The following is a 41969-nucleotide window of genomic DNA, read 5'->3' as shown; positions in this document are numbered from 1 at the left end:
GCATATTGTTCATGAGTTAACGCAGTTGCCATTTGTGACACCAGGGAACATACCGAAACAAGTAATGGTACTAGAAGAGATCGCGAAGCAGTTTATTTTACCTGCTAGAAGAGAACGAAGTTACCCTAGAGTATTGAAGTGCTCAAAAAACCGATATCCCGTTAGAAAAAACAATGCCGCTCACGTTAAGTGAACGGCATTAGCCAATTGGCTGGTTTTTTGTTCTCGACATAAAGCTATCTGTCGGTATTCAGTTTGCCGCTCTATTTCAACAGCATTTTTTCGATACCGTTATTGAATTTAATAGCAAAAGTGATTTTTATTTGTTTTCCATGTAGCCAACAGGCATCTCAATCTGTGCGACACCCGAATCAATCGCCGCCTGTGCGACAGCTTTGGCAACACGAGGAAGCAGACGTGGATCCATTGGCTTGGGAATAATGTATTCCATGCCAAATTCCAGCTTGTCGACTCCCGCGGCTTTTAATACTTCCGCAGGAACCGGCTCTTTGGTCAGCTCACGAATGGCTTTAACCGCGGCCAGTTTCATTTCGTCATTGATTTTGCTCGCGCGTACATCCAGGGCTCCGCGGAAAATGAATGGAAAACAGATAACGTTATTGACCTGATTAGGATAATCAGAACGGCCAGTCCCCATGATCAGATCATCACGTACTGCATGTGCCAGTTCAGGTTTGATTTCAGGATCCGGGTTGGAACAAGCAAAAACAACGGGCTTATCAGCCATCAATTTAAGTGCTTCAGGTTCAAATAAATTTGGACCAGAGACTCCGACAAAGATATCAGCACCTTCAATAACATCTTCCAGCGTACGTTTATCGGTATTATTCGCAAACAACTGCTTATATTCGTTAATATCGTCACGGCGCGTATGAATGACCCCTTTCCGGTCAAGCATGTAGATCTTCTCGCGCTGGGCACCTGACTTGATCAGCAGTTCCATACATGCCACCGCCGCCGCACCGGCACCTAAACAGACGATAACAGATTCACTAATCTCTTTGCCTTGCAGCTCAAGGGCATTCAGCATCCCGGCGGCCGTTACAATCGCGGTACCGTGCTGATCATCGTGGAAGACAGGGACACTACAACGTTCAATCAGGCGTTTCTCGATTTCAAAACAGTCTGGTGCTTTGATATCTTCCAGGTTGATACCACCAAAGGTATCTGCGATGTTCGCCACCGTATCAACAAACTCATCGATAGTACGGTGCTTCACTTCAATATCGATAGAATCCAGCCCCGCAAAACGCTTAAACAGCAGCGACTTACCTTCCATTACCGGCTTGGATGCCAGAGGACCAAGGTTACCTAAACCCAGAATTGCCGTACCGTTAGTAATTACTGCAACCATGTTGCCTTTACCCGTGTACTTATACACATTCTCTGCGTTTTTGGCGATCTCCCGAACAGGCTCAGCGACACCCGGGCTATACGCCAGCGCCAGATCTTCAACCGTATCAGCCGGCTTAGTAAGTGCTACTGCGATTTTTCCTGGTACTGGGTAAGCATGATAATCAAGTGCTTGTTGGCGAAAATCTTCAGACATAGTGTTCTGGGTCCTAGGTAAAAAGGAGAGCTTGATCCTAAATGAAAATGATGTTCAGTTCGATCTTGAGAGGCAGATCATATTCTATCGTGATAGAAAATCCTAGTTCAGTACAGCAGGTCAAACCAATTGCATGCTCATATAGGATACTTAGGCAGAAAAACGGGTGAAAATTGTGCTACACGGGAGGGGAGATAGATAAAGCAGCCAGGGTGGCTTAATAAAACGGTAGAAAACGCGAAGGCAAGATGACAAAAAGGGATGCATAAGCATCCCTTTTATCGGAATTCAGCTGGCTAATATTATTTAGCAGCAAGAGCACCGAAACGTTTGTTGAACTTGTCAACACGGCCACCAGAGCTAACTTCACGCTGCTTACCAGTGTAGAATGGGTGACATTTGTCACACACATCAAGGTTAACGTCTTTACGCATAGTTGACTGGAATACAAAAGTGTTGCCGCAAGAACAACGAGCGTTCACTGCTGAGTAATCTGGGTGGATACCTTGTTTCATGGGATAACCTCAAGCTAAGGCCGTGTCGCTCTCCCGATCCAAAGCCGGGCACCACACGTCGTTAAATACAGTATGCCGCAAATGCGACAAATTAGGCGACGTATAGTAATCAATCACGCAGCCCAGATCAACCAACTCGCTACTTTTTTCATCACATTATTCACCGCCGGCTTGCTATCGCTAGATTTATACCCAAGCAACGTCAAGATCCGTGAACCCTGCATTTGAAGTGGTGTGGGGATATTTCAATCACTGACAATAACCACGATGCATTACGGGTTAACCCTGTCTTATTTATCCGTTTGGGATAAAGCGCCGGGCAAGGTACACTTCCCTCATAAAATAAAAGTCTTCTTTCATTATAGATCCTGCAGCCGTTCAGCTCTCACGAGGTGGATGGTTACAGCTTTTTCAGCGGTTAGTTATGACACCCAAGATTGCCAAAGTGGCCCTTCCTGTTCCATTGGATAAAGCCTTTGATTACCTGGTCAAACCCGGCACATTCCCTGTCGTGGGTAGTCGGGTACGCGTTCCGTTCGGGCGGCAGCAGCTGGTTGGCCTGGTCATCGCCCTGACAGATCACTCTGATTTTCCGCTTAACCAGTTAAAACCTTTGAACGCGGTGATCGATACCGCGCCATTGTGGCAGCCACCGCTGTTCAGCCTGCTATCCTGGGCCAGCAGTTATTACCAGTATCCATTGGGGGACACCCTGGCGAACGCCATGCCGGCGTTGCTGCGCAAAGGACGGAGTGCCTCTCCTGCTACCCTGAAATACTGGACGCTGACTGAAGCCGGTCGGGATCAACCGCTAACGGCACTCAAACGCGCGCCACGACAGGTGCAAGTGTTGAATATTTTGCGCCATAACAACGCCAGCCATGAAGCCTTACTAGCCGAGGAGATCAGCTCTGCGACCCTGAAAACCTTAGCGGAAAAAGGCTGGATTGCCGAGCAACAGGAAAAACCGCGCCAGAAAGACTGGCATAAAGATTTTGCCCTGACCGAAGAAAAACCCCGCTTACATGAAGAGCAGGCCCTGGCCATCGCAACCGTCAATGCGAATCCTGATTTTGGCTGTTATTTACTGGAAGGCGTCACGGGCTCGGGCAAAACGGAGGTCTACCTCAATCTGTTAGAACCGGTATTAGCCGCAGGGAAACAGGCGCTGATCCTGGTGCCGGAAATCGGTCTGACCCCGCAAACCATTAATCGTTTTCGCCGCCGTTTCAATGTTCCGCTGGAAACCGTGCATTCAGGTCTGAATGATACCGAGCGCCTCTCTTCCTGGCTGGCGGGACGCGATAATCAGGCGGGGATCATTATCGGTACCCGCTCAGCCTTATTCACGCCATTTAAGAACCTCGGTATCATCATTGTTGATGAAGAGCATGATGCCTCGTATAAGCAGCAAGACAGCTTGCGTTATCATGCTCGTGATCTGGCCGTCATGCGGGCCAATAAAGAAAACATTCCCATCGTATTGGGATCGGCGACGCCAGCGCTGGAAAGTTTACATAACGCCAAAAGCGGTAAATACCACCACCTGCAGTTAACCCGGCGGGCAGGCAATGCACAAGTGGCCCGGCACGGCGTCTTAGATGTCAAAGGCTTGTATTTGGAAGCCGGACTCTCCGCCCCTTTAGTGGCGCAAATGCGCAAACATTTAACCGCGGGTAATCAGGTCATCCTGTTTCTCAATCGCCGCGGTTATTCGCCGGCGATGATCTGCCATGAATGTGGCTGGCTGGCTGAATGCGATCGTTGTGATGCCTACTACACGCTGCATCAGCAATCGGGGCAGTTACGGTGCCATCACTGTGCAACCCAACGTCCGATCATGCATCAATGCGAGAGCTGTGGCTCGACTCAACTTCATGCGGTCGGTGTCGGTACCGAGCAGCTGGAACAGCAGCTGGCGACATTGTTCCCGGAATACAAAACCGTGCGTATCGATCGCGACAGTACCCGCCGTAAAGGGGCGCTTGAAAATTACCTCGAGGCCATCAAGAATAATGAGTACCAGATCCTGATCGGCACCCAAATGCTGGCCAAGGGTCACCATTTTCCCAATGTCACCTTAGTGGCCCTGATTGATGTCGACAGCGCGCTGTTCAGTAATGACTTCCGGGCATCGGAACGCCTTGCCCAACTGTTTATTCAGGTCGCAGGCCGTGCCGGACGCGCCAGTAAACCAGGTGAAGTTCTGTTGCAAACTCACCACCCGGAGCATGGTTTATTACAAGCTTTGTTGCACAAGGGGTATGATCATTTCGCCGATAACGCGCTACTTGAACGCAAGCAAGCCTTACTGCCGCCTTATACTCATTTGGCACTGTTTCGCTCAGAGGCCAACAATAGTGACCATAATGTTCAATTTTTACAGCAAGTTCGCAATATTTTCGAATCAAACCCGCTATTTATCCAGGCCGATGACCGCCATAAAAGCTATGTCATGGGGCCAAATCCCGCACCTCTGGCGCGTCGTGCTGGCCGTTATCGCTGGCAGTTATTACTGCAAGCCCCCGATCGGAAAACCCTGCAACGCATGTTAACCATTGCCAAACCCGCGATCCAATTACTGCCACTTGCCAAGAAAGTTCGCTGGTCGATTGATGTCGAACCTCAGGATTTAACTTAAAACAATCAATGCGACACAGATCACAACTTGAATGTAATTTATGCTATTGAGAGCATGTTTAATCGCACACTTAGAGCCTACAATAACAGGCTTGTCGGTATAGGTATCAGCTCTATTTGGCTAGGGTCCTCCGGCAATATTATGAGAGAAATAATAGAGAGGAACTGAAATTATGGCGACAATGAAGGATGTTGCCCAGCTTGCCGGTGTCTCAACAGCCACGGTTTCCCGTGCCCTGATGAACCCGGAAAAAGTCTCGGCCTCGACCCGGAAAAAGGTCGAACAAGCCGTCATGGAAGCTGGCTATTCACCCAATTCACTAGCTCGGAATCTTCGCCGCAACGAATCAAAAACCATCGTTACCATTGTCCCTGATATCTGTGATCCCTACTTCACAGAAATCATTCGCGGTATTGAAGAAGCCGCGATGGAGCATGGCTACCTGGTTTTGCTTGGCGACAGTGGTCAGCAAAAGGTCCGCGAAAATTCTTTTGTTAACCTGGTGTTTACCAAACAAGCGGACGGCATGTTATTGCTCGGTTCCGATTTACCCTTTGATGTCAGCAAACCCGAGCAGAAAAATCTACCGCCTTTGGTGATGGCGTGCGAATACGCACCAGAGCTGGAATTACCCACCGTTCATATCGATAACTTAACCGCCGCGTATGAGGCCGTAAACTATCTGACTCAGATGGGCCACAAGCGTATTGCCCAAATATCCGGGCCGGATCAAGCGGCACTTTGCCAGTTCCGGGCTCAGGGATATCAGCAAGCACTTCGCCGCGGAGGCATTGAACTCAACCCGGCCTACACCATCAAGGGTGACTTTTCATTTGCAGCTGGTGCCCGTGCAGTCACGGCCCTGCTTTCATTACCTGAGCCACCGACGGCACTGTTTTGCCACTGTGATGTCATGGCTATCGGGGCAATGCAGCAAGCAAAACGCCTGGGATTACGTGTACCGCATGATCTGTCAATTGTCGGCTTCGATGACATTCAGTTTGCAGAATACTGCGATCCACCGCTTACCACCGTTTCCCAACCACGTTATGAAATCGGCCGTCAGTCGATGTTAATGCTGCTGGAACTATTAAAAGGTAAAGAGGTACCGGCAGGTTCTCGTTTACTGGATGCCAAACTTGTTATAAGGGAAAGTGCCGCGCCACCAGCTCCCTAGCGACAGTCAGATATACAGTGAGCTTATGAGTTTTGGCATAAGCTCACAAATATCAGCAACAGACCGACGTTTAACTCCTTTGAACGCCACAGAAACACTAGTCAGCTACCGCCCAAGTTTGTAACATAGGGCTTATTATTTTTGCCGTTATATTGTCATCATTGTGGCCACTAAAGATTATGTAAAACGCGGACGCTCGCCAAAAAAGCCAGCCCGCCACAATCGCAAAGCGCCAGCATCCAATGGCTTCCCTTTTAAATGGGCCATCATTGCCCTGATCCTTGTCAGTGCTCTTGGCTATGGCTTATATTTTCTATCTAGCTCACCGGCTCCCAAGCCAGCCCCTGAGCCAACAAAACCTGTGGCAGTCAAACCAAAGCCCAAACCAATCACGAAAACCAAAAAGACCGCTTTACCCCCAAAGCCGGAAGAGAAGTGGCGGTATATTGAAGAACTGGAAAATAAAGAAATCCAGGTTGAATCAAAGCAAGCCCAGAAACCGAGCCGCCCGTACCTGATGCAGTGCGGGGCATACCGCAGCAAAGATCAGGCGGAACAACGCAAGGCGATGATTGCTTTTCAGGGACTTGAGAGCCAGGTGAAAACCAGCCAAGGTGAAAAAGGCAACTGGTATCGCGTCATTCTTGGCCCGTATCCACAAAAGCGTAAAGCCGAAAGTGATCGCAACATGTTACGCCGTGCGGGAATTGAACCATGCGCGATCTGGTTTTGGGAGTGACCGCAGACCAGGCATAAGCTGGCCATACACCCAAGCGGAACTCAATGTTTTATACCCAAAGGATGCTCTGGCATCCTTTTTTGTCATCTGTGGTCTCAAATTGAAAACGTCGTTTATGACTTTTGGCTTGAAAACTTATTATTTCATCCCCAACTATAGTAATAACATCGATACCGGCACTGCGCCGGAGAGAACCAAAGAGGTTAGACCGTGACAACAATCGTATCTGTACGTCGAAACGGTAAAGTCGTTATTGCCGGTGATGGCCAGGTTTCCCTGGGCAACACTGTGATGAAAGGTAACGCGCGCAAAGTACGCCGTTTATACAACAACAAAGTTCTGGCTGGCTTTGCTGGCGGCACCGCTGATGCCTTCACTCTATTCGAACGTTTTGAGCGTAAGCTTGAAATGCACCAGGGCCATCTTCTTAAGGCGGCGGTGGAACTGGCCAAAGACTGGCGCACCGACCGCATGCTTCGTAAACTCGAGGCCCTGTTAGCAGTCGCTGATGAAACCGGCTCATTAATCATTACCGGTAATGGTGATGTGGTTCAGCCTGAAAACGACCTGATAGCTATCGGCTCAGGCGGTAATTTTGCCCAGGCGGCAGCAACAGCCTTGCTGGAAAACACCGATTTAAGTGCCCGTGAAATTGCCGAGAAATCACTGAATATCGCTGGCGATATCTGTGTCTTCACCAACCACAATCATACCATTGAAGAGCTCGATGCTAAGTAAGGAAGCCGCTATGTCTGAAATGACTCCACGCGAAATTGTTCATGAGCTTGATCGCCACATTATCGGTCAGGACAAAGCCAAACGTGCCGTTGCTATCGCACTGCGCAACCGCTGGCGTCGCATGCAGCTTCCTGAAGAGCTGCGTGTTGAAGTTACACCTAAAAATATTCTGATGATTGGCCCGACAGGTGTCGGTAAAACCGAAATCGCCCGTCGTCTGGCTAAACTAGCCAATGCGCCTTTCATTAAAGTGGAAGCGACTAAGTTCACCGAAGTCGGCTATGTCGGTAAAGAAGTCGAAACCATTATTCGCGATCTGACCGATGTCGCGGTAAAAATGACTCATCAGCAGGCGATGGAAAAAGTCCTTTTCCGCGCTGAAGAGCTGGCTGAAGATCGTATTCTCGACATCCTGCTACCTCCGGCTCGTGATGCCTGGGGCCAAAATGAAGAGGCAGACAGTAGTTCTGCGACTCGCCAGTCATTCCGCAAGAAATTGCGCGAAGGCAAGCTGGACGACAAAGAGATCGATATCGATGTCGCAGCACCGCAGATGGGCGTTGAGATCATGGCACCTCCTGGCATGGAAGACATGACAAACCAACTGCAGGGCATGTTCCAGAATCTTGCCGGGAATACCACCAAAAAGCGTAAGATGAAAATCAAAGACGCAATCAAAGCGGCAACAGAAGAAGAAGCTGCGAAACTGGTTAACCAGGAAGAGCTGAAAGAACACGCCATCTACGCGGTAGAGAACAACGGTATTGTCTTCCTCGATGAGATAGACAAGATCTGTAAACGCGGCGAGGCATCCGGCCCGGACGTTTCTCGTGAAGGTGTCCAGCGTGATCTGCTACCTTTGGTTGAAGGCAGCACGGTATCGACCAAGCATGGGATGGTGAAGACTGACCATATCCTGTTTATCGCTTCCGGCGCGTTCCAGATGGCTAAACCTTCAGATCTGATCCCGGAACTGCAAGGACGCCTGCCTATTCGAGTTGAACTTGAAGCCCTGACCAGCGGTGACTTCAAACGTATCCTGACAGAGCCCAATGCATCGCTGACAGAGCAGTACATCGCCCTGATGGCAACGGAATCTGTTGACATCGGCTTTACTGAAGACGGCATCAACAAAATTGCCGATGCCGCATGGCAAGTTAACGAACGCACAGAAAACATTGGTGCCCGCAGGCTGCACACCGTCATGGAACGCCTGATGGAAGAGCTGTCTTTCGACGCGACAGAAAGGTCGGGTGATAAGTTCATTATCGACGAAGCCTATGTTACAGACCGTTTAGGTGAACTGGTTGATGACGAAGATCTGAGCCGCTTTATTCTTTAGGCCTTAATCATCAACGCAGCAATTGAAAAATATGAAAACGGTGTCATTTGACGCCGTTTTTTTGTTCTTAAACAAACATTATGGCGATAAAGTTGCCCATCTCTGTGTTTGCGCCATAATACCCCCTCGACAATTTCCTAAGTAACGACATTATGAAATCATCTTCACTCGCAATCTGGCTTGATGCCGCAAGGCCCAAAACCTTGCCATTAGCCATCGCATCGATTGTATGCGGTAGTGCAGTGGCAGGATGGCAAGGACGTTTTTCTGCATCAATCACAGGTCTCGCCCTGCTCACCGCACTTTTACTCCAGATTTTATCCAACCTGGCCAATGACTATGGTGATGCCGTTAAGGGCACAGATAACGATGATCGCCTTGGCCCGCAACGGGCAATTCAGTCAGGTTTAGTTACCCCTGATGCAATGCGTAATGCCATGGTACTGAATATTATCCTGACGATAATCAGTGGACTGAGCCTGATCATCCTTGCCTGTAATAACTTGCAAGATATGTTTGGCTTTATGTTATTAGGTTTGATGGCGATTGCAGGCTCTATCGCTTATACCGTCGGTAACAAGCCTTATGGCTACCGAGGCTTAGGTGATCTGTCGGTGCTGATGTTCTTTGGCTGGTTAGGCGTTGCGGGCACTTATTATCTGCAGGCAGGTCATATTGATTCGGTCATTATGCTACCCGCAACCGCATGTGGCCTCTTGGCTGTCGGTGTACTTAATATCAATAACTTAAGAGATATCGAAAACGACCGTGCCTGTGGCAAATTAACCTTAGCAGTACGCATGGGGCCAGACTGGGGGCGCAAATACCACCTGTTCCTGTTAGCCGGCAGCGTTGTCTGTTTAGCACTGTTTGCACTATTGGAACTGCATTCGCCGTTTGGCTGGTTATTTATTCTCAGCTTGCCGCTGCTGTTTCAACATGGCAAACAGGTATTTCAATCTGCAGACGGAGCAGCACTGCGCCCGATGATGGCGACCATGGTGAAATGCGCGTTACTGACCAATATTCTGTTTGCCGCAGGATTAATTCTGGCTTGACCGCCATGGGTTAAACCGCATTGGTTAAACAAGATCGGTTAAATAGCACGACGATTTAAGAAAGTATCACTGGTTAACGATACATGGCCGGTAACGAACCAACATCATTGTTGCAATGAAAGCCCTACTGGTTATAATTTCAACAGGTTGATAGTGTTAAATTAACCAATCGCCCTCTTTTCTTTTGCCACAACAAGAAGCTAGCTTATGGAATATAATACCTCCGAGCTATGCGATATTTACCTGGAACAGGTGGATGTCGTTGAGCCAATGTTCAGTTCTTATGGTGGTCGCAGTTCCTTCGGCGGCCAGGTTACCACTGTAAAATGCTTTGAGGATAATGCATTGATCCGCTCGGTACTGGAAGGATCAGGTATTGGACGCATATTATTGATTGACGGTGGTGGCTCATTACGGCGTGCATTGATTGATGCTGACATTGCCCAGCTTGCTGCTGACAATGGCTGGGAGGGGTTAATTGTCTACGGCTGCGTGCGCAATGTTGATGATCTGGATGAACTCGACCTTGGTATTCAGGCGCTGGCTTCAATACCGGTAGGGGCAGATCAACAAGGGGTGGGGGAAGCCGATGTAGCGGTGAATTTTGGTGGTGTCACTTTCTTGCCGGAAGACCATCTCTATGCTGATAACACTGGGGTGATCTTATCGCCAGAACCGCTCGATATCGAGTGACCCGCAGTGCCACCGAGGTACAAGATACAATCATGTACCTGAGATAGAAAAACAGAGCCAATTGGCTCTGTTTTTTATTCTACGTGATCCATCTTACCCAGCAGCATGCGGACGCGCTCTTGCCATGCTTGATGATCATTCTGTAGTTTGTGGTTGTCCTGCTCTAATACTTCACGGTTTGAACGTAGTTCTTGCGTTTCTGCAGTCAGGCTTTCATTTGTTTCTTTTAGTTCTTCAATTTCCATTTGTAGCAGAGAAATTGTATCAACAGCCATTTGCACTTTGGCTTCCAGCTTTTCCAACATTTCTAAAGACATATTGTTCACCTGATCTAAGCCCATATCATTACCTTAAACGTTAAGGTAATACCACACGAGCATGGTTTAAATTCGTTGCTGCGCCTATTCTAGCGAGGCAGCCGCCATCTGGCATCCTCTAATCCATCGCTTTTTCGCAAATGGATAAATTTTACACAATCTTGATAGCAATTTTGCCTTGTTATTGTAATCAGATTGCATAAGCAGAGGCTTTGAGCTTCGCTGACTTTTCTATTTTAACGGTATCAATATAAAAACAAGTTAATTCCCTGTTATAAATTTTTTATTTTTATCCCCGTTGCGGTCCGTCTTTACCTAAGCGATTGTAAACCAACCAAAGCGCTGAAAAATAATACCCCCCCCAATTGCAGAATGCTTGAAATTGCGATCTAACTCTATTTTCATGCAGCGCTTGCGTGCTAATTTTTATCGTGATCGTATCTCTCTTGGAGTTATCCAAGAACTTGCCCTCTTGGCACATCCGACCTCAATAAGGTCGGATTTTTTATTTTATTCAACAAGTTACATATGGTTACTAATCCCCGACCTTCATTCTACATTCCATTAGTGCAAAATGAGAGTTCAATCATAAAAAGCGTAAACGATTGACTCATGCTCGAAATAACTCTCTTTTTATGCTCGAACGCACATTTTTGATTCAATTTTATTCCAATAATACATGAGTGCGGTACATTAACGCTCGAATAACAAATATAAAGCAATACCCCTACAATATATCGACAAAAGGACTGAGAGATGACTAACTCGAAACAACACACGCTACTTGGTGAGTGTCTCGCTGAGTTTATAGGAACAGGATTATTGATCTTCTTTGGTGTTGGCTGTGTGGCCGCACTGGTGCTTACTGGAGCAGAATTTGGACAATGGGAAATCAGCATCATGTGGGGCTTCGGCGTCGCTATTGCTATCTACTGTACGGCGGGCGTATCAGGCGCGCACATCAATCCCGCAGTAACTATCGCTTTAGCCCTGTTCCATGGCTTTGATAAGCGTAAAGTTGCCCCTTATATCGTGGCGCAACTATTTGGTGCGTTCTGCTCTGCCGCTTTAATTTACGCCCTTTACAGCAACCTCTTTACGGAATATGAAGCCACCCACCAGATTGTTCGCGGTACCCAGGCCAGCCTGGCCACTGCCGGTATTTTCTCAACTTATCCGCACCCCGCTCTTTCATTCAGCGGTGCATTTGCAGTTGAGTTCGTTATTACTGCAGTACTGATGTTTGGTATTTTAGGCATTACTGATGAGAAAAATGGCGCACCTCGCGGCCCGATGGGTCCACTACTTATCGGTATCTTGATTGCCGTTATCGGTGGCTCTTTAGGTCCACTAACGGGTTTTGCAATGAACCCTGCCCGTGACTTCGGCCCTAAATTCTTTGCCTTCCTAGCAGGCTGGGATGAAATGGCACTAACCGGTGGCAAAGACATTCCCTACATGATTGTGCCGATCCTTGCGCCAATCTGCGGTGCATGCTTCGGTGGCTGGCTCTACCCGAAAGCGATCGGCCTGTACCTGCCAAACAACGACACCGCGTCAGAACAGAGCGAAAGCACTGAAGCCCAGGCAACAGCAAAAGCTTAATAGACTCTCTACCCTATAATAAAAGTTAAAGGACATTCATTATGACTGAACAAAAGTATATTGTTGCGCTTGATCAGGGTACCACCAGCTCCCGCGCCGTTGTGCTGGATCACGACGCCAATATTGTTTGTACGTCACAACGCGAATTCACCCAGATCTATCCTAAAGCAGGTTGGGTGGAGCATGATCCTCTAGAAATCTATGCGACCCAAAGCTCAACCCTCGTTGAAGTTCTGGCTAAAGCGGGTATTAATTCTGATCAGATAGCCGGTATCGGTATTACTAACCAGCGTGAAACCACTATTGTCTGGGATAAAAACACCGGTAAACCCGTTTACAACGCCATCGTCTGGCAGTGCCGCCGTACCGCAAGCATTTGCGAAACCCTGAAAGAGCAAGGGTTAGAAGAATACATTCGTGAGAACACCGGTCTGGTTGTTGACCCGTATTTCTCAGGCACCAAAGTCAAATGGATCCTCGACAATGTTGAGGGTGCTCGTGAAGAAGCGGAAGCTGGCAACCTGTTGTTTGGTACTGTCGATACCTGGCTGATCTGGAAAATGACCCAGGGACGCGTACATGTCACTGACTTCACCAACGCCTCACGTACCATGCTGTTTAACATCAACACCCTGCAGTGGGATGAAAAACTGCTGAAAGCATTGGATATCCCGCTCTCTATGATGCCGGAAGTGAAGTCATCTTCTGAAATCTACGGCCAGACCAACATTGGCGGCAAAGGCGGTACCCGTATCCCAATCTCTGGTATTGCAGGTGATCAGCAGGCGGCTCTATTCGGCCAAATGTGTGTTGAAGCCGGTCAGGCGAAAAACACCTATGGTACGGGCTGCTTCCTGTTAATGAATACCGGTAAAGAGAAAGTCACCTCACAAAACGGACTGCTGACGACCCTGGCCTGCGGCCCTAAAGGCGACGTTGCTTATGCCCTTGAAGGTGCGGTGTTTATGGGTGGTGCTTCCGTTCAGTGGCTGCGTGATGAAGTCAAACTACTGGATGATGCCAAAGACTCTGAGTATTTTGCAGAAAAAGTGGGCAGTTCTAACGGTGTTTATGTTGTTCCGGCCTTTACGGGTCTGGGCGCACCATACTGGGACCCGTATGCTCGTGGGGCAATCGTTGGCCTGACGCGTGGTGTGAATTCTAACCACATCATTCGTGCAACCCTGGAAAGTGTTGCTTATCAGACTCGCGATGTACTGGATGCCATGCAGGCAGACTCCGGCATCACCCTTGCGGAGCTGCGTGTTGATGGTGGCGCGGTTGCCAATAACTTCCTGATGCAGTTCCAGTCAGACCTGCTGAACACAGAGGTTGATCGCCCCGTCGTAACGGAAGTGACTGCGCTGGGTGCGGCTTATCTGGCGGGTCTGGCTGTTGGTTTCTGGGACAGCATTGACGAGCTGCAAGACAAAGCTCAGTTGGATCGCAAGTTCGTACCATCTGCTGATGATCAGAAACGTGACCATCGTTACCGCGGCTGGAAACGTGCGGTAGAGTGCGCGAAAGGTTGGGCACTGGAAGACGAAGAGTGATCCCGTCTTAGGGCTTTGCTTGACAATACTTTCTCGATAAAGCCCAACCAGCTCCATTAACTGATCCATTTAAAAGAAGGCCTGCAACTGCAGGCCTTTTTATTTACCCTTATTTTCACCATTTTCATGCCATCCCCCGTGCTCAAAACGGTCGCTAAAATGCCTTGTTTTATCCCATATAAATAAACGCAAACGTTTCACTGCGAGCTATGATAAAATCGCCGCCAGTTAAAATACCAATCACAGATACCCAAATACCCAAACCCACTGATTCTATTTCTGGAGTAACCATGAAGCGCGATTTAGCGATGGCATTTTCTCGTGTAACTGAAGGCGCAGCCCTGGCTGGCTACAAATGGCTTGGCCGCGGCGATAAAAACGCAGCTGACGGCGCTGCGGTAGAAGTAATGCGTACCCTTCTGAACCAAACCGAGATTGAAGGTGAAATTGTTATTGGTGAAGGTGAGATCGATGAAGCGCCGATGCTCTACATCGGTGAAAAAGTCGGTACCGGTGGTGATGCAGTCGATATCGCTGTTGACCCGATTGAAGGGACTCGCATGACGGCGATGGGACAAAACAACGCACTGGCAGTACTGGCTGCAGGTGAAAAAGGTTCATTCCTTAAAGCGCCTGATATGTACATGGAAAAAATCGTTGTCGGTCCGGGGGCTAAAGGTTGTATCGATCTGGGCCTGCCACTGATTGACAACCTGAAAAATATTGCCGACGCATTAGGTAAAACGCTGGATACCCTGGTTGTCACCACACTGGCAAAACCACGCCACGACGAAACGATTGCCCAGATGCAGGAGATGGGGGTACGCGTTTTTGCCTTCCCTGATGGTGATGTGGCGGCTTCTATCCTGACTTGTATGCCGGACAGCGAAGTTGACGTGATGTACTGCATTGGCGGTGCACCAGAAGGCGTGGTATCTGCCGCCGCCATTCGTGCGCTGGGCGGTGACATGCATGGTCGCCTACTTCCTCGTCACCAGGTAAAGGGTGACAACGACGAAAACCGTCGCTTAGGCCAAATCGAAATCGATCGCTGTCATCAAATGGGGGTTGAGCCGAATGTTGTGCTACGTATGGAAGACATGGCACAGAGTGACAATGTTATTTTTGCCGGTACCGGTATCACGAAAGGCGATCTGCTTGAGGGTATCAGCCGTCAGGGTAATATCGCGACCACAGAAACGCTGTTAATTCGTGGTAAGTGCCGCACTATTCGTCGTATAAAATCGACCCACTACCTGGATCGTAAAGACGACGCGATCAAAGGGCATATTCTGTAATATCCCCTCCAGATTAACAAAGGCGTGCTCAGGCACGCCTTTTTTGATCCAGCAAAATACCGCTAATTACTCTATCCTTACTATGTAAAGCCGTTGCTTTATTTACAATGCTGATTACATAATAGCAACGAGCAAGGAATAGACAGGTTGATATGAAAACTATAGATAAAATTCTCTATCACATGAAACGAGAAGGGTCTGTAACCGCCAAGGTACTGGCGCAGGAATTCAGCCTCACCACGATGGGGGTACGACAGCATCTTCAGGGGCTGGAGGATGACGGATTAGTTGATTTTCAGGATGTAAAAGTCAAAGTCGGCCGGCCAACTCGACACTGGAACTTGACCGCCAAGGGGCATCGCCGCTTTGCCGATCGCCATGGCGACTTCGCCATTCAAATGATTGATTCCGTTGAAGATATATTTGGCAGTCAGGGCTTAAACCAAATCATTGAGCGTCGAGCGGATCAAAGCTTTGAACAATATCAAAAAGCATTAGCAAGCTGTTCAACTTTAAAAGAAAAACTAGAAATACTGACTACACTGAGGGAACAGGAAGGTTACATGGCTGAACTTCAGCAAGACGGTAATGACTTTATTTTAGTGGAAAATCACTGCCCGATTTGCCATGCCGCGATCCGCTGTCCTTCGTTATGTAAAACAGAACTCTCAGTATTCCAGCGCCTGTTGGGCGATGAATATCAGGTCGTAAGGAATGAACACATTATTGCCGGAGAGAGACGCTGCGCTTATCGAATACATAGTGCTAAATAATTAGGAGAATATTATGGCTGACTGGATCCCCGCTGAGGTAATAAACAACCGTCATTGGAACAATGACCTGTTTAGCCTGGTCTTACGCGCTAACATCGAACCCTTTAAAGCCGGCCAATTCACTAAGCTTGGCTTAGAAATCAACGGAAAAATGATCCAGCGCGCGTACTCCTTTGTTAACCCGCCAAGCGACAATCAAATCGAAGTCTATGCCACCCGGGTAGCTGACGGTTTGCTCTCCCCTCGCCTTCATGCGCTAAAAGCCGGCGACACCGTTTTTGTTTCCGCTCGTGCCAACGGCTATTTTACCCTCAATGAAATACCCGACAGCGAGCACCTGTGGATGCTTGCAACGGGAACCGCAATTGGCCCTTACCTGTCCATTTTACGTGAACAGGAAGTCTGGAAACGCTTCCGTAAAATTGTGTTAATCCATGCCGTTCGCTTTGCCTCTGATCTCAGCTATCAGGCCGAAATTAATGCACTTAAAGAACAATATCCCGATCAGCTCATCGTCCAGCCTTTTGTCAGTCGAGAACCGGCCCCGCTGAGCTTACCGGGACGAATTCCTCAAGCGATTGCTGATGGCATGTTAGAGCGTCATGTTGGTCTTCCCCTTGATCCAACACGCAGCCAGGTGATGCTGTGCGGAAACCCGGAAATGGTCAGAGACACCAAAGCCGCCCTGGAGGCAAAAGGGCTGGTAAAGAACCTCCGGAGTAAACCCGGTCAGATCACCATGGAGCATTACTGGTAAAAAGCGATTCCTCCCTTGCTAATATCACAACAGTCTCACCCGTAATTCTCATAAATGAGTCAGCCTGCAAACCGCAGGCTGACTACCTTAAAAGATGACAGAGCAGCCATAAACAGCCTAAAGCTCAACGCTAAGGTTGGATGGTCTCTGAAATCATGACAGGCAGAGGAAATTGCGATGCAGACACTACCGTCTTTTGATGAACTCAAAATAATGGCAGAAAACGCACCAGAAGAGTTGGAAGCATTACGATTGCGCATGAGCGAAGAGATTATTGCCGGAGCCAGCACGGTGATGCAACCTCGATTACGGGCGCAAATGAGCCATATCAACCAAGTGATAGCCAGAGGGAAAAACCCAAATCACACCAATGTGTTATTGATGTCAGAGTTACAGCGGCAACTCAAAAGGTTTGCCCAGGCGCTCAATGCACCAGAGACCCTGACTGAGCATCAGGCAGAAGTGAAACCCTTCAATCGCCCTTCTCAGCCAGAGAGCTAAAACGTTAACTGATCCCGAGAATCACTGTGGTATATAGCCAAACCACACCAAGATCGTTAGAAACTGACTTTCAAAAAGCACTCAGGATCCATATCTCGAATATCGATGGTTAAACTGTTAATCATACTGGCATGCTGTTCCAGAACCGACATTAAGTCCCGGGACAATTGCCGCTTCTGCTCGGCATGGCGACCCGCCAGCATGCTCAGCCCGAGATGAATAAAGGTCTTTCGATCGCCTTCTTCACCGACTTGCCAGCTATGGCAAGAATAAGAGCGGGACTTTACCGAATCCGGCTCAAACAAACCGCTGATTAACAACGCCCGATGCAAATCTTCCAGTAACCCTTGTACATTGACACGTTCTGCAACCGGATCGGAATACTCCATCACCAAATTAGGCACAATCTCTCCTCCATGATCTCTCTTCTGCTCACCGCCGACTGCACAAGCTTAATCGACGAATACCGCACGGTGTGCAAATTTTCACCTGCCAACTTACCCGATACCGAATCGATAAGCTAAGCTATTGGATGGAAACTCAGCCCGTGATCACTCTCTTTTTTTACCAGGAATAACCGGATAAAATGGTTTATTGAAAATAATTTTGGGTTAAGGAGTTCACTTTTTAGCGGGAAAAAGGTACAACCAACCGCATTAATGATTTTGAACAGTAAAAATTTCAGCCAAAACTGTTATATTATTACGTAATAGTCTTACCCCAATCATATTAAGTAACCAAACATTCCGATCGTTATCTGGGTGTATCGTTACTTAATAAGATTGGTCTTAATTATTTACATCAAATTGATTTGGAGAAAAGCTATGCGCCATCCTGTAGTTATGGGTAACTGGAAGCTAAACGGTAGCAAGGAAATGGTCTCTAACCTACTTAAAGGCCTTAACGCTGAACTTGAAGGCGTTACTGGTGTTGACGTTGCCGTTGCTCCACCAGCGCTTTACATCGATCTTGCTGAGCGTGTGATCGCTGAAGGCGGTAACAAGATCATTCTTGGAGCCCAAAACTCTGACCTGAACAACAGCGGTGCATTCACAGGTGATATGTCTCCTGCAATGCTTAAAGATTTCGGTGCAAGCCACATCATCATCGGTCACTCTGAGCGTCGTGAATACCACGCTGAGTCTGACGAGTTTGTTGCTAAGAAATTCGCATTCCTAAAAGAAAACGGCCTGACTCCTGTACTTTGTATCGGTGAGTCTGAAGCACAGAACGAAGCGGGCGAAACCGTTGCTGTATGTGCACGTCAACTTGACGCTGTGATCAAAACTCAAGGCGTTGAAGCTCTTGAAGGCGCGATCATCGCTTACGAACCAATCTGGGCAATCGGTACGGGTAAAGCCGCGACTGCTGACGATGCACAGCGCATCCACGCTCAAATCCGTGCTCACATCGCAGAGCAAAGTGAAGAAGTTGCTAAGAACGTTGTTATCCAATACGGCGGTTCTGTTAAGCCAGAAAACGCAGCAGCATACTTCGCACAACCAGACATCGACGGTGCTCTAGTTGGCGGTGCCGCTCTTGACCCGAAAGGCTTCGCAGCTATCGCTAAAGCAGCAGCTGAAGCTAAAAAATAATATCGTTTTTAACCGATAGTTATTTTCTAAGACCACCTTCGGGTGGTCTTTTTGTATCTGTTTCGAGTGTCGAGTGTCGAGGTTCGCGTCTCTCGTTACTCGTTGCTCGGCTCTGAGCCTAAAACAAAAAGCCGACTCGGTGAGTCGGCTTTTTCTGTATCAGCTATTATCTATCAGCTTAAGCAATTAAATGCTTGCTTAGAACAGCTTATCAGCCAGCTCGTAAAGATCTTTACGGACTGGACGCTTCATATTTTCAATCGCATCGATGATGTCGTGGTGAACCATTTTTTCATTCTGGATCCCCACACAACGACCACCTTCGCCTTGAATTAGCAGCTCAACAGCATAAGCGCCCATACGAGAAGCAAGAATACGGTCAAATGCAGTTGGCTGACCACCACGCTGAATGTGACCCAGTACGGTAGCGCGGGTTTCACGGCCAGTTTCATCTTCGATGTACTTAGCCAGTTCATTCGCGTCAGTCATCAGCTCAGTGATCGCGACGATTGCGTGCTTCTTACCTTTGTAGATACCTTCTTTGATCTTCGCCAGCAACTGCTCTTTATGCAGGCCAGTTTCCGGCGTGATGATGTATTCACAGCCACCCGCAATCGCAGACATCAGAGTCAGATCACCACAGTGACGACCCATTACCTCAACAATAGAGATACGCTGGTGAGAAGAAGACGTATCACGCAGACGGTCAATCGCGTCGATAACCGTGTTAAGAGCCGTCAGATAACCGATTGTGTAATCAGTACCGGCTACGTCGTTATCAATGGTGCCCGGAATGCCGATGCATGGGTAACCCATTTCCGTCAGCTTCTTCGCCCCCATGTAAGAGCCGTCACCGCCGATAACAACCAAGGCTTCGATACCGTGAATTTTCAGGTTTTCGATCGCCTGAGCACGCACTTTTTCATCTTTAAACTCAGGAAAACGTGCTGAACCAAGGAAAGTACCGCCCCTGTTGATCACGTCTGATACACTTGTGCGAGTTAGCTTTTCGATACGGTTCTGGTGAAGGCCTTGATAGCCGTCATAAACACCGTAAACTTCCAGGCCTTCTGATAACGCAGCACGTACCACACCGCGAACCGCTGCATTCATACCAGGTGCGTCACCACCACTGGTCAAAACACCAATCTTCTTAATCATGGTTACCCTCTGACTTTGGGAATTGAAAAATCAAATCCGGCACGAGTTACCGAGGTTCCCCCTCTCGGCACCATAAGCGGTTGGACCGACTCATGCTCGTGTAAACTGTAACTTTCCTACTAATGTAGGAGTATTACAATTTTGATAATAAATTTTGTTGATTCATATCACGATCGCCTCGGACTGAGGTCAATTGCGATATGAAACGAAACCGTTAGCATTAAGCTTGACGACTAACCTAAAAAAATCATGGCAGGTGCCAGGTTATCTTAAGTATATATTCTGTCGCCAAAGCCACCAGTTAAGCGTTAACGGCTGGCGATAACCGTGGACAAGTTGTGTGTTGCCATCCGTGCTCACCATGCAATATCAACGGGCGCTTATCGGGACAAGCCTATGCGTATCTAATGCTCAATATCCCGCAGTATAGCTGTTTTGTGATGAAAATTAATAACAAAAATAGTTTGTTCTGGTAATTAAGATGAACAAAAAAGTAAATTGATAAAAACAAAAAAGCCGCAACACAGGTTGCGGCTTCTTGATCAGTATGCATCTACCATCGATTCTACTGGCTTTTTTCTGCCCAGCGCGCTTCACATTGGGCCCTGCGATCTGACTGCAGCTGCTTATATTTCTCTTTCTGCTCTGGAGTCAAAATATTCAGCATCGTATGGCGATTTTCTAACATCGCCATACGATGTTCTGCTTGATCGACAGACATATTTTGCGCCAACTTACGAACCGCGGCATCATCAAATTTATCAGCCAGCATCAGAGCTTGCATTTGATCGTGGTTCGCCTGCATTGCCGCCCGCGGCCCCTGACGTTGCGCGATCATGGCTTCTCTATTCGCTTCACGCAGTGATTTCATTTCTTCTTGTTGGGCATCGGTCAAATCTAGCGCACGGAAAGCTTTTCGCCCATCTTGCGCATTACAACCGTTATGTTTACCGCCGTTATGACCACCACCACCACCACCGCCATACGCCAGTGCCGACGCTGAGCCAAGAGTCAGCGGCAGTGCAATCGCCATTACTAATACTTTTTTAAATGTCATCATAATGTTGTTCTCCAAGTGTCCGTCATCGGTATGTAGTTAGAGTACGCCCTGTAAGGTAAAGAGCTGTCGAATGAACGTAAAATTGCGTAAAGCCTAATCACATTAACTTGGCTGTTAGTGAGAGTTCAGAGATACTGTCATTAAACGTGCTATGTCATTAATGGCATGTATTTACAGCTAAACGTAAGGCATAAGTATGGCAAAGATTCTATTAGTCGATGACGATACCGAGCTCACTTCTCTGTTAACCGACATCCTGGAAATGGAAGGTTTTGAGGTCATTGAGGCCAACAATGGTGAAGAAGGCTTATTAAAGGCAGATAGCAGCGTCGATCTTATCTTGCTCGATGTCATGATGCCGAAAATGAACGGCACTGAAATGCTGCGCAAATTAAGAGAAAGCTTTACCACACCAGTATTAATGCTGACAGCGAAGGGGGAAGAGATCGATCGGGTCATCGGGCTGGAGCTGGGAGCTGATGACTATTTGCCGAAACCGTTCAGTGATCGGGAGCTGCTGGCCCGAATGCGCGCTATTTTGCGTCGTACTCAAACCACCAGTAATGACACCCGCTCTAACGCGCCGGAATGTTTAATCTACCAGGATATTAAAATCTATCCGGGGCGACAGGAAGTCTTCTGTCGTGATCATTCCATTGAGATGACCGGCACTGAACTTGCCTTACTCAGTTATTTTATCCAGCATCCGGGGAAAATCATCGCCAAAACGGAACTCAGTATAGAGGTGCTGGGTAAACGTCTTGCACAATTTGACCGCGCGCTGGATATGCATGTCTCCAATCTGAGGAAGAAACTCCCCGAGCGGGCTGACGGTAAGCCGCGGATCAAAACCTTGCGGGGAAAAGGTTACCTGCTGGTTGAGGAGCTTTAATGAGATTACCGGGGTTTTCGAGTTTATACGGTCGTATCTTTGCTATTTTCTGGCTGACACTGTTGGTTGTCGTGGTGACGATAGTGTTGCTACCCAACTTGGATCCCCGTGCGCAGCATACCATTCAGGAACAGCATCTTGAGCGGATGCAAAAATCGGCTCAGGAGATCTCACAGAAGATCAGTCATGAAAGCGGCCCGTTGAAAAGTAAACTGCAGCGCTTTACCGAGCGGGATCGCCACCAAGGCCTTCAGCTCTATTTCACCACCACCGACGGCGAAATTATTGCCCCTCACGGTCGTAATAAGGCCCTGCGCAATTTTATTACCGTTGCCGATGATCCCGCCAGCCCCAAACAACGGTTGTATGGCCGCTGGATGATAGCTGGCCCCTTTGCGGTAGCTGACCGACAACAAACTGTCCTGATGTATGTCGCTCGTATCTGGCGCCAGCCGCCCCCCTTTTTCGTCCAGATCCTAGATAAACCTTTCCAGCTCTTGCTCGTAACGATGCTGGTCAGTACTCCGTTACTGCTATGGCTGGCATGGGCGGTCAGTATTCCGGCCCGGCGCTTGCAGCAAGCTGCTGAGCGGGTGGCTACGGGGCAGTTTGAAGCGGATCCAAAGCTGGAAACCGGCCCGAAAGAATTTAAACAGGCCGGGGCGAGCTTTAACCAGATGGTGCAGGCCATTAACCAGATGATCAGCGGCCAGCAACGCCTGCTGTCGGACATCTCACATGAGCTTCGTTCGCCTCTGACCCGCCTGCGCATGGCCACCGCACTGGCCCAACGCAAACAAGGTGAAAGCAAAGAGCTGAGCCGTATTGATACGGAGGCAGAGCGGCTGGAAAAAATGATCAGTGAATTGCTGGAGCTGTCGCGCATGCAGGTCAACAGCCATGAACATCAGCAAGCTTCTGATGCCTGTAGCCTGTGGTATGAAATGCTGGAAGATGCCCGCTTTGAAGCCGAGCAGAACCACAAAACATTTACCTGCAACACGCTTGAGGAGTGGCCGCTAAGCGGCAATCCAAACTTGCTGATCAGCGCCTTGGAAAATGTCATTCGTAATGCAATCAAATACGGCAATGATGAAATCACCGTCAATTTCAGCGAGCAAAGCGACATGCTAAGCATCGTCATTGACGATAATGGGGAAGGCGTGCCAGATGATGAACTGGATGACATCTTCCGCCCATTCTATAGGGTTTCAACCGCCCGAGACCGCAGCAGCGGAGGGACGGGGTTAGGGCTGGCAATTACTGAAAGTGCGATTCGCCAGCATAATGGAACCATCACAGCCCGCCGCAGCCCGCTCGGCGGGTTGCAAGTGACCATCCGGCTGCCACTGAGCCGCTAGCGTTTTCGAGAGTAACAAATTTGCTTGTTACTCTCACCCTTGTCACAATGACCCAAATTTTCCAGCTGCGCGTCTTCTAAGATTATGTTTGATATTGCCCTTTACGAACCCGAGATAGCTCCTAACACCGGGAATATTATCCGGTTATGCGCAAACTGCGGTGCAAACCTGCACCTGATTGAACCTTTGGGGTTTGATTTGGAAGAGAAGAAATTGCGTCGTGCCGGCCTGGACTATCATGATCTGGCCCATGTCCACCGCCATAAAGATTTCGCCACGTTCATGGAAGCGATGGCTGGACGTCGATTGTTTGCGTGTACCACGAAAACCACCAATTACCATACCAATGCACAGTTTGCAGAAGGTGATGTCTTAATCTTTGGCCCTGAAACCCGCGGTTTGCCGGCCGAGTTTATTGAAAGCTTACCGCTTGAACAGCGTCTGCGTATTCCCATGCACCCTGATAGCCGTAGCCTGAACCTATCCAATGCGGCGGCCATCATCGGTTATGAAGCATGGCGCCAATTAGGGTTTAAGGGTTCGATCTAAAAAGGGTTCAGTATACGAGTTACGAGAAGCGAAGCGTAACTCGCCTCTCGTCTCTGGTTTAGATCCCGTCACCCTCAATAAAGGTCTTGTCACTGCCATTAAATCGCTGGTCCATATCCATCGCTGGCTTATCACTGCTTGGGCGGCCAACAATTTTCGCCGGTACACCCGCTACCGTCGTGTGTGGCGGCACGGGATTCAGTACCACAGAGCAAGAACCGATTTTGGCCCCTACCCCGACTTCAATATTACCCAGTACTTTAGCGCCGGCACCAATCATCACCCCTTCACGGATCTTCGGATGACGGTCACCACCTTCTTTCCCGGTACCGCCCAGGGTGACACCCTGCAGAATCGAGACATCATTTTCGATCACCGCGGTTTCACCAACCACAATACCGGTTGCATGGTCAAACATAATGCCCTGACCAATGGTCGCCGCCGGGTGCACATCGACCTGACAGGTAACCGAGATCTGGTTTTGCAAATACACGGCCAAGGCAACACGATCATGCTTCCACAACCAGTTCGCAACACGGTAGCCCTGCAAGGCGTGATAACCTTTAAGATACAACAGAGGGATAGAATACATTTCTACCGCCGGGTCACGCTCGACCACCGCCCGAATATCACAGGCAGCAGATTCAGTGATCAGGCAATCTGCCGCGAAGGCTTCCTCAATCACTTCACGAACGGCCATACCAGGCATCGATGGCGTCGCCAGTTTATTAGCCAGAATATAACTTAGCGCGGCGGCTAAGTTATCATGCTTAATAATCGTCGCATGATAAAAGCTGGCTAACATCGGTTCTTGTTCTGACTGCTCTCTCGCTTCTTGCTTAATAGCCTGCCAGACCTCATGTTGTTGACACTCCCTCACATCACCCTCTGTTTATCTCTTCAATGATCTCTTAATAATGAATACCAATCAGCATAATCATCTGCCGCAGCCGGAAAATTGTGCTAATTGGTCTCACTGTGACCTTTTAACTTTAACCTGCTTGGAAAAAAAAACAACGCGAGCTTTTCAGCCCACGTTGCTTTTACTATCGAAGTGGCTATGCAAAATAGCCGCTATTCGAATTTTTTCTCACGTGCAAGCAAGTCTTTCGCGGCTTCCCGGGCATCTTTACCTTGGTATAACACCTGATATATCTGCTCGGAAATCGGCATCTCAACATCATAACGCTGAGCAAGCGCCCAGACTTCTTTGGTATTGCGGTAACCTTCGACGACCTGACCAATATCGATTTGAGCCTGATCGACCGACTTACCCTGCCCCAGCGCCAAACCAAAACGACGGTTGCGAGATTGGTTATCGGTACAAGTCAGTACCAAATCGCCTAATCCCGCCATGCCCATAAAGGTTTCCGCCTGTGCGCCCATCGCTGCGCCAAGACGACACATCTCAGCTAAGCCGCGGGTGATCAGCGCGGTACGGGCATTGGCACCAAAGCCGATGCCATCAGACATACCGGCACCAATCGCAATGACGTTTTTGACTGCGCCACCTAGCTGCATGCCAATAAAATCGGCATTGCTGTAGACTCGAAACGTTTTGCTGCAGTGGATCTTCTCCTGCAGATCACGCACAAACGTGTCGTCAGGAGACGAAACCGCAATGGCGGTCGGCATACCCGCCGCCAGCTCTTTCGCAAATGTCGGGCCGGATAAAACGGCTAACGGCACATCATCGCCCACAGCTTCAACGGCAACGTCTTTCAACAGACGTCCGGTTTCAGGCTCCAGCCCCTTAGTGGCCCAACAGATACGTGAATCATCACGCAGGAAAGGTTTTACGTTAGTCAGTACCTCGCCAAAGACATGGCTGGGTACGACAACCAGTAAATCACGGCTTGCCTGTACGGCAGCTTCCAAATCCGCTGAGATAATCAGTGATTCCGGAAACGCTACACCTGGCAAAAACGCTTCATTGGCACGATCCATTTCCAGTTGTGCCATGTGTTCCGGCTCATGTCCCCATAAGATGACATTGGCACCATTACGGGCAAGAGAAATGGCCAGTGAGGTACCGTACGAGCCGGCACCGAGTACTGTCATAGTGATCGCATTATTCGACGCGTTCTGATTCATATCGGCTTATTGTCTTAATTAAGCTTCAGTGCTTGTTGCATCTGACTCAGTTTTATTTGCTTCAGCTTGGTTTTGCAGGTAGTTCATGAACAGTGCGTCAAAGTTAACTGGCGCAAGGTTTAATTGCGGGAACGTACCTTTCACAACAAGACTGGAAATTGTTTCACGGGCATATGGGAACAGGATGTTCGGGCAGAATGCACCCAGACAATGTGCCAGCTGAGGTGCTTCCATGCCAGATACAGTGAAAATACCACCCTGCTGAACTTCACATAAGAAAGCCGTATCTTCAGCATTCTTCACGGTTACAGTAAGACGTAACACAACTTCGAAAGTACCTTCGCCTAATTCACGGCTTTGAGTATCAAGATCCAGTTTCACATCCGGGTTCCACTCTTTCTGGAACATATCCGGTGAGTTAGGTGCCTCGAAAGAGATATCTTTCAGGAATACACGTTGGATCTGGAAGTTTTGTTGTGCTTCGGTGTTTGCTGCTTCAGCCATCTTTGAGTCCTTTTAACTTTACAATCTCATCACATGAGATGATTCATACATTCGCAACTGTAGCCTAAAGCATCACAAGCTGCGCAAATTCTTAGCGATAACCTGATGTTACTTCCTGCCTGTTATTTCTTACTCTTACTACGGATAAGAGGCAGGTTGGCTTCATTCCAGGAAATCAGACCGTCTTTTAGCAGGTTAACGTTTTCAAAACCGGCTTTGTTCAGCAGATTTGCGCTCTCTTGCGCCGTCTGACCTGTTTTACATACCACAATGATTGGGGCCGATTTGTATTTTTCAAGATCAGTAATATTCTGTTCTTTAATTTGGCTTGGCAAAATGTGAAGTGCACCAGAAATATGGCCCTGACGGTACTCATCCCGAGAGCGAATATCGATAAACACACCATCTTCGCGATTGACTAATACCGTCGCTTCATTAGGCGCCACAATGGTGTAGCCAGCGGTCTTTTGCTTCACGACCGACGCAATGATAGCCACAACCAGGCCAACCCAAGCAAGGGATAAAATAGGATTACTTGTAACAAAATCTATATATTGCTGCATGACTTTCGCTCTATATACCTAAAAACTAAACATCCAAGAGTAGGGCTAAACTCGGCTCAAAAAGGAATCTGAGTATACCCTCGTCGACCGCCTTGTACAGCAGCAGTCCACAATTCCGCGCACTGGCTCACTCGCTCCAGCGCTAATAGTATAAGAGGTAAACAAGCTCCTACCAATCAATGAAATAGAAAAAACTGTGACGCAGGGCTTACACTCAGAGCAAAAAGTGAATATATTTTATGTAGGAAGATAACAATCTATTGACAACATTGTTTGATCTTAACCTACAGTTTATGGCAAAAATTGTAGTAAAATTACAATCAAACATACCCATTGCCTGAAACATTTTTAGTAACATCAGATGTTTAATGTAATTGGTATCAGATTTCTAACTTATGAGAGGACAGCATATGTCTGCTAAAAAGCCACTGGCTTTAGTGATCCTGGATGGCTGGGGTTATCGCGAAGACAATCAAAACAATGCAATTGCAAACGCTCAAACACCAGTAATGGACGCTCTGATTGCAAACGAAGCAAACACACTGATCTCTGCTTCAGGCTTGGATGTCGGTCTTCCTGATGGTCAGATGGGTAACTCTGAAGTTGGTCATACTAACATCGGTGCCGGTCGCGTGGTTTATCAAGATCTGACTCGTATTACTAAGTCTATTGCTGACGGTGACTTCTTCGAAAACGAAGCGCTGGCTAATGCAATGGATAAAGCGATTCAGGCCGGTAAAGCGGTTCACATCATGGGCCTGATGTCGCCGGGTGGCGTTCACAGCCATGAAGACCATATTGCTGCAGCAATCGAAATGGCAGCAAAGCGCGGTGCAGAAAAAATCTATCTGCATTGCTTCCTGGATGGTCGTGATACTCCACCACGTAGCGCACAGGCATCACTTGAGCGTTTCGACGCACTATTTGCAAAACTGGGTAAAGGCCGTACGGCTTCACTGGTTGGCCGTTACTACGCCATGGACCGCGACAACAACTGGGATCGTGTCGAAGTGGCTTATAACCTGCTAACGGCAGCTAAAGGTGAGTTCACGGTAGATTCTGCGGTTGCAGGTCTAACAGATGCTTACACTCGTGATGAAAACGATGAGTTCGTTAAAGCGACGGAAATTCGTGCAGAAGGCCAGGAAGCGGCAATCATGGCAGATGGTGATGCCGTTATCTTCATGAACTACCGTGCTGACCGTGCTCGTGAAATCACCCGTGCTTTTGAAGCCGATTTTACAAGCTTTGAACGCGCGCAAACTCCCGCTCTAGCTGATTTCGTGATGCTGACTCAGTACGCGGCAAACATTAACCTACCAGCAGCATATCCACCTGCAAGCCTGGAAAACACCCTGGGTGAGTGGCTGTCAAAGAAAGGCAAAAAGCAGTTACGTATTTCAGAAACAGAAAAATACGCTCACGTGACTTTCTTCTTCAACGGCGGTGTGGAAGACGAATTTGACGGTGAAACACGTTCACTGATTGCTTCACCAAAAGTCGCTACCTACGATCTACAGCCTGAAATGAGCTCTCCAGAGCTCACTGAAAAACTGGTTGCAGCGATCAAAGGCGGCGAGTTCGATACCATTATCTGTAACTACCCGAATGGCGACATGGTTGGCCACACGGGTGTTTACGACGCAGCCGTTCAAGCCTGTGAAGCGCTTGATAGCTGTATTGGTCAGGTTGTCGAAGCGATTAAATCTGTCGATGGCCAGCTGTTAATCACGGCTGATCACGGTAACGCTGAAATGATGATCAACCCTGAGACTGGTGGTATTCACACGGCGCATACGACTCTGCCCGTACCACTGATTTATGTGGGCAACAAAGATCTGACTCTGAAAGAAGGCGGAAAACTGTCTGACTTAGCACCAACCATGCTTAGCCTGTCAGATGTCGAAATCCCAGCAGAGATGACTGGTCAGGTTCTGTTTGATCTGAAATAATCCCCCCATGCGGGATATGATCACACACCTAAACCATACTATCCGCGCCAGTGCATTATGCACTGGCGCTTTGTTATGCCTGATGTTTTCTCAGCCAAGCGTCGCAACCAGTAAAAACCAGCTCGATGGCGTTAAACAGGAGATATCACGCCAGAAAAACCAACTTGGCAGTAAGAAAAGTCAGTTCAAAACCCTACAAAAAGAACTCAGACAACAAGAGCTGGGTATTGCACAAACGGCGAAGAAAATTCACCAGGCTGACAATCAGCTCAACACACTAAACGGCTCCATCAGCCTGCTTGAGCGCGATCAGAAAACGCTCCAACAGCTGAAGTTCGGCCAGCAGGAAATGCTAAAAGAATTGCTCGATACCCAATACCGGCAAGGACAAAACGATCAGCTGGCGAGTCTGTTAAGTGGCAAACAAAGTACTGAACTCGATCGGATGTCGGTTTACGCAGAGCGCTTAAGCCTGGCGCGTAGCCGGGCACTCAATGAATTAGCGGCGACCAATACCGAGTTACAGCTCAAGCACCATGAATTAGCCCAGCAACGCCAGCAGCAGCAGGTCTTACTGACTCAGCTAAAAACCGAAAAAAGCACCTTAGAATCAAAGCAAAAGCACCGAAAGAAGACCCTTACCAGCATTAAAAGCCAGATTAATTCTGACAATCACTACCTCTCTGAGCTGCACGCCAACGAAAAACGCTTGCTGGCAGAAATTGCCAAGGCAAAAGCCGAAGCGGAAGCCGCCCTGCGAGTCCCGATGGATGGTCTGATCCGACACCAGGGTAAGCTGCCATGGCCAGTGAAAGGCTCTGTCCTCCACACTTACGGATCGGTTCAGAAAGGCGAATTACACTGGAAAGGCATGGTATTCAGTAAACCTTCCGGCAGCCAGGTCAAGGCCGTGTATTCCGGTAAAGTTGTTTTTGCCGATTGGCTGCGAGGCTATGGCTTAATGCTGGTTATCGATCATGGTAAAGGTGATATGAGTTTTTATGGCTATAACCAAACCCTGCTGAAAAAAGTCGGAGATACGGTGCAGGCAAGCGAAGCCATCGCTCTAGTGGGTGACAGTGGAGGCCAGGAGAGTTCAGGCCTGTACTTTGAGATCCGCCGTAAAGGCACCCCGACAAATCCAAGGAAATGGCTGACAAAGTAAACCTAACAGCCTATCCCGATTGCCAAATTAGGGAGCCTCGGGCTCAACAACAAAGATTATCAGGAACTACGGCATGCGACGGAACGCACTTTATTTCTCTTTTTTGATCATTTTATTTACGGTAAGGCCGGCATCGGCAGCCAGGTTAGCGATCGTTATCGATGACTTAGGCTATCAGGCCATGCCGGCCCAACTCTCTGCGTTACCACCTGAAATCAGCATCTCAATTCTGCCCGATACTCCTTTTGATTTAGCCACAGCACGTCAGGCAAAACGAGAAAATCGGGATACGTTACTGCATATGCCCATGCAGCCACAACGACAAGCACCGTTAGAGCTGACGACACTCACCGCTGATATGCCCCGGGAAGAACTACAACAAACGTTACGTCATGCTCTCAGCCGCGTCCCCAATGCCATAGCCATCAATAACCACATGGGAAGCGGATTAACCCAAAATAGCCAAGCGATGGACTGGGTGATGACGGTGCTCTCTGAACAAGGCCTCTCCTTTCTGGATAGCCGAACCACCACCCAGACAGTGGCATTCAAACGGGCGCAAGCCAACGGCGTGCCCGCACTGCGCCGTCATATTTTTCTCGATCACTTTCGCACCCGGCAGTTTATCCGGCAGCAGTTAGAATTAGCCCTGAAACGGGCCCGGAAAGATGGTTATGTCGTGGCAATAGGCCACCCCTATCCCGTAACCCTGGAAACGCTGCAACAGTGGTTGCCTGAAGTAGAAAAGCAGCAGGTCAGACTGGTACGACTATCAGAACTGTATTCGCAGATATAGCACCAATCTGACTCATTACAATAACGTCAGCGGGGGATATTAAAGGCCGACTGCAGGTAAAATCGACAATTATGAGACGTCTCGTTGTACCTGTTCACAATAATGAGACTCAAGTTGGAGAACCCGAGCTTTCCCTTCATCAGTGGTCAGAGGACGGACAATACTTAGCATCTGTAATACCCCTTGATAAATTACTGCCTTGGTGATTTTAGCGCCCGGGACTTGAGTGGTCTGATAACAAATCCAGCTCGATGCAACTAATTTTAGCGTGTTAGTCAGGCTTAACAGCTCATCTTTGTCCAGATCAAGTAGCTCCTTCTCTTTGAAACTATTCATCAATGCCATGATATTGCTGTGTAATGCCTCCTGGGCTTGTAAATATTTACTTTGCAGCTCCTGATCACGGCTAAGTATATCTGGCAGGTTGGCGTAGAAAAAACGATAGCGCCACATCAGCATAAATACGGCATCCAGGTAGCCCAGCAAACTTTCTGCAGTCGCATCAAATTCTGCTTGTGGCTGAAAGCGAATACTCAGATCGCAGGCGTATTCATCAAAGATACAGTGTATAATCTCTTCCTTATTGCGAAAGTGATAATAGAGATTGCCGGGGCTGATCCCCAAATGAGCAGCTATATGGTTGGTGGTAACATTAGGCTCACCACTCTCATTAAAGAGTTCCAGTGCGGCCTGAATAATTTTGTCGCGGGTTTTCATACGCTTCTCACTTCCTTCACCCAATGGCTATCGCTTGATATTATCATAACTCATAACCAATATTTGTAACGGTGGCTAACTAAAGCCGTTCGATCAATGAATTAGCATTAGGATAACCCATGATAATTGTAACTGGCGGTGCCGGCATGATCGGCAGCAATGTTGTTAAGTCACTGAATGAACAAGGTCATAACGATATTCTAGTCGTTGATAACCTCAAAGACGGCACTAAGTTTGTTAACTTAGTTGACCTTGATATCGCTGATTACATGGATAAGGAAGACTTCATCACCCAGATCATGGCTGGTGATGAATTCGGCCCGATCGAAGCCATTTTCCACCAGGGGGCTTGCTCGGCAACCACAGAGTGGGACGGCAAATACATGATGCTGAACAATTATGAGTACTCTAAAGAGTTGCTGCATTATTGCCTGGAGCGCCAAATTCCATTTCTGTATGCCTCCTCTGCTGCCACCTATGGCGGTCGCGACCACGACTTTATTGAAGAAAAACAGTATGAAGGTGCCCTGAACGTCTACGGTTATTCAAAACAGCAGTTTGATAATTATGTTCGTCGCATCTGGCAGGACGCAAAAGCCCATGGCGAAACACTGTCTCAGGTGACGGGTTTTCGCTACTTCAATGTTTATGGCCCGCGCGAACAGCATAAAGGCAGCATGGCTTCTGTGGCTTATCACCTAAATGGTCAAATTAAAGCTGGTGAAAACCCAAAGCTATTCGAAGGTTCCGAGACCTTCAAACGTGATTTTGTCTATGTGGGTGACGTGTGTAACGTAAACCTGTGGTTCCTTGAAAAAGGCGTGTCCGGTATCTTCAACTGCGGCACCGGCAAGGCCGAATCATTCCAGGCCGTCGCCGATGCGGTGATCAAATACCACGGTGAAGGCGAAGTAGAAACGGTCCCGTTCCCGGAGCACCTGAAAGGTCACTACCAGGCATTTACCCAGGCAGATTTGACCAAGCTTCGTGCAACAGGTTATAACCAGCCGTTCAAGTCAGTTGCCGAAGGCGTAGCTGAGTACATGGCGATTTTTAATAAGTAACGTTGAAAGAACCCGATGACAGATCATTATGACAAGCAAGCTTATAACCCGGAGTTTTCCTGGTCTTTCTTGCACCCAAAATACTGGGGAACCTGGCTGGCAGTAGCTGTTGCGACCCTAGTTTGCCTGTTTCCTCATTCAGTGCGCCGGGCACTTGCCACCGGATTTGCGAAACAAGCCGTGAAGCTCAATAGCAAAGCCAACCGCCGTGCCCGGGTAAACTTGCAAATGTGCTTTCCCGACAAATCAGAAGAAGAACGAGAGGCGATACTGCTGCAAAGCATTATCACCGCAGGGACCTTTCTGATGGGGTTTGCCTCACTGTCTGTGCGCAACCGTCAGTGGCTGGAACAAAACACCACGATCCGTGGTGAAGAGCACCTGACATCACTAAAAGCACAAGGCCAGAATGTCATCTTGCTCGTTCCTCATACCTGGGCCATTGATGTGCCAGCAGTACTGCTTGCCTCACGAGGCCTGCCTGTTTCAGCAATGGCAAAAAAACAAAAGAACCCGGTCTCTGACTGGCTGATGCACAAGCAGCGCCTTCAATACGGCGGGCGTGTATATGAGCGCAGTAGCGGGATAAAGCCCTTCCTTCGTTCAATCAAAGAAGGCTACTTGGGTTACTACTTACCTGATGAGGACTTAGGTCCTAAGCACAGTGTTTTTGTCGATTTTTTTGCCACCACTAAAGCAACTATTTCTGGTCTGGGACGGTTGTCAAAATTAAGCCGTGCAAAGATTGTCCCGCTGTTTGCAATGTACAATAATGCCACCGGCAAATACGAAATCGACATCAAACCAGCACTTGATCCCTTCCCGAGTGAGAGCGAAGAGCAAGATGCCCGTATAATGAACACCTGTATCGAAGATTACGTTAGCGTTAATCCGGAGCAATACATGTGGATTTTACGTTTACTGAAGACCCGCCCGAACGGTGGGGAAAATCCTTATCATACAGACAAAGCCTAGCCATAAACCATGACATTGAAAATTACTAATCCATTATTACTGATCACAAATAGTCTGGTCTTTTTATTTGCGCCCCTCTGCCTGACCGTAGATGGGGGGTATAACCTGATCCCGATGCTGTTATTGGTCCTGGCACTGCCGTTACTATTCAGAGCTAAAAAAACACCGCTCACTCAAGAGCTAAAATGGCTGATTGCCGCCTTTTTCGGCTATTTTATCCTGTTCCCGATCTCTGTCTATTTTGATGGAGGTCGCTTTAGTGATATCGATCAGGCCAGCAGAGCCGTAATGGCGGTTATCATATTACTGTTATTGCTTCGTTATCCGCCAAAGTTTGGCTGGTTACTCAATAGCTTTGCCGCCGGATCTTTGGCCTCGGGCGCTGTCGCCATCCACCAGGTATTGCTCCTTAACCAGCCACGCGCCTTTGCTGCTTATATCAATGCGATTCAAGGCGGTAATATTGCCATGTCGCTCGGGTTGCTTAGCCTTTGCGGTGCTGTTTTTTACCTTAAACAACAGCGTAATACTCATGCACTCGTATTTCTCATAGCTGCTGCTGCAGGTATTGTCGGCAGCTTACTTTCCGGCTCCCGGGGCGGATGGATAGGCCTTCCTGTAATTATCGCAGCTCTAATCTATTTAAATCGCAGCTGGTTATCCAGGCGTTGCTATCTGACGATACTCTTGGCGATACTAGCTGTCAGCACAGTCTTTCTGCAACCGTCGTCGGGCATGCAACAACGGTTTAATGCTATAGGCTATGACATTGCCCAATACCAAAACGGTAACAGCAATACCTCAATCGGTATTCGCTTAGACCTTTGGAAAAGCGCCTATTACAGCATTAAAGAAAAACCGCTATTTGGCTGGGGAGTCAACGGGCGCCACACCAGCCAGCTTGAGCAGGTAAAAGCCAATATCATCAGCCAGCGCCTCTATGGTTATAGTTTTCATGCCCATAACCAGTATTTAGAAGATACCTCAATACGCGGCTTACTCGGTTTGGTAGCACTGCTGGGTTTATTTGCCGTCCCTCTGGTTATTTATAAACGCTATAGCCGTTCAACATCTTCAGCCCAACAGACAGCATTGGCCAGCTGCGGGGTGGTTTTTGTCGTTTCAGTCGCCAGCTACTGTTTAACACAGTCCTTTTTGTCTCATAACTCGGGGATCATTTTTTACTGTTTTGTCACTATCTGCATTATTGCCTCGTTAGTCAGCCTCAATAACGAACAAGAAGAGAAACAGTTAGCATCATTAAACATCATTGAACGTATTGGCCGCTACTTTCATAACACTAAGTTCCACTTGCAGAATAAGCAACAGGGGTAACAATGAAAATTCTAATTGCCAGCTCATATAAGCATGCTTGGAACAGCGTACGCCCTGAAGCTGAAATGTTTATAGAAATGGTTAAGCAAGGTCACGAAGTGACGGTCTTAACCCAAGGCGATGCGCCGTATGTTGAACGGTTTAATGCCCATGGGGTTAAAACCATTGACTGCTATCCGAAAAGAAAGATCTGTTTGGACACCATTAAGATAATGCGTAAAGAGCTGATCGATGGCCAGTACGATGTTTTCTACGCGTTTAACTCGAAAACCATTCCCAATGCAATTTTGGCAAGCATCGGAACCAATGCAAAGGTGATCACCTACCGCGGAACGACGGGAGGATTATACCGTCATGATCCAAGTGCCTACCTGACCCACCTGAATCCTCGTGTTGACGGTATTATCTGCGTATCAGAGGCGGTTCGGCGAGATGTGGCCAAACGAGTCTGGAAAATTAAAGACAATGTGACCACCATTTATAAAGGTCACCAACTGTCCTGGTATCAGGTTCCGGCGACAGAAAGAAGTGAGTTTGGGTTAACGGATGATCATATTATTGCGGTGTGTGCCGCTCATGTCAGGCCAAGCAAAGGCATTTCAGTTTTAATTAAAGCAACACATGCGATTGAAAATGAAAACTTCCATCTGTTATTAGTGGGTAGTGGGTTTGAACCTCATTTGGAAGAGATAGCACAAAGCCCGATGGCTGATCGCATTCACTTGGTTGGCCACCGCAAAGATGTCCCTTCAATTATGACCATGGCCGATTTTCAGGTTCAGCCATCAATCAGCGGTGAAGGCCTTCCGCGCACCATCATTGAAGCCATGGCCAACGGTACGACTTCGGTTGTTACCACTACGGGTGGCTCACCGGAGCTGGTCGATGATGGCAAAACCGGTTTTGTTGTCCCTGCCGGCGATGCCGAAGCTTTCGCCGATGCGATGAATAAACTCATTGCCGATAAAAATAAAATTTCTCAATTCAGTGCCGCCGCTAAGCAAAAACTGGATAAAGAATTCAATGCCGCACAGACCGTGAATAATCACATCGCATACTTTAAAAAACTGTGTAACAAAAGCTAACAAAATCAAAAGCCGCAATTGCAATTGCGGCGAACAAGTAAAAATGCAGTCTATTATACTAATAACTTAAACATACTAAATAACAACTTTAAATACACAAATAATTACTTTCGGAAAAGATAACATGGAAGCTTTTGTAATAAGTCTTGCAGATAGCCTAGACCGACGCAAAAAGGTAAAGGATATCCTTGATAAACATCATATTCATTTTAATTTTATAGATGGCGTTGATGGCAGAAAAGGAAATCATCCTCTCCTGGAAAGATACAATAAAAAAAAATTCATATTCAATTACGGCAGAAAAGCAGCAGCCGGTGAAATAGGCTGCTATGCGAGCCACATACTGGCCTGGCAGAAATGCGTTGATTTGAACCAGTCTATTATTGTGTTTGAAGATGATTTATCGGTTGAGGATGGCGTGCTTGAGGCGTTAAATGCCTGTGAGAAAGTCATCGATAAATACGGCTTTATCCGGATGGAAAAAACCAAAAAGAAGCCTAAGTACAAAGTCGCTCAAGTTGATGGTATGACATTATCTAATTTTCTTAAAGTCCCCCAGTGCACAACTTGCTATGCTATCTCTCCGGCAACCGCAAAAGCGTTTCTTGATAACAGCCAAGAAATTTGCCTTCCTGTGGATGTGTTTATCCGCAATGTCTGGATGCATAAACAAGCCATCTACGGATTAGAACCGTTTTTTATCTCAGCTGGAGGTGACGAATCAATCATTGGCAAAAGGGATAAAATCAAAAATAAATCAATGAGTACTAGAATCATGTGCCTGGCATATAAATTAAGAAATATGACAGGTAATTTCATCAGCCAGGTTTCTTTTTTCTTATCTCGATAAAATAAATAGGCTTCGGCATATCCCGCACCTTACGTATTGACATACGATACACTTGGAGTTTAACGTTAAACTCCAAGTGCACTTGAATACTCATCTGCACAACTGTGCTGATTGGTATTCGACTTTTCCGTCGAAAATAGTGGCCCTATTTTTTAGTTTTGCTCTCTTGCTCCAACAGCCACAAGCCAACATATTTATTGAAATTCACCTGGGCATAGGTCATCGCGATAATAAAGCCGACACTGCCATCGAGGAACCCTCTGCGAATCACATAAATGAGGAAGAAGGTCCAGATAGCACGCAGCAGCGCCAATACCAAACCATGGGACTTCTTGCCCTTACGGTGGTATTTCTGGGCACCTAGCCAAGCATACTGTGCCGACTTATCCAGACCATGGCCATAATCTCGATGAGTGTAGTGCAACAGAAAACCTGGCATTACACCTTTTTCGCCAGAAGCCGGAACCACCGTTTCATGTACTTCATCTAAGGTATAGCGCGCGCCCTCGCGCTTGAACAGACGTAATACGGAACGCGCGCTGCGACCATATTTCAACGTCTTGCCATAAAGGGTCACCCCCCAAGGCAGCCGGTAAGCTGTTTTATCGATCGTCTCCTGCTCAAGTAACGAAACTAACGCTTTTTGCATGTCGCTATCGAGCGCTTCATCGGCATCGATAGAAAGCACCCAGTCACACGTCGCTTTATCTAAAGCGCGTTGCTTCTGCTTACCAAAACCGGGCCAGTCTGTGACCGAAATATTATCCGTATATTCCCGGCAAATCTCGACCGTATCATCGGTAGAGCCGCTATCAAGCACAATGATTTCATCGGCAACTGATGCGACGGATCGCAAGCAGCCCTCGACCCGATCGGCTTCATTTTTTGTAATTAAAATAACTGACAGTGTATGTTTTCGCATGTGATTACCACTTCCAATAGCCCATTTTCTTTCGCATTTTCAGGTTACGAAAAATATTCGCCGGCTTTTTATCCTGCCAGCCTTCAGTCAGCATTTCAGTGACTGCTGTCAACACACGATGAGCCGACTGGCCATCACGATAAGGCGTAATATCTGGGCCATAACGTTTAATATGAGTTTGCAATTCTTTACTTGGGGCCAATGCATCACTAATCGCTGACGCAAGGTTTTCTGGCTCAGTAATATTAATAAAACAAGGTTGGACTTCACGGTTATTCACCGTGACGACAGGTTTATTTAGCAATAAAAACTCCTGGAAGATTGAGGAGTTATCACAAACCATCACATCGGCTCGGTGAAGCAGTTCAATCACTTTATCATTCTCGAAAAAGGTTAAATTATCACTTTCAAGCTGACGGTACTTATCCACCGTTTGCTGATCCATCTTCGGATGTAAGGTGATCAACCAATGCCAGTCACCTTGCTGGCTTAGCGCCTTAATTTCTTCATAGACAGATTCAGCACAAGACAAACTTGGAGTGAAGGTCGAAGCAAACAGGATCTGAGGTCTTGAATAGGCTGTGTCTGACTTGAAGTTAAACAAGCTATCCAGTTTTAGCCAACCCGTCTCTTTAACTCTGAAATAGCCTCGCTTTTCAGCTAACGGTTCCAGCATGCTGGTTCGTTCATGGCCTTCGGTACAAAACAAATCGAACATCCCCCGCTCAGGGTAGACATTGCCTCGCTTGCTTTCATTTAAACCATGAAACACTTCCACTTTCAGGCCGGGAATAAATGACGGTACCCGATCACCCGGCACAAAAACCGCATTGGGATTATAATCAACAGCCTCTTTGATGCTCTGGAGCTCTTCTTCACCTTCTGCAAGAAAATCTCCTGACACCTCATCGCCGGCCAGCAACCACTTAACCTGATGGCCCGCAGCAATCGCGACGGCTTGCAGGGGACGCAATATAGCAAAGGAATAGTTTTGTTCGACATAAAATAAAAAGCGATATGATGACTTCTCATTCAAGCTATCAACGATTTGTTGCATGGTATAAAAGTCCCGGTGTAAACAAGCGTCTTGATAAAACAAGCCTAAGTGCAAAAGCATGATCGCGTTAATAAGTAATCATATCAGAAAACTGTTGTTAACCCTTGCACGGTTGTAGCAATAGTAAAAAGTCATAAAAACCTTTCACAACATCGTTTACACTCTCAACAAAACTTTCCGACTGATATCAAGGAACACACCATGCTCATGCGCTGGTTTTACACCTTATTACTTTCCCTCGCCGCCCCATTTCTGCTCTACGGCCTTTATAAGAAAAAAGCGGGGAAACCTTCATTCGGCGCGCGCTGGAAAGAGCATTTTGGCCTTACGCCCGTGCTTAGTGAGCAAATTACCGCAGCGCGTCCTATCTGGATCCATGCCGTATCGGTTGGTGAATCTATTGCCGCCATACCTGTGATTAAAGCATTAAAAGCGCAAAACCCGGAGCAGACCATAGTGGTCACAACGACAACGAGCACAGGCGCAGAGCAAGTGACCAAACTGGGCGATCTGGTTGAACACCGTTATATGCCTCTTGATTTTTCCTGGTGTGTGCGAGGCTTTTTAAAAGCGATAAAACCTTCTGCGATGCTGATTATGGAAACCGAACTGTGGCCAAATACCTTAGCCACAGTTCACCGTTCAGGCGTGCCGATCATTATTATGAATGCCCGCCTGTCAGCCCGCTCAGCGGCTCGCTATCGTCAGTTTCAGCCAATATTCAATCTTCTAGCCCGCAATATTGACCACGTGTTGTGCCTACATAATGATGATGCAGATCGCTTTAAAGCATTAGGTATGAAAGATAAAAATGTCACGGTGACAGGCTCAATAAAATATGACATCGAGATCTCAGCTTCAATTGAGCAGCAAGCAAGAGATCTACGGACCCGGTTAGGTGCGCAGCGACCGGTATGGGTCGCGGCCAGCACCCACAAAGGGGAGGATGAGCAAGTCTTGGAGGCATTTAAACATGTACTTCAAAAGCACCCGGACAGTTTATTAATTCTCGTGCCGCGTCACCCTGAGCGTTTCAATCAGGTTGAGCAGTTATGTTCTGACACGGGTTTTAACTGTGTGCGCCGCACAGCCAATGCAAAGGTTTCAACCGACACTCAGATCTATCTCGCCGATACGATGGGAGAGATGCTGATCTTCCAGGGCGCTGCAGATATCACCTTTATGGGCGGCAGCTTAATCGGTGATGTGGTCGGCGGGCATAACCTTTTAGAGCCTGCGGCCTTGGGGAAACCCGCGATCACCGGGCCAAGCTTTTACAATTTCACCGACATTACTGAGCAGTTACAGTCTGCCGATGCAGTCTGGATCTGTGCCGATGCCCAGGAGCTGGGGCAGATGCTAACGCGACTCTTTGCGAGCTCTGAACAATGCCAAGCCATGGGATCTGCCGCTTTGAACGTGGTCAAACAAAATCAAGGCGCAGTTGCCAAAACCTTAACCGCTATCAACCACCAGCTTTCGACTCAGGCCCCGGCGTAACCTTGCAATAGACATTGCCAACATGAGTCCTGAAACTGGATACCTCGCTTACCCTGCTCTTTAACAAAAGAGCGGTGGAGGCGAGCCAGGTTCTTCTCTTTCCACGCAGAGCCCGATTGCTCATAGCATTTATCAAAATCGATCAGCCAAACCTGCCCGTCGCCATCCAGCAAAATATTGTGGGCGTTCAAATCGGTATGGCAAACCTGTAAATCGTGCATTTTTCGAATCGTCGTCCCGATCTGTAACCACACTGGCTCGGGAAGACTCTGTTTTTGCAACAACGCCACAAGATCTCTGGCGTTATCAATCTTCTCAACCAGAATATCGGCACGGTAGGTTAAACCTGAGCGGATCGCCCTCGCCGCGACGGGACGGGGAACACGCACACCACCTTGCGCCAGCTTATGCAGCAACAACGTTTCTTCTGCGCAGCGCGTTTTGCTCCAGCCAAGAAACCAATATGAGTCTTCTACCAGCTTGCCAAACAGCCCGCCACGACGATAATGACGCAGTGCCATCGGTAACCGTTCACCCTGAACAAACCAGGTTGTGCCTCGCCCCTGAGCCGAGCCAATCACTTTTGAATCTTGCTGCCAGAACGCCGGGTCAAAACATACATTAGGATCTTCTTGCAACAAATTCGGGTCAAACCAGATGCGCTGGTTATCAAAACACAATTCTTTCACGGTGAAACTCCTGACAGGTTACGCTTCGTTATTTTACAATCACCTGAGTGAACTGCATAATTCCATCTTCAAATCATTATTGGGTATCAGCAATGGCGCTATTTTCTACTCCGCCGAAATCTTTGTGTATTCTGCGATTATCTGCAATTGGTGATGTTTGCCACGCGATTGCCGTGGTGCAAGCAATACAAAGCCACTGGCCACAAACAGAAATCACTTGGGTTACCGGGAAAATAGAAGCCCAGCTCATCGGTGACTTGCCGGGTATAACCGTCGTCACCTTTGATAAAAAAGCCGGTCTTGCCGGCATGAAGGCGGTATGGAGTGCATTAAGAGGGCAAAAGTTTGATGCCCTACTCCATATGCAAGCAGCACTACGTGCAAGTGTACTATCATTGGGCATTAAAGCTAAATACCGTATCGGATTTGGCCGTAACCGCACCAAAGAAGGGCAATGGCTGTTTACTAACAAGCACCTGCCAAAAACCGATGCCTTCCATGTGTTAGACAACTTCGCGGATTTTGCCCGTTACCTCGGGGTACCGTTTTCTGCGCCAAGCTGGAATATTCCGCTGGCGGAAGAAGATATCCGGTTTGCTCAGCAATACACGGCGGGAAAACAGACCCTGCTGATCTCCCCGGCAGCCAGCAAAGACGAGCGTAACTGGCTCACTGAGCGATATGCAGAAATTGCGGACTACGCTAACAGTAAAAGTATGCAGGTACTGCTATGCGGTTCACCGGCTCCCAGAGAAATCGCGCTGGGTAAAAAAATAGAACAACACTGCCAGCAGCCTGTCGTTAAT

The 41969-nt window shown here is 47.9% G+C and carries 41 protein-coding genes and 1 pseudogene (1 of these 42 cut by a window edge); 28 read left to right on the top strand and 14 right to left on the bottom strand.

The features are described 5' to 3' along the window. A pseudogene (locus L4D76_RS09490) lies at nt 1–193 on the top strand (IS4 family transposase); the annotation flags it as partial. A 126-nt stretch (nt 194–319) separates the two neighbouring features. On the opposite strand, the gene L4D76_RS09485 reads toward L4D76_RS09490, so the two are convergent. Together L4D76_RS09485 and rpmE are read right to left on the bottom strand one after the other, a co-directional pair. Then, nucleotides 320–1570 carry a malic enzyme-like NAD(P)-binding protein gene (locus L4D76_RS09485; protein WP_428440663.1) on the bottom strand — a complete coding sequence of 417 codons (1251 nt, stop codon included), beginning with the start codon at nt 1568–1570 and terminating at the stop codon, nt 320–322. A gap of 302 nt (nt 1571–1872) precedes the next feature. Beyond that, the gene (gene rpmE, locus L4D76_RS09480; RefSeq protein ID WP_428440662.1) at nt 1873–2085 is read right to left on the bottom strand and encodes a 50S ribosomal protein L31; all 213 of its coding nucleotides are present in this window, start codon (nt 2083–2085) and stop codon (nt 1873–1875) included. Nucleotides 2086–2509: 424 nt separating this feature from the next. On the opposite strand from rpmE, the gene priA reads away from it, so the two are divergent. The 7 genes from priA (at nt 2510) to rraA (ending at nt 10473) form a co-directional block, all read left to right on the top strand. Further along, nucleotides 2510–4726, top strand: a complete 2217-nt coding sequence (priA, locus tag L4D76_RS09475; RefSeq protein ID WP_428440661.1) for a primosomal protein N' — start codon at nt 2510–2512, stop codon at nt 4724–4726. Nucleotides 4727–4898: 172 nt separating this feature from the next. Beyond that, entirely contained in the window at nt 4899–5903 is a 1005-nt protein-coding gene (gene cytR / locus L4D76_RS09470; RefSeq protein WP_428440660.1) for a DNA-binding transcriptional regulator CytR, read from the top strand. Nucleotides 5904–6066: 163 nt separating this feature from the next. Continuing rightward, nucleotides 6067–6642 carry an SPOR domain-containing protein gene (locus tag L4D76_RS09465; protein WP_428440659.1) on the top strand — a complete coding sequence of 192 codons (576 nt, stop codon included), beginning with the start codon at nt 6067–6069 and terminating at the stop codon, nt 6640–6642. A 210-nt stretch (nt 6643–6852) separates the two neighbouring features. Then, on the top strand, nt 6853–7380 hold the full coding sequence (gene hslV / locus L4D76_RS09460) for an ATP-dependent protease subunit HslV (protein ID WP_428440658.1): 528 nt from the start codon (nt 6853–6855) through the stop codon (nt 7378–7380). 10 nt (nt 7381–7390) lie between these two features. Beyond that, on the top strand, nt 7391–8722 hold the full coding sequence (gene hslU, locus L4D76_RS09455) for an ATP-dependent protease ATPase subunit HslU (protein WP_428440657.1): 1332 nt from the start codon (nt 7391–7393) through the stop codon (nt 8720–8722). Between the two features lie 152 nt (nt 8723–8874). Continuing rightward, on the top strand, nt 8875–9780 hold the full coding sequence (locus L4D76_RS09450; RefSeq protein ID WP_428440656.1) for a 1,4-dihydroxy-2-naphthoate polyprenyltransferase: 906 nt from the start codon (nt 8875–8877) through the stop codon (nt 9778–9780). Nucleotides 9781–9987: 207 nt separating this feature from the next. Beyond that, nucleotides 9988–10473 carry a ribonuclease E activity regulator RraA gene (rraA, locus tag L4D76_RS09445; protein ID WP_428440655.1) on the top strand — a complete coding sequence of 162 codons (486 nt, stop codon included), beginning with the start codon at nt 9988–9990 and terminating at the stop codon, nt 10471–10473. Between the two features lie 74 nt (nt 10474–10547). On the opposite strand, the gene zapB is transcribed toward rraA, so the two are convergent. Beyond that, complete coding sequence (gene zapB, locus L4D76_RS09440) at nt 10548–10790, bottom strand: cell division protein ZapB (protein ID WP_428440654.1); 243 nt, start codon at nt 10788–10790, stop codon at nt 10548–10550. 756 nt (nt 10791–11546) lie between these two features. Here zapB and L4D76_RS09435 point away from each other — a divergent pair. From L4D76_RS09435 to L4D76_RS09410, 6 genes are all read left to right on the top strand, one after another. After that, nucleotides 11547–12395, top strand: coding sequence for an MIP/aquaporin family protein (locus tag L4D76_RS09435; protein ID WP_428440653.1), 849 nt, complete (start codon nt 11547–11549; stop codon nt 12393–12395). Between the two features lie 41 nt (nt 12396–12436). Further along, complete coding sequence (gene glpK / locus L4D76_RS09430; protein WP_428440652.1) at nt 12437–13948, top strand: glycerol kinase GlpK; 1512 nt, start codon at nt 12437–12439, stop codon at nt 13946–13948. Between the two features lie 290 nt (nt 13949–14238). After that, nucleotides 14239–15246, top strand: coding sequence for a class II fructose-bisphosphatase (glpX, locus tag L4D76_RS09425; protein ID WP_428440651.1), 1008 nt, complete (start codon nt 14239–14241; stop codon nt 15244–15246). 152 nt (nt 15247–15398) lie between these two features. Beyond that, nucleotides 15399–16019 (top strand): helix-turn-helix transcriptional regulator, encoded by a 621-nt coding sequence (locus L4D76_RS09420; RefSeq protein ID WP_428440650.1) that lies wholly within the window; start codon nt 15399–15401, stop codon nt 16017–16019. A gap of 13 nt (nt 16020–16032) precedes the next feature. Continuing rightward, nucleotides 16033–16776: a ferredoxin--NADP reductase gene (locus tag L4D76_RS09415; RefSeq protein ID WP_428440649.1), complete on the top strand. Its 744-nt coding sequence runs from the start codon at nt 16033–16035 to the stop codon at nt 16774–16776. A gap of 177 nt (nt 16777–16953) precedes the next feature. Continuing rightward, nucleotides 16954–17277, top strand: a complete 324-nt coding sequence (locus L4D76_RS09410) for a DUF3135 domain-containing protein (RefSeq protein ID WP_428440648.1) — start codon at nt 16954–16956, stop codon at nt 17275–17277. A 56-nt stretch (nt 17278–17333) separates the two neighbouring features. On the opposite strand, the gene L4D76_RS09405 is transcribed toward L4D76_RS09410, so the two are convergent. Further along, nucleotides 17334–17681, bottom strand: coding sequence for a 5-carboxymethyl-2-hydroxymuconate Delta-isomerase (locus L4D76_RS09405; protein ID WP_428440647.1), 348 nt, complete (start codon nt 17679–17681; stop codon nt 17334–17336). Between the two features lie 420 nt (nt 17682–18101). Between L4D76_RS09405 and tpiA the strand changes: the two genes are divergently transcribed. Further along, nucleotides 18102–18872 carry a triose-phosphate isomerase gene (gene tpiA, locus L4D76_RS09400; RefSeq protein WP_428440646.1) on the top strand — a complete coding sequence of 257 codons (771 nt, stop codon included), beginning with the start codon at nt 18102–18104 and terminating at the stop codon, nt 18870–18872. Between the two features lie 198 nt (nt 18873–19070). Here tpiA and pfkA read toward each other — a convergent pair whose 3' ends face one another. Beyond that, nucleotides 19071–20033, bottom strand: coding sequence for a 6-phosphofructokinase (pfkA, locus tag L4D76_RS09395; protein ID WP_428440645.1), 963 nt, complete (start codon nt 20031–20033; stop codon nt 19071–19073). Nucleotides 20034–20598: 565 nt separating this feature from the next. Beyond that, nucleotides 20599–21093 (bottom strand): CpxP family protein, encoded by a 495-nt coding sequence (locus L4D76_RS09390; protein ID WP_428440644.1) that lies wholly within the window; start codon nt 21091–21093, stop codon nt 20599–20601. Between the two features lie 196 nt (nt 21094–21289). Between L4D76_RS09390 and L4D76_RS09385 the strand changes: the two genes are divergently transcribed. The 3 genes from L4D76_RS09385 to trmL all read left to right on the top strand — a co-directional run bounded on the left by L4D76_RS09385 (nt 21290) and on the right by trmL (nt 23895). Next, nucleotides 21290–21985: a response regulator gene (locus L4D76_RS09385; protein WP_428440643.1), complete on the top strand. Its 696-nt coding sequence runs from the start codon at nt 21290–21292 to the stop codon at nt 21983–21985. Further along, on the top strand, nt 21985–23346 hold the full coding sequence (gene cpxA, locus L4D76_RS09380) for an envelope stress sensor histidine kinase CpxA (protein WP_428440642.1): 1362 nt from the start codon (nt 21985–21987) through the stop codon (nt 23344–23346). Before L4D76_RS09385 ends, cpxA begins: the two co-directional genes overlap by 1 nt. 84 nt (nt 23347–23430) lie before the next feature. Then, nucleotides 23431–23895, top strand: a complete 465-nt coding sequence (gene trmL / locus L4D76_RS09375; protein WP_428440641.1) for a tRNA (uridine(34)/cytosine(34)/5-carboxymethylaminomethyluridine(34)-2'-O)-methyltransferase TrmL — start codon at nt 23431–23433, stop codon at nt 23893–23895. Nucleotides 23896–23953: 58 nt separating this feature from the next. On the opposite strand, the gene cysE is transcribed toward trmL, so the two are convergent. From cysE to L4D76_RS09355, 4 genes are all read right to left on the bottom strand, one after another. Next, the gene (gene cysE, locus L4D76_RS09370; RefSeq protein WP_428440640.1) at nt 23954–24775 is read right to left on the bottom strand and encodes a serine O-acetyltransferase; all 822 of its coding nucleotides are present in this window, start codon (nt 24773–24775) and stop codon (nt 23954–23956) included. Between the two features lie 194 nt (nt 24776–24969). Continuing rightward, entirely contained in the window at nt 24970–25989 is a 1020-nt protein-coding gene (gene gpsA, locus L4D76_RS09365) for an NAD(P)H-dependent glycerol-3-phosphate dehydrogenase (RefSeq protein ID WP_428440639.1), read from the bottom strand. 18 nt (nt 25990–26007) lie between these two features. Then, nucleotides 26008–26493 (bottom strand): protein-export chaperone SecB, encoded by a 486-nt coding sequence (secB, locus tag L4D76_RS09360; RefSeq protein WP_428440638.1) that lies wholly within the window; start codon nt 26491–26493, stop codon nt 26008–26010. Nucleotides 26494–26615: 122 nt separating this feature from the next. Continuing rightward, nucleotides 26616–27056 carry a rhodanese-like domain-containing protein gene (locus L4D76_RS09355; protein WP_428440637.1) on the bottom strand — a complete coding sequence of 147 codons (441 nt, stop codon included), beginning with the start codon at nt 27054–27056 and terminating at the stop codon, nt 26616–26618. Between the two features lie 410 nt (nt 27057–27466). Between L4D76_RS09355 and gpmM the strand changes: the two genes are divergently transcribed. The 3 genes from gpmM (at nt 27467) to L4D76_RS09340 (ending at nt 30969) form a co-directional block, all read left to right on the top strand. Continuing rightward, the gene (gene gpmM / locus L4D76_RS09350) at nt 27467–29008 is read left to right on the top strand and encodes a 2,3-bisphosphoglycerate-independent phosphoglycerate mutase (protein WP_428440636.1); all 1542 of its coding nucleotides are present in this window, start codon (nt 27467–27469) and stop codon (nt 29006–29008) included. Between the two features lie 16 nt (nt 29009–29024). Beyond that, nucleotides 29025–30173 carry a peptidoglycan DD-metalloendopeptidase family protein gene (locus L4D76_RS09345; RefSeq protein ID WP_428440635.1) on the top strand — a complete coding sequence of 383 codons (1149 nt, stop codon included), beginning with the start codon at nt 29025–29027 and terminating at the stop codon, nt 30171–30173. Nucleotides 30174–30246: 73 nt separating this feature from the next. After that, complete coding sequence (locus tag L4D76_RS09340) at nt 30247–30969, top strand: divergent polysaccharide deacetylase family protein (protein WP_428440634.1); 723 nt, start codon at nt 30247–30249, stop codon at nt 30967–30969. Nucleotides 30970–31038: 69 nt separating this feature from the next. Here the strand turns inward: L4D76_RS09340 and L4D76_RS09335 are convergent, their stop codons facing one another. Then, complete coding sequence (locus L4D76_RS09335) at nt 31039–31686, bottom strand: TetR/AcrR family transcriptional regulator (RefSeq protein ID WP_428440633.1); 648 nt, start codon at nt 31684–31686, stop codon at nt 31039–31041. Nucleotides 31687–31805: 119 nt separating this feature from the next. On the opposite strand from L4D76_RS09335, the gene rfaD reads away from it, so the two are divergent. The 5 genes from rfaD to L4D76_RS09310 all read left to right on the top strand — a co-directional run bounded on the left by rfaD (nt 31806) and on the right by L4D76_RS09310 (nt 36995). Next, a complete protein-coding gene (gene rfaD, locus L4D76_RS09330; RefSeq protein ID WP_428440632.1) occupies nt 31806–32750 on the top strand; it encodes an ADP-glyceromanno-heptose 6-epimerase in 945 nt (314 codons plus the stop codon). 15 nt (nt 32751–32765) lie between these two features. Continuing rightward, nucleotides 32766–33725, top strand: coding sequence for a lauroyl-Kdo(2)-lipid IV(A) myristoyltransferase (lpxM, locus tag L4D76_RS09325; RefSeq protein ID WP_428440631.1), 960 nt, complete (start codon nt 32766–32768; stop codon nt 33723–33725). Between the two features lie 9 nt (nt 33726–33734). After that, nucleotides 33735–35060, top strand: coding sequence for an O-antigen ligase family protein (locus tag L4D76_RS09320; protein ID WP_428440630.1), 1326 nt, complete (start codon nt 33735–33737; stop codon nt 35058–35060). A gap of 2 nt (nt 35061–35062) precedes the next feature. Then, entirely contained in the window at nt 35063–36145 is a 1083-nt protein-coding gene (locus L4D76_RS09315) for a glycosyltransferase family 4 protein (protein ID WP_428440629.1), read from the top strand. 124 nt (nt 36146–36269) lie between these two features. Beyond that, a complete protein-coding gene (locus L4D76_RS09310) occupies nt 36270–36995 on the top strand; it encodes a glycosyltransferase family 25 protein (protein ID WP_428440628.1) in 726 nt (241 codons plus the stop codon). A 145-nt stretch (nt 36996–37140) separates the two neighbouring features. On the opposite strand, the gene L4D76_RS09305 is transcribed toward L4D76_RS09310, so the two are convergent. Further along, on the bottom strand, nt 37141–37917 hold the full coding sequence (locus L4D76_RS09305; protein WP_428440627.1) for a glycosyltransferase family 2 protein: 777 nt from the start codon (nt 37915–37917) through the stop codon (nt 37141–37143). Nucleotides 37918–37921: 4 nt separating this feature from the next. Next, the gene (locus L4D76_RS09300) at nt 37922–38953 is read right to left on the bottom strand and encodes a CDP-glycerol glycerophosphotransferase family protein (protein ID WP_428440670.1); all 1032 of its coding nucleotides are present in this window, start codon (nt 38951–38953) and stop codon (nt 37922–37924) included. A gap of 222 nt (nt 38954–39175) precedes the next feature. Between L4D76_RS09300 and waaA the strand changes: the two genes are divergently transcribed. Further along, complete coding sequence (gene waaA, locus L4D76_RS09295) at nt 39176–40474, top strand: lipid IV(A) 3-deoxy-D-manno-octulosonic acid transferase (RefSeq protein WP_428440626.1); 1299 nt, start codon at nt 39176–39178, stop codon at nt 40472–40474. On the opposite strand, the gene L4D76_RS09290 is transcribed toward waaA, so the two are convergent. Then, nucleotides 40459–41163, bottom strand: a complete 705-nt coding sequence (locus L4D76_RS09290) for a 3-deoxy-D-manno-octulosonic acid kinase (protein ID WP_428440625.1) — start codon at nt 41161–41163, stop codon at nt 40459–40461. The two genes, waaA and L4D76_RS09290, sit on opposite strands and share 16 nt — an antisense overlap. A gap of 92 nt (nt 41164–41255) precedes the next feature. Between L4D76_RS09290 and L4D76_RS09285 the strand changes: the two genes are divergently transcribed. After that, nucleotides 41256–41969: the 5' portion of a glycosyltransferase family 9 protein gene (locus L4D76_RS09285; RefSeq protein ID WP_428440624.1), read on the top strand. The gene runs 333 nt beyond the window's last position; only the first 714 of its 1047 coding nucleotides appear in the window; it begins with the start codon at nt 41256–41258; its stop codon lies off the right edge, out of view.

The sequence above is a fragment of the Photobacterium sagamiensis genome (genome assembly GCF_050337085.1).
Taxonomy (GTDB): domain Bacteria; phylum Pseudomonadota; class Gammaproteobacteria; order Enterobacterales; family Vibrionaceae; genus Photobacterium; species Photobacterium sagamiensis.
Note: the sequence above shows the minus strand (reverse complement) of the source record. Positions and strands in the feature narration are given on the sequence as shown.

Excerpts from the sequence above, each read along its gene's own strand:
- L4D76_RS09485 (WP_428440663.1), bottom strand. The coding sequence starts at position 1,570 with ATGTCTGAAGATTTTCGCCAACAAGCACTTGATTATCATGCTTACCCA.
- rpmE (WP_428440662.1), bottom strand. The coding sequence starts at position 2,085 with ATGAAACAAGGTATCCACCCAGATTACTCAGCAGTGAACGCTCGTTGT.
- priA (WP_428440661.1), top strand. The coding sequence starts at position 2,510 with ATGACACCCAAGATTGCCAAAGTGGCCCTTCCTGTTCCATTGGATAAA.
- cytR (WP_428440660.1), top strand. The coding sequence starts at position 4,899 with ATGGCGACAATGAAGGATGTTGCCCAGCTTGCCGGTGTCTCAACAGCC.
- hslU (WP_428440657.1), top strand. The coding sequence starts at position 7,391 with ATGTCTGAAATGACTCCACGCGAAATTGTTCATGAGCTTGATCGCCAC.
- L4D76_RS09450 (WP_428440656.1), top strand. The coding sequence starts at position 8,875 with ATGAAATCATCTTCACTCGCAATCTGGCTTGATGCCGCAAGGCCCAAA.
- rraA (WP_428440655.1), top strand. The coding sequence starts at position 9,988 with ATGGAATATAATACCTCCGAGCTATGCGATATTTACCTGGAACAGGTG.
- zapB (WP_428440654.1), bottom strand. The coding sequence starts at position 10,790 with ATGTCTTTAGAAATGTTGGAAAAGCTGGAAGCCAAAGTGCAAATGGCT.
- L4D76_RS09435 (WP_428440653.1), top strand. The coding sequence starts at position 11,547 with ATGACTAACTCGAAACAACACACGCTACTTGGTGAGTGTCTCGCTGAG.
- glpK (WP_428440652.1), top strand. The coding sequence starts at position 12,437 with ATGACTGAACAAAAGTATATTGTTGCGCTTGATCAGGGTACCACCAGC.
- glpX (WP_428440651.1), top strand. The coding sequence starts at position 14,239 with ATGAAGCGCGATTTAGCGATGGCATTTTCTCGTGTAACTGAAGGCGCA.
- L4D76_RS09420 (WP_428440650.1), top strand. The coding sequence starts at position 15,399 with ATGAAAACTATAGATAAAATTCTCTATCACATGAAACGAGAAGGGTCT.
- L4D76_RS09415 (WP_428440649.1), top strand. The coding sequence starts at position 16,033 with ATGGCTGACTGGATCCCCGCTGAGGTAATAAACAACCGTCATTGGAAC.
- L4D76_RS09410 (WP_428440648.1), top strand. The coding sequence starts at position 16,954 with ATGCAGACACTACCGTCTTTTGATGAACTCAAAATAATGGCAGAAAAC.
- tpiA (WP_428440646.1), top strand. The coding sequence starts at position 18,102 with ATGCGCCATCCTGTAGTTATGGGTAACTGGAAGCTAAACGGTAGCAAG.
- pfkA (WP_428440645.1), bottom strand. The coding sequence starts at position 20,033 with ATGATTAAGAAGATTGGTGTTTTGACCAGTGGTGGTGACGCACCTGGT.
- L4D76_RS09390 (WP_428440644.1), bottom strand. The coding sequence starts at position 21,093 with ATGATGACATTTAAAAAAGTATTAGTAATGGCGATTGCACTGCCGCTG.
- L4D76_RS09385 (WP_428440643.1), top strand. The coding sequence starts at position 21,290 with ATGGCAAAGATTCTATTAGTCGATGACGATACCGAGCTCACTTCTCTG.
- cpxA (WP_428440642.1), top strand. The coding sequence starts at position 21,985 with ATGAGATTACCGGGGTTTTCGAGTTTATACGGTCGTATCTTTGCTATT.
- trmL (WP_428440641.1), top strand. The coding sequence starts at position 23,431 with ATGTTTGATATTGCCCTTTACGAACCCGAGATAGCTCCTAACACCGGG.
- gpsA (WP_428440639.1), bottom strand. The coding sequence starts at position 25,989 with ATGAATCAGAACGCGTCGAATAATGCGATCACTATGACAGTACTCGGT.
- secB (WP_428440638.1), bottom strand. The coding sequence starts at position 26,493 with ATGGCTGAAGCAGCAAACACCGAAGCACAACAAAACTTCCAGATCCAA.
- L4D76_RS09355 (WP_428440637.1), bottom strand. The coding sequence starts at position 27,056 with ATGCAGCAATATATAGATTTTGTTACAAGTAATCCTATTTTATCCCTT.
- gpmM (WP_428440636.1), top strand. The coding sequence starts at position 27,467 with ATGTCTGCTAAAAAGCCACTGGCTTTAGTGATCCTGGATGGCTGGGGT.
- L4D76_RS09345 (WP_428440635.1), top strand. The coding sequence starts at position 29,025 with ATGATCACACACCTAAACCATACTATCCGCGCCAGTGCATTATGCACT.
- L4D76_RS09340 (WP_428440634.1), top strand. The coding sequence starts at position 30,247 with ATGCGACGGAACGCACTTTATTTCTCTTTTTTGATCATTTTATTTACG.
- L4D76_RS09335 (WP_428440633.1), bottom strand. The coding sequence starts at position 31,686 with ATGAAAACCCGCGACAAAATTATTCAGGCCGCACTGGAACTCTTTAAT.
- rfaD (WP_428440632.1), top strand. The coding sequence starts at position 31,806 with ATGATAATTGTAACTGGCGGTGCCGGCATGATCGGCAGCAATGTTGTT.
- lpxM (WP_428440631.1), top strand. The coding sequence starts at position 32,766 with ATGACAGATCATTATGACAAGCAAGCTTATAACCCGGAGTTTTCCTGG.
- L4D76_RS09320 (WP_428440630.1), top strand. The coding sequence starts at position 33,735 with ATGACATTGAAAATTACTAATCCATTATTACTGATCACAAATAGTCTG.
- L4D76_RS09315 (WP_428440629.1), top strand. The coding sequence starts at position 35,063 with ATGAAAATTCTAATTGCCAGCTCATATAAGCATGCTTGGAACAGCGTA.
- L4D76_RS09310 (WP_428440628.1), top strand. The coding sequence starts at position 36,270 with ATGGAAGCTTTTGTAATAAGTCTTGCAGATAGCCTAGACCGACGCAAA.
- L4D76_RS09305 (WP_428440627.1), bottom strand. The coding sequence starts at position 37,917 with ATGCGAAAACATACACTGTCAGTTATTTTAATTACAAAAAATGAAGCC.
- waaA (WP_428440626.1), top strand. The coding sequence starts at position 39,176 with ATGCTCATGCGCTGGTTTTACACCTTATTACTTTCCCTCGCCGCCCCA.